Annotated in this window: 53 protein-coding genes, 1 rRNA gene and 2 pseudogenes (1 of these 56 running past the window's edge); 31 read left to right on the forward strand and 25 right to left on the reverse strand. The window is 40.7% G+C overall.

Annotated elements, in window-relative coordinates:
- Both FTU38_RS08715 and FTU38_RS08720 read right to left on the reverse strand, forming a co-directional pair.
- Positions 1 to 113: ribosomal RNA gene (locus tag FTU38_RS08715) — 16S ribosomal RNA — on the reverse strand; the annotation flags it as partial.
- 429 nt (positions 114 to 542) lie between these two features.
- Positions 543 to 1,112, reverse strand: a complete 570-nt coding sequence (locus FTU38_RS08720; protein ID WP_180005529.1) for a peptidylprolyl isomerase — start codon at positions 1,110 to 1,112, stop codon at positions 543 to 545.
- A 101-nt stretch (positions 1,113 to 1,213) separates the two neighbouring features.
- Between FTU38_RS08720 and FTU38_RS08725 the strand changes: the two genes are divergently transcribed.
- Complete coding sequence (locus tag FTU38_RS08725) at positions 1,214 to 1,885, forward strand: acetoacetate decarboxylase family protein (protein ID WP_180027167.1); 672 nt, start codon at positions 1,214 to 1,216, stop codon at positions 1,883 to 1,885.
- Positions 1,886 to 1,948: 63 nt separating this feature from the next.
- Here FTU38_RS08725 and FTU38_RS08730 read toward each other — a convergent pair whose 3' ends face one another.
- Positions 1,949 to 3,019, reverse strand: a complete 1,071-nt coding sequence (locus FTU38_RS08730; protein ID WP_180027164.1) for an alpha/beta hydrolase — start codon at positions 3,017 to 3,019, stop codon at positions 1,949 to 1,951.
- Positions 3,020 to 3,220: 201 nt separating this feature from the next.
- Between FTU38_RS08730 and FTU38_RS08735 the strand changes: the two genes are divergently transcribed.
- The gene (locus FTU38_RS08735; RefSeq protein ID WP_168379529.1) at positions 3,221 to 3,790 is read left to right on the forward strand and encodes a hypothetical protein; all 570 of its coding nucleotides are present in this window, start codon (positions 3,221 to 3,223) and stop codon (positions 3,788 to 3,790) included.
- 182 nt (positions 3,791 to 3,972) lie between these two features.
- Here FTU38_RS08735 and FTU38_RS08740 read toward each other — a convergent pair whose 3' ends face one another.
- Positions 3,973 to 4,200, reverse strand: coding sequence for a hypothetical protein (locus FTU38_RS08740; RefSeq protein ID WP_252725869.1), 228 nt, complete (start codon positions 4,198 to 4,200; stop codon positions 3,973 to 3,975).
- Between the two features lie 938 nt (positions 4,201 to 5,138).
- Here FTU38_RS08740 and grpE point away from each other — a divergent pair.
- From grpE to FTU38_RS08760, 4 genes are all read left to right on the forward strand, one after another.
- Positions 5,139 to 5,678: a nucleotide exchange factor GrpE gene (grpE, locus tag FTU38_RS08745; protein ID WP_111885723.1), complete on the forward strand. Its 540-nt coding sequence runs from the start codon at positions 5,139 to 5,141 to the stop codon at positions 5,676 to 5,678.
- A gap of 154 nt (positions 5,679 to 5,832) precedes the next feature.
- Positions 5,833 to 7,773, forward strand: coding sequence for a molecular chaperone DnaK (dnaK, locus tag FTU38_RS08750; protein WP_078194438.1), 1,941 nt, complete (start codon positions 5,833 to 5,835; stop codon positions 7,771 to 7,773).
- 214 nt (positions 7,774 to 7,987) lie between these two features.
- Positions 7,988 to 8,899 carry a matrixin family metalloprotease gene (locus tag FTU38_RS08755; protein ID WP_180042176.1) on the forward strand — a complete coding sequence of 304 codons (912 nt, stop codon included), beginning with the start codon at positions 7,988 to 7,990 and terminating at the stop codon, positions 8,897 to 8,899.
- Positions 8,900 to 9,019: 120 nt separating this feature from the next.
- A complete protein-coding gene (locus FTU38_RS08760) occupies positions 9,020 to 9,397 on the forward strand; it encodes a hypothetical protein (protein WP_168379524.1) in 378 nt (125 codons plus the stop codon).
- Positions 9,398 to 9,465: 68 nt separating this feature from the next.
- Here the strand turns inward: FTU38_RS08760 and erpA are convergent, their stop codons facing one another.
- From erpA to FTU38_RS08785, 5 genes and pseudogenes are all read right to left on the reverse strand, one after another.
- On the reverse strand, positions 9,466 to 9,801 hold the full coding sequence (gene erpA, locus FTU38_RS08765; protein WP_078189499.1) for an iron-sulfur cluster insertion protein ErpA: 336 nt from the start codon (positions 9,799 to 9,801) through the stop codon (positions 9,466 to 9,468).
- Positions 9,802 to 9,935: 134 nt separating this feature from the next.
- A complete protein-coding gene (locus FTU38_RS08770; protein WP_180005535.1) occupies positions 9,936 to 10,943 on the reverse strand; it encodes a putative solute-binding protein in 1,008 nt (335 codons plus the stop codon).
- A 201-nt stretch (positions 10,944 to 11,144) separates the two neighbouring features.
- The gene (locus FTU38_RS08775) at positions 11,145 to 12,155 is read right to left on the reverse strand and encodes a putative solute-binding protein (protein WP_180005536.1); all 1,011 of its coding nucleotides are present in this window, start codon (positions 12,153 to 12,155) and stop codon (positions 11,145 to 11,147) included.
- 257 nt (positions 12,156 to 12,412) lie between these two features.
- Positions 12,413 to 13,210 (reverse strand): annotated as a pseudogene (locus tag FTU38_RS08780) (putative solute-binding protein); the annotation flags it as partial.
- Positions 13,211 to 13,327: 117 nt separating this feature from the next.
- Positions 13,328 to 14,545 (reverse strand): RNA-guided endonuclease TnpB family protein, encoded by a 1,218-nt coding sequence (locus tag FTU38_RS08785; RefSeq protein WP_180047579.1) that lies wholly within the window; start codon positions 14,543 to 14,545, stop codon positions 13,328 to 13,330.
- 39 nt (positions 14,546 to 14,584) lie between these two features.
- On the opposite strand from FTU38_RS08785, the gene tnpA reads away from it, so the two are divergent.
- Together tnpA and FTU38_RS08795 are read left to right on the forward strand one after the other, a co-directional pair.
- Positions 14,585 to 14,983, forward strand: a complete 399-nt coding sequence (gene tnpA / locus FTU38_RS08790) for an IS200/IS605 family transposase (protein WP_152873595.1) — start codon at positions 14,585 to 14,587, stop codon at positions 14,981 to 14,983.
- A 278-nt stretch (positions 14,984 to 15,261) separates the two neighbouring features.
- Positions 15,262 to 17,199 (forward strand): ATP-binding cassette domain-containing protein, encoded by a 1,938-nt coding sequence (locus tag FTU38_RS08795; RefSeq protein WP_180005500.1) that lies wholly within the window; start codon positions 15,262 to 15,264, stop codon positions 17,197 to 17,199.
- A gap of 529 nt (positions 17,200 to 17,728) precedes the next feature.
- Here FTU38_RS08795 and FTU38_RS08800 read toward each other — a convergent pair.
- From FTU38_RS08800 to dnaA, 5 genes are all read right to left on the reverse strand, one after another.
- The gene (locus tag FTU38_RS08800) at positions 17,729 to 18,106 is read right to left on the reverse strand and encodes a hypothetical protein (RefSeq protein WP_078189504.1); all 378 of its coding nucleotides are present in this window, start codon (positions 18,104 to 18,106) and stop codon (positions 17,729 to 17,731) included.
- Between the two features lie 170 nt (positions 18,107 to 18,276).
- Entirely contained in the window at positions 18,277 to 20,745 is a 2,469-nt protein-coding gene (gene gyrB, locus FTU38_RS08805) for a DNA topoisomerase (ATP-hydrolyzing) subunit B (protein ID WP_180005501.1), read from the reverse strand.
- Between the two features lie 43 nt (positions 20,746 to 20,788).
- A complete protein-coding gene (recF, locus tag FTU38_RS08810) occupies positions 20,789 to 21,871 on the reverse strand; it encodes a DNA replication/repair protein RecF (RefSeq protein WP_180111000.1) in 1,083 nt (360 codons plus the stop codon).
- 23 nt (positions 21,872 to 21,894) lie between these two features.
- Positions 21,895 to 23,043, reverse strand: a complete 1,149-nt coding sequence (gene dnaN, locus FTU38_RS08815; RefSeq protein ID WP_180005503.1) for a DNA polymerase III subunit beta — start codon at positions 23,041 to 23,043, stop codon at positions 21,895 to 21,897.
- Positions 23,044 to 23,151: 108 nt separating this feature from the next.
- Positions 23,152 to 24,537, reverse strand: a complete 1,386-nt coding sequence (gene dnaA, locus FTU38_RS08820) for a chromosomal replication initiator protein DnaA (protein ID WP_180005504.1) — start codon at positions 24,535 to 24,537, stop codon at positions 23,152 to 23,154.
- Between the two features lie 660 nt (positions 24,538 to 25,197).
- On the opposite strand from dnaA, the gene rpmH reads away from it, so the two are divergent.
- The 13 genes and pseudogenes from rpmH to ssb form a co-directional block, all read left to right on the forward strand.
- Positions 25,198 to 25,332: a 50S ribosomal protein L34 gene (rpmH, locus tag FTU38_RS08825; protein WP_000831329.1), complete on the forward strand. Its 135-nt coding sequence runs from the start codon at positions 25,198 to 25,200 to the stop codon at positions 25,330 to 25,332.
- Between the two features lie 31 nt (positions 25,333 to 25,363).
- Positions 25,364 to 25,756 (forward strand): ribonuclease P protein component, encoded by a 393-nt coding sequence (gene rnpA, locus FTU38_RS08830; protein ID WP_078189509.1) that lies wholly within the window; start codon positions 25,364 to 25,366, stop codon positions 25,754 to 25,756.
- A 9-nt stretch (positions 25,757 to 25,765) separates the two neighbouring features.
- Entirely contained in the window at positions 25,766 to 26,086 is a 321-nt protein-coding gene (yidD, locus tag FTU38_RS08835; RefSeq protein ID WP_078189510.1) for a membrane protein insertion efficiency factor YidD, read from the forward strand.
- Between the two features lie 5 nt (positions 26,087 to 26,091).
- Positions 26,092 to 27,858, forward strand: a complete 1,767-nt coding sequence (yidC, locus tag FTU38_RS08840) for a membrane protein insertase YidC (protein ID WP_180111001.1) — start codon at positions 26,092 to 26,094, stop codon at positions 27,856 to 27,858.
- 92 nt (positions 27,859 to 27,950) lie between these two features.
- On the forward strand, positions 27,951 to 29,306 hold the full coding sequence (mnmE, locus tag FTU38_RS08845) for a tRNA uridine-5-carboxymethylaminomethyl(34) synthesis GTPase MnmE (RefSeq protein WP_180024966.1): 1,356 nt from the start codon (positions 27,951 to 27,953) through the stop codon (positions 29,304 to 29,306).
- 205 nt (positions 29,307 to 29,511) lie between these two features.
- Positions 29,512 to 30,744 (forward strand): tyrosine-type recombinase/integrase, encoded by a 1,233-nt coding sequence (locus FTU38_RS08850; protein WP_180111002.1) that lies wholly within the window; start codon positions 29,512 to 29,514, stop codon positions 30,742 to 30,744.
- Positions 30,745 to 31,519: 775 nt separating this feature from the next.
- Positions 31,520 to 31,756 carry an AlpA family transcriptional regulator gene (locus FTU38_RS08855; protein ID WP_180111003.1) on the forward strand — a complete coding sequence of 79 codons (237 nt, stop codon included), beginning with the start codon at positions 31,520 to 31,522 and terminating at the stop codon, positions 31,754 to 31,756.
- Between the two features lie 3 nt (positions 31,757 to 31,759).
- Positions 31,760 to 32,356 carry a hypothetical protein gene (locus tag FTU38_RS08860; RefSeq protein WP_180111004.1) on the forward strand — a complete coding sequence of 199 codons (597 nt, stop codon included), beginning with the start codon at positions 31,760 to 31,762 and terminating at the stop codon, positions 32,354 to 32,356.
- Between the two features lie 4 nt (positions 32,357 to 32,360).
- Positions 32,361 to 32,579, forward strand: coding sequence for a helix-turn-helix domain-containing protein (locus tag FTU38_RS08865; protein ID WP_180111005.1), 219 nt, complete (start codon positions 32,361 to 32,363; stop codon positions 32,577 to 32,579).
- Complete coding sequence (locus FTU38_RS08870; protein ID WP_180111006.1) at positions 32,576 to 32,944, forward strand: hypothetical protein; 369 nt, start codon at positions 32,576 to 32,578, stop codon at positions 32,942 to 32,944. The genes FTU38_RS08865 and FTU38_RS08870 overlap by 4 nt, the downstream gene beginning before the upstream one ends.
- Positions 32,945 to 32,954: 10 nt before the next feature.
- On the forward strand, positions 32,955 to 33,356 hold the full coding sequence (locus FTU38_RS08875) for a hypothetical protein (protein WP_180111007.1): 402 nt from the start codon (positions 32,955 to 32,957) through the stop codon (positions 33,354 to 33,356).
- The gene (locus FTU38_RS08880) at positions 33,349 to 35,775 is read left to right on the forward strand and encodes a DUF927 domain-containing protein (protein WP_180111008.1); all 2,427 of its coding nucleotides are present in this window, start codon (positions 33,349 to 33,351) and stop codon (positions 35,773 to 35,775) included. The genes FTU38_RS08875 and FTU38_RS08880 overlap by 8 nt, the downstream gene beginning before the upstream one ends.
- Positions 35,776 to 36,028: 253 nt before the next feature.
- Positions 36,029 to 36,352, forward strand: a pseudogene (ssb, locus tag FTU38_RS08885) (single-stranded DNA-binding protein); the annotation flags it as partial.
- Positions 36,353 to 37,737: 1,385 nt separating this feature from the next.
- Here the strand turns inward: ssb and FTU38_RS08890 are convergent.
- The 3 genes from FTU38_RS08890 to FTU38_RS08900 all read right to left on the reverse strand — a co-directional run bounded on the left by FTU38_RS08890 (position 37,738) and on the right by FTU38_RS08900 (position 40,602).
- Positions 37,738 to 38,916, reverse strand: coding sequence for a hypothetical protein (locus FTU38_RS08890; protein WP_180111010.1), 1,179 nt, complete (start codon positions 38,914 to 38,916; stop codon positions 37,738 to 37,740).
- A 128-nt stretch (positions 38,917 to 39,044) separates the two neighbouring features.
- Positions 39,045 to 40,187 carry an MFS transporter gene (locus FTU38_RS08895; protein WP_180111017.1) on the reverse strand — a complete coding sequence of 381 codons (1,143 nt, stop codon included), beginning with the start codon at positions 40,185 to 40,187 and terminating at the stop codon, positions 39,045 to 39,047.
- A gap of 148 nt (positions 40,188 to 40,335) precedes the next feature.
- The gene (locus tag FTU38_RS08900) at positions 40,336 to 40,602 is read right to left on the reverse strand and encodes a metal/formaldehyde-sensitive transcriptional repressor (protein ID WP_078194474.1); all 267 of its coding nucleotides are present in this window, start codon (positions 40,600 to 40,602) and stop codon (positions 40,336 to 40,338) included.
- A 56-nt stretch (positions 40,603 to 40,658) separates the two neighbouring features.
- Here FTU38_RS08900 and dmeF point away from each other — a divergent pair, with 56 nt between their 5' ends.
- Entirely contained in the window at positions 40,659 to 41,654 is a 996-nt protein-coding gene (dmeF, locus tag FTU38_RS08905; RefSeq protein ID WP_180111011.1) for a CDF family Co(II)/Ni(II) efflux transporter DmeF, read from the forward strand.
- 113 nt (positions 41,655 to 41,767) lie between these two features.
- Positions 41,768 to 42,466: a DsbC family protein gene (locus FTU38_RS08910; protein ID WP_180111012.1), complete on the forward strand. Its 699-nt coding sequence runs from the start codon at positions 41,768 to 41,770 to the stop codon at positions 42,464 to 42,466.
- 80 nt (positions 42,467 to 42,546) lie between these two features.
- Here the strand turns inward: FTU38_RS08910 and FTU38_RS08915 are convergent, their stop codons facing one another.
- The 3 genes from FTU38_RS08915 to guaD all read right to left on the reverse strand — a co-directional run bounded on the left by FTU38_RS08915 (position 42,547) and on the right by guaD (position 45,052).
- A complete protein-coding gene (locus FTU38_RS08915) occupies positions 42,547 to 42,804 on the reverse strand; it encodes a GlsB/YeaQ/YmgE family stress response membrane protein (protein WP_078189516.1) in 258 nt (85 codons plus the stop codon).
- Between the two features lie 178 nt (positions 42,805 to 42,982).
- Complete coding sequence (gene hpt / locus FTU38_RS08920) at positions 42,983 to 43,510, reverse strand: hypoxanthine phosphoribosyltransferase (protein WP_078189517.1); 528 nt, start codon at positions 43,508 to 43,510, stop codon at positions 42,983 to 42,985.
- Positions 43,511 to 43,735: 225 nt separating this feature from the next.
- Positions 43,736 to 45,052 carry a guanine deaminase gene (gene guaD, locus FTU38_RS08925; RefSeq protein WP_180074182.1) on the reverse strand — a complete coding sequence of 439 codons (1,317 nt, stop codon included), beginning with the start codon at positions 45,050 to 45,052 and terminating at the stop codon, positions 43,736 to 43,738.
- A 209-nt stretch (positions 45,053 to 45,261) separates the two neighbouring features.
- Here guaD and FTU38_RS08930 point away from each other — a divergent pair, with 209 nt between their 5' ends.
- Positions 45,262 to 45,876 (forward strand): nucleotidyltransferase family protein, encoded by a 615-nt coding sequence (locus tag FTU38_RS08930; RefSeq protein WP_257225701.1) that lies wholly within the window; start codon positions 45,262 to 45,264, stop codon positions 45,874 to 45,876.
- 64 nt (positions 45,877 to 45,940) lie between these two features.
- Here FTU38_RS08930 and FTU38_RS08935 read toward each other — a convergent pair whose 3' ends face one another.
- Together FTU38_RS08935 and FTU38_RS08940 are read right to left on the reverse strand one after the other, a co-directional pair.
- A complete protein-coding gene (locus FTU38_RS08935) occupies positions 45,941 to 46,906 on the reverse strand; it encodes a TerC family protein (protein ID WP_180111013.1) in 966 nt (321 codons plus the stop codon).
- Between the two features lie 302 nt (positions 46,907 to 47,208).
- Entirely contained in the window at positions 47,209 to 48,402 is a 1,194-nt protein-coding gene (locus tag FTU38_RS08940; RefSeq protein ID WP_180111014.1) for a sugar transporter, read from the reverse strand.
- A gap of 134 nt (positions 48,403 to 48,536) precedes the next feature.
- On the opposite strand from FTU38_RS08940, the gene FTU38_RS08945 reads away from it, so the two are divergent.
- From FTU38_RS08945 to FTU38_RS08955, 3 genes are all read left to right on the forward strand, one after another.
- Positions 48,537 to 48,842, forward strand: coding sequence for a GNAT family N-acetyltransferase (locus FTU38_RS08945; RefSeq protein ID WP_347269446.1), 306 nt, complete (start codon positions 48,537 to 48,539; stop codon positions 48,840 to 48,842).
- Positions 48,843 to 49,155: 313 nt separating this feature from the next.
- Positions 49,156 to 49,482 carry a GNAT family N-acetyltransferase gene (locus FTU38_RS08950; protein ID WP_257224328.1) on the forward strand — a complete coding sequence of 109 codons (327 nt, stop codon included), beginning with the start codon at positions 49,156 to 49,158 and terminating at the stop codon, positions 49,480 to 49,482.
- Positions 49,483 to 50,083: 601 nt separating this feature from the next.
- Positions 50,084 to 50,554 (forward strand): BLUF domain-containing protein, encoded by a 471-nt coding sequence (locus FTU38_RS08955; protein ID WP_180050952.1) that lies wholly within the window; start codon positions 50,084 to 50,086, stop codon positions 50,552 to 50,554.
- Positions 50,555 to 50,615: 61 nt separating this feature from the next.
- Here FTU38_RS08955 and mpl read toward each other — a convergent pair whose 3' ends face one another.
- Complete coding sequence (gene mpl / locus FTU38_RS08960) at positions 50,616 to 51,980, reverse strand: UDP-N-acetylmuramate:L-alanyl-gamma-D-glutamyl-meso-diaminopimelate ligase (protein ID WP_180106614.1); 1,365 nt, start codon at positions 51,978 to 51,980, stop codon at positions 50,616 to 50,618.
- A 274-nt stretch (positions 51,981 to 52,254) separates the two neighbouring features.
- On the opposite strand from mpl, the gene FTU38_RS08965 reads away from it, so the two are divergent.
- A complete protein-coding gene (locus FTU38_RS08965) occupies positions 52,255 to 52,593 on the forward strand; it encodes a DMT family protein (protein WP_180050955.1) in 339 nt (112 codons plus the stop codon).
- Between the two features lie 129 nt (positions 52,594 to 52,722).
- On the opposite strand, the gene FTU38_RS08970 is transcribed toward FTU38_RS08965, so the two are convergent.
- Positions 52,723 to 53,067 (reverse strand): hypothetical protein, encoded by a 345-nt coding sequence (locus FTU38_RS08970; RefSeq protein ID WP_228157220.1) that lies wholly within the window; start codon positions 53,065 to 53,067, stop codon positions 52,723 to 52,725.
- A gap of 215 nt (positions 53,068 to 53,282) precedes the next feature.
- Here FTU38_RS08970 and purE point away from each other — a divergent pair, with 215 nt between their 5' ends.
- From purE to FTU38_RS08985, 3 genes are all read left to right on the forward strand, one after another.
- The gene (gene purE, locus FTU38_RS08975) at positions 53,283 to 53,795 is read left to right on the forward strand and encodes a 5-(carboxyamino)imidazole ribonucleotide mutase (RefSeq protein WP_078189531.1); all 513 of its coding nucleotides are present in this window, start codon (positions 53,283 to 53,285) and stop codon (positions 53,793 to 53,795) included.
- Between the two features lie 16 nt (positions 53,796 to 53,811).
- Positions 53,812 to 54,933, forward strand: coding sequence for a 5-(carboxyamino)imidazole ribonucleotide synthase (locus tag FTU38_RS08980; RefSeq protein WP_078194467.1), 1,122 nt, complete (start codon positions 53,812 to 53,814; stop codon positions 54,931 to 54,933).
- Positions 54,934 to 55,661: 728 nt separating this feature from the next.
- Positions 55,662 to 56,948, forward strand: coding sequence for a lytic murein transglycosylase (locus FTU38_RS08985; RefSeq protein WP_180111015.1), 1,287 nt, complete (start codon positions 55,662 to 55,664; stop codon positions 56,946 to 56,948).
- Between the two features lie 99 nt (positions 56,949 to 57,047).
- Here FTU38_RS08985 and FTU38_RS08990 read toward each other — a convergent pair whose 3' ends face one another.
- Positions 57,048 to 57,671, reverse strand: partial view of an anhydro-N-acetylmuramic acid kinase gene (locus FTU38_RS08990; protein WP_078189534.1) — the 3' portion only. It continues 504 nt past the right edge of the window; the window shows 624 of its 1,128 coding nt (coding positions 505-1,128); the start codon falls outside the window, past its right edge; its stop codon occupies positions 57,048 to 57,050.

Consider the following 57,671-nt stretch of genomic DNA (forward strand, 5'->3'; position numbering starts at 1 on the left):
ACTCACCCGTCCGCCGCTAGAAATCGGTAGCAAGCTACCTATTCCCGCTCGACTTGCATGTGTTAAGCCTGCCGCCAGCGTTCAATCTGAGCCATGATCAAACTCTTCAGTTTAAAATCAATAGTACCTTAAAGGGTACCAATCTTGGCTCATCAATTACTGACAAAAATTTGCTCAAATAAACTTCGAGTAATTCCTACCATCAATCAATGAAATATTTTCGATTGATCAACCAGTAAAAATCCACACAAGTTGTTCTTCATAATCTCTTAATGATCTTTCTAACATCTCGTCAATGCTAGAAGCTGGACTTCGATAAACTCAACAACTCAACGCTTCGCGTTTCGTTCGTTTCCGTCTATCTCGTCGGTATGGTGCTCATTATAGGGCAATTTCTTACACGTGCAAGTGCTTTTCACTCACAAAGAACACGAGTGTTTTATTTTTATGCACCATTATGGTTCAAAAAACACACTTTACTCACATAAATACATGATATTTATTACAAATATCATGTAAAATATTTTTCCTATTTTGTGTGCTTAGTTTTTTACAGGTGCTGCTTTAATCACCACACTCTGTATAACTACTGGGTTTACAGGGACATTCTGATGCATTCCATAGTTCGCAGTTGGAACTTTTACGATTTTATCGACGATATCCATACCTTTAGTGACCTTACCAAAAACAGCATATCCCGCATTCATTGCACTTTTATTGAGAAAGTCATTGTCTGCAACATTAATAAAGAACTGACTACTTGCTGAATCAGGATGATTCATCCGTGCCATTGCCAATGTGCCGCGCTTATTGCTCAAGCCATTACTTGATTCATTCTTAATAGCCGCTTTTGTTGGCTTCTCCTGCATTTTGACATCCATGCCCCCACCCTGAACCATAAATCCAGGAATCACGCGATGAAAGATCGTGCCGTTATAAAATTTTTCTTTTGCATAGCTTTCAAAGTTTTTAGCTGAGATAGGTGCCTTGTCATTGAATAGCTCAATTTCAATATTGCCTTGAGAGGTTTTCATTTCGACAATAGTATTGGCAGCAAAACTGCTTAAGCTCACACAGCCAAGTGCTGCGGTAAATAAAATCTGTTTTAACATTTGTTAACTCTTCTGGTTGATCTCGTACTTGTTATTGACTGTATATTAGTCTTTGATGATTAAAAAGTAATTATTCTGCCATTATTAAAACGAGAACAATGATGACGCAAATAATACCGTCGGACACTGCATTGACACATTTACCGCCTTGGCAACTGCGTGGCGATGCTTTTATTTTGAATTATTGGATCTCTCCGAGTTTTATCCAACAAGCGCAGATGTTCCGTTTAGCGACATCGCCTTTAGGTCGTGTGGTTCAGGTGTTATTGGTCCGATACCATGATTCACCTGTGGGCCCTTATGACGAATTGCTAATTTTAGATCACCCTTTATGGAGTAAGAAAAGGTTAAGTTCGATTCCTAAGATTTATGTTTCGACAGATATCTCTGTCATTCATGGTCAAAAACTCTGGGGTATTCCTAAAGAGTTGGCAAAGTTTGAATGGCAACAACATGACAATGAAGTGGTCTGTACTATAGAAGTTGAACAACACAAAATGCAGATCCGTTTAAAAAAATCACGTTCACAGCGTTCTTTCTATATTAATAGTCATCATATCCCTGCAGCGATGTTGCAAATCAGACAAGCGTGGGAAGGTAAGCGTTATCAATTTTCACCGAAGTTTCGTGGACGGCTCTCTAAACTGAAACAGGTAGAATGGCACAACACACAGGACATTTTTCCAAATTTTTCTGAAGCACGATTATTGCAAAGCTTTTATATCCCAGAATTTAGCCTCGTTTTTCCTGCTGCAAAAATCCAAGATAAATAACCCAATAAATAAAAACCCAGTGTTTCACGTGAAACACTGGGTTTACTTTATATAAAGGAATGATTAGCTACGTTTATCCCAAAATTTACGGAACTTCGTACTGATCTCGATCACGTATTTTTTAGCTCGGTGCGAAACCGGGGTTAAGTTAATAAAGCCATGGGTTTGATCGGTATATTCTTGATAAAACACTTTCACCCCTTGCTGACGGAGTTTATGCGAATAAATTTCACCTTCGTCATGTAAAACGTCATGCCCTGCTGTCACGATATACGCGGGTGCGATACCTGCCAATTTTCCATAGGTTGGTGAAATTAATGGATCATCTAAGGCCACTGCATGTTGTTCTGCATATAAAGCCGTTACGACATCAATATCTTTTTCAGTCAGAACTAGACCATCTTTATAAGCATAGAAAGATGGGTGGCGACTCTTGAAATCCACTACTGGGTAAATTAATAGTTGAGCTTGCGGGGCAAAAACTTTTTGAGCACTGCGCTGTGCAACCGCAGTAGCAATATTGCCGCCTGCACTATCCCCTGCCACCGCAATTCGATTTTTTAGAATTTTAAACTGACGACTATTTTGATAAGTCCAAGCCAATGCATCTTCACAACTTTGCATTAATTGAGCTGGGCTGGCTTCTGGTGTTAAAGGATAATCAATACTTAAAACTTGTGTTTTGGCATGCACAGCCAATAAACGACAAACTTCATCATGCGTGTCTAAACCACCCACCACAAAACCACCACCATGATAAAACACGATCATCGGTAATTTTTTATTTGGAGCAGGATGATAATGACGCGCAAACAGCGTTGCACTTTGTAAAGGTAGACGTATATCTTGCACTTGTTTCACAAAGGTCGGCTTGGTCTTGATCGACTCCATCTGTAAATCAAATAATTTACGAGACTTCACATAGTCTTCGGTCACAAAGCCTGACTTACCTTGCTTGAGTTGAGCCGCCATCATGCATTTCACCAGCGGATCTAATTCTGGAAAAATAAACGGATAATCGAGACGTTTTGCGAGGCTTTCTTTGGCAAAGTTAGGAAGACGATCAAGTAACCGAGCAGCCGTACCTTGGCCTTTATCTTTCATATTTTTAAGTGATTCATTCAATGCAAACATGCTCTATCCTTCGAATTATGCTCTTCATACTTTCTACATGATCTAGGTCAAATGTGACCATATTCACATATAAGTCTCAACATCGACATACATAGTACAGACCTAGTTAAGCTAATCTTCTTTTATAGAGTTGTCATTGACAATTTACCCAAGTTTTATGGGTTGATTATGCTAACCCATTCTCGATAAAGGATACTCACCATGGCTAAAAAGATCATCCTTCTGTCTTTTGCGACTGCTTTTTTGGCTGTAGGCTGCGTAGCATTCCCTGAAGATGGTTACTACGATGGACGTTATGATCAACGTTATGACCGCCGTTATGATAATAATGATCGACGCTATGATAATCGTTATGATCGCCGTTACGACAGTCGTTATGAACAAGACCGCCGTACATGGGAACGTCAGCAACAACAACGTAATCGTTTAGAGCTCGAACGTAGAAAGCAGCAACTTGACCAGCGTAACTGGGAACAGAATCGTAAAAATCAACAAGAGTGGGATCGTCGTAAAAACGAACTCGAACGTCAACGTCTAGAACAACAGCGTAAATACTCTGAAGCTGAACGTCGTAAACGTGCTGAACAAGATCGTCAAAAAGTCAGCAAAGAGCGTCAGCGCTTAGAAGAACAGCGCCGTAAAGCCAGTCAAGATCGTAGAAAACAAATTGAGCAAGAGCGCAAAAAAAATATTCAAGATTTAAGAAAGGCATCAGATCAACAACGTAAAGCGGCTGAAGAACGTCGTCGCGCGTGGGAAAATCGCCGTTAATTGTTGTTTTTGCAGATCGGTTAAAAGTAAAAAGCTCATCTACATGATGGGCTTTTTTTTCGTTCACTAAAAATAGAAAAGATAAAAAAAAGCAATAGAAAAGAAAATAGACAGAAGAGGCATCCTATCTTCTGTCTATTCTTGACTGCCTGTTGTTACAGGTCAGAGAGCATTAAACAATCTTATTGCTGAATTGTAGGTTGTGGTGCAGGCGCAGATTGAACTTCAGCACCTTGAGCTGATGGATCTGCTTGAACCACAGCACCCGATTGCTCTGTCGTTACAGATGCTTCAGTTGCAGACGTTACTTGTGCGGTTTCTGGAGATTCTACAGTTTCTTGAGAAGTACAACCTACCGCAGCTAAACCAAAACCTAAAACTGCGACAGCGAATAAACCAATTTTTTTCATCTTCATTATTTCCTTCATTGAATCATTAAAAGCAAAGCTCAACTTTGCCCGAGTCATAATGGAAAATAATTCTGTGAAGTTCCCACCTTCTGAGTTGTACTTTGTACGAGGCACGGTACAGCTTATGAAATGTTTTATTAATCAGGCAGTTTTCTTTTATATTGAGGCTTTACATCATTTTTTTAACTCAAGTGCTTTGTTTTTTATTAAAAAAATAAATATAAATGATTTTTGAATAAAGCGTGATCACAGCTTTTGAATACAACAAAGTTCAACAAAACTTGCAACTCAGTTACTTAAGTGGCTGTTTTTATAAATTTCATGCAAAAAAAAGCCTGCTTATGAGAGAAGCAGGCCATGAAAAACACATTTGAAATAAATTAAGAAACTACAGCGATAGAATCTGAAACAAAGAATACTGTGCTGATCATTTTTTGTGAAATATTTAATAAAACTGATACTAAGAGTTTTTATGTATAAATATTAACCACTATTTTTTGAGGCAAAAAAAATGCTGATTCTTGGGAAATCAGCATGGAAAAGTGTTTCTAAAATCTAGAGGTAGTCACCATATCCCTCTCTCCAGTGGATATGGTCACTTCCGATAGATAAATTATGCAAATTTTCAGGCACAAAGAGAAACCGTTAAAATTTATGATGAAAATCTATAAATCCGATCAAAATATGATTATACATTCAAATCAATAATTTATATTTTCATAGAATTTAATTTTGCAGTCGATATTTTGCTGAAAAACCATTTATTTGAATAAAAAACTGCATTTAATCGCTGACTTCGCTTGAATTTTTATCCCCTGCCCCGATTTCTTTTATTAATCATGAATTCAAAACGCATGGCAGTTACGCATCGATGTCGTTTGAACGCACAGCTATAAGGACTGAACATGTTTAAGAACCCATTTAAACGGAGTAAATCAATGGCGACTGAGCAAAACCAAGACGCTCAAGATCTTCAACAAGAGCAAGCAGAACAGCAAACTCAAGCTGAAAACGAGCAAGCTGAAGTTTCAGTTGAAGATTTACAAGCACAAATCACCAATTTAGAAGAAAGCTTAAAACTTGAAAAAGCACGTACTGCAAATGCCGTATATGAAGCGCAAAAAAGTGTAGAACGCATTCAACGCGAATCTGAAAAGCATAAAGATACTGTGCTGGAAAAATTTGCAAAACAATTGCTTGAGTCAGTTGATAACCTTGAACGCGCGATTGCTGCGGCAGGTGATGAAAAATCAGGTTTATCTGAAGGTGTAGAACTTACACTGAAATCATTGCTCAGCACTTTAGAAAAATTTGGTGTGGTTGCTGTGGATACTGCAAATGGTTTCAATGCAGATCTTCACCAAGCTGTGGGCATCGATCCAAATGCCAAATCGAATGAAATTGGGACAGTATTGCAAAAAGGCTATAGCTTAAACGGTCGTCTATTACGTCCAGCTATGGTTATGGTTGGTGCATAAACCCAAATTTTCTGAGACGAATTAAAAATTTTAACCAATATTACTTGAAATTTTTTGATTGGCTCTCATATCGGATAACAAGTAAATCCCTTTTTATTTCCCTTTGAGAAAGGGAAGAGTTTGGGAATAAAAGAATTTTAGAGGAAACATCCAAATGGCGAAAATCATTGGTATTGACTTAGGTACTACAAACTCTTGCGTAGCAGTACTTGAAGGCGACAAAGTAAAAGTAATCGACAACGCTGAAGGCGCTCGTACAACCCCATCTATTATTGCGTATAAAGATGGCGAGATCCTTGTCGGTCAATCTGCTAAGCGTCAAGCAGTGACTAACCCTAAAAACACATTATTTGCAATCAAACGTTTGATCGGTCGTAAGTACCAAGACCAAGCTGTGCAAAAAGATATCGGCCTTGTACCTTACAAAATCATCAAAGCTGACAATGGCGATGCTTGGGTTGACGTAAACGACAAGAAACTTGCACCACAACAAATCTCTGCTGAAATCTTGAAAAAGATGAAAAAAACAGCTGAAGACTACCTTGGTGAAACAGTAACTGAAGCGGTAATTACTGTTCCTGCGTACTTTAACGATGCTCAACGTCAAGCGACTAAAGATGCAGGTAAAATTGCTGGTTTAGATGTTAAACGTATCATCAACGAACCAACAGCTGCTGCACTTGCGTTCGGTATGGACAAAAAAGAAGGCGACCGTAAAGTTGCGGTTTACGATTTAGGTGGTGGTACTTTCGACGTATCAATCATTGAAATCGCTGACCTTGATGGCGACCAACAAATCGAAGTGTTGTCTACAAACGGTGATACATTCCTTGGTGGTGAAGACTTCGATAATGCATTAATTGAATACTTGGTTGAAGAGTTCAAGAAAGAACAAAGCGTAAACTTGAAACAAGATCCGCTTGCACTTCAACGTTTAAAAGAAGCTGCTGAAAAAGCAAAAATCGAGCTTTCTTCTTCGAATGCAACAGAAATCAACCTTCCATACATCACAGCAGATGCGACTGGTCCTAAACACTTAGTGATCAACGTGACTCGCTCTAAACTTGAAGGTTTAGTTGCTGAATTGGTTGCTCGTACAATTGAACCATGTAAGATTGCACTTAAAGATGCAGGTCTTTCAACCTCTGACATCTCTGACGTAATCTTGGTGGGTGGTCAGTCTCGTATGCCACTTGTACAACAAAAAGTACAAGAGTTCTTCGGCCGTGAGCCACGTAAAGACGTGAACCCAGATGAAGCTGTAGCGATGGGTGCTGCGATTCAAGGTGCAGTACTTTCAGGTGATAAAACTGACGTACTTCTTCTTGACGTAACTCCATTGACTCTTGGTATCGAAACAATGGGTGGCGTGTTAACAGCAATCATCGAGAAAAACACCACGATTCCTGCGAAGAAATCTCAAGTGTTCTCAACTGCTGCTGACAACCAACCTGCTGTAGACATTTCAGTTTACCAAGGTGAACGTAAAATGGCTCAACAAAACAAATTGTTAGGTAACTTCCAATTAGGCGATATCCCACCTGCTCCACGTGGTGTGCCACAAATTGAAGTATCATTTGACATCAACGCTGATGGTATCTTGAAAGTATCTGCGAAAGACAAGAGCACAGGTAAAGAGCAATCCATTCAAATTAAAGCTAACTCTGGTTTGAGCGATGCTGAAATTGAAGCGATGATCAAAGATGCTGAAGCGAATGCTGAAGAAGATCGTAAATTTGAAGAATTAGCGAAAGCACGTAACGAAGCTGATGCACTTGTTTCTTCTGCTCAAAAAGCAGTAAAAGATCTTGGTGAACAGGTAACTGCTGATGAGAAATCTGCAATCGATGCTGCTGTAGCTGAGCTCGAAGCAGCGACTAAAGAAAACGATGTAGATGCAATCAAAGCGAAAACTGAAGCACTTCAAAACATCATTATGCCGATCACTCAACGTGCTTATGAAGCTGCACAAGGTCAAGGCGGTGCTGAAGGTTTTGATCCTAACGCTTTCCAAGGCGCTGAAGGTCAAGCTCAAAAAGCAGATGACGGCGTTGTAGATGCTGAGTTCACTGAAGTTAAAGATGACAAAAAATAATTTGTCGCTTTAACCGAGTTTTTCAAAGCTCAAAAAGACCGCGCGAAAGCGCGGTTTTTTTGTGGATGATTTTATCTGCATCAGGCAATATTCAAATAACACGCTTAAGCTCAAACAGCCACATTCTTCTCGACTGCCAATCTGTCTAAACTTAGATTTGCATAGCGCTAAATTTCGGTTAAATTAATGTAAAATAATCAAGTTTTGCGACGCTATGCGTTTGATTTTAATTATTGTTGTCATCGTTTTGAGTACTTGGTGGATCTTTCAAACCAAGCAGCATCCTCAACTGAAATTTAATTCAATTTCAGATCGACTTTTACACCCTCTCGATACCCGACTGCGTTATCGGGTTGCTGATGTCGATCCGCGTTTTGGATTAAGCCAACAACAAGTCATTCAACTTAGCGAAGAAGCCGCAGAGATATGGCATAAAGGAACACTCAAACCATTATTTATCTATGACCCAAATGCACAACTGGCAATCCATCTAATTTATGATGATCGTCAAGAACAATACAATGCCTATAAGCAAGTCCAAAATACCTTAGCCGCAGATAAAGCCCGTAATGATTTATATGCCGAGAACTTAGCAAATTCGAGAAAAGGTCTGGAGATGAATGAGCAACAGCTCCGATCAAAACAAGCCATGATTCGTGCGGAAATCGCACAGCTGTCGCAAGAACGTATGAATTGGAGCCGAATAGAGCATACACAAGGCCCCAATATGCAACGCGTTGAAAGAGAACTTGAGCAAGTTAAAGCACAAGCGATGCAATTAGACCAAGAAATAGATCGATTTAATCAGCAAAATGATCAATTTAACCAACAAGTCTCAAGCTATAACCAGCAAATCGATCAATATAATGCAGGCGTGATACAAGCCAGTCAGCGCTTTCCTGCACGAGAGTTTCATAAAGGTGTCTTTATGGAGGATCAGATTCAGATTTATCAATTTGATGCCGAAGATGATTTACGCCTCACCCTTGCCCATGAACTCGGACATGCTCTCGGCTTATCTCACCATAATGACCCTACTGCATTAATGTACCCAATCTTGGGCGCGCAACAATTAGAAAACTTTAAACTAATGCCAGCAGACCAAAGCTTACTGTATTATCGCTAGTGTGCCCTGAGCATAAAAAACCATACAATTTATAAGGATATTGCAGGATTCACCAACAAAAATCAGCATTTCATGTTATTGTTGATCTGCAATAATTCCCTTATATCAATGACATCTTCCGTGGAGAGCAATGTGAGTTACTACCATATCTTAATTGAAGTGAATGACCACATCAGCACGATTGAACAAACCCGTGATATTGAGCTTTTTGATATTACCGAAATTCAACCTTATCTCCATGCGGTACTTTTACCATTTTTTAATGAGCAACTCATTGAACTCGAAGACGAAAATCTTGAGTTTAAAGATGTCTTGCATTTACAAGTCAAACAAACCCTTTTGCCGATCCGTGACCTCATCGAAGAAGAGCAACGCCTGCTTCCGAGTGATACCGATGTCACCATTACAGCTTATGAAATTTTTAATAATTATCAATTGAGTCAAGACGTAACTACAGTGATTTTAGATCTGTTAGAAGCGCTTAAATTTGAAGCCTAATATCGATTTTAAACATTAAAAAAGCCCTCAAAATGAGGGCTTTTTTATGGCTCAATTCATCATCGTGATTAGATCGAGAATGAAGATCCACATCCACACGTGGTTGTCGCATTCGGGTTTTGTACCACAAAACGAGAACCCTCTAAACCTTCAATATAGTCGACTGTTGAACCAACTAAATATTGATAACTAAGTGAATCCACCAACATTTTCACGTCTTCATTGATAAATTCAGCATCATCTTCGTTTTGGCTTTCTGCAAAATTAAATCCATATGAGAAACCTGAACAACCACCACCAGTCACATATACACGTAACATGAGGTCTTGATTACCTTCACTGTCACGCAATTGGCGTACTTTATTGGCAGCATTGTCAGTCAGCACAAGTGCTTGAGCATTCATGATGGATTCCTCTGAGTCATTGGGGTGTCTTTAAAAAGAAAAGACCATGTTTCAAGTATAACATACTCAATATATGGTCAGTCTTCACAGTTTAAAGTTAAATCAGAGTATTTTTCTCAAGATTCATTTAAAACTTATTTATAGTTTTCGTCCTGTAATGCACATTCGAAGTTTTTCGGGTCTTGTTTACAGCGGAATTGCCATAATAATTTCATCATTCGCTTGTCGTAGATATCACGTTTAGTCAAATCAATACGCGCTTCACGCATCATTTTTTGATAGCCAGCTTTGTCTGCCGTTGGAACATCCATCCAATATTTAGCTGGGATTTCTGACTTCATTTTGCCTAATATCGTGAATGCACGAGGTAATTGTGTTTTGACCCAATCACGTGATTTTTGCCCATATCCCGCTGGGAATTTATCTGGGCGAATAATGATATTACCCGTCACTTGTAAAATTGGATAATTAACAATTGCACCTTTACTACCTAAACCTTTATGTAACTCCAAGGGTTTAAACACCGCTGCAGGTGCACCAATAATATCCACCTGACCATTGTTAAATTTAGAGCCAAAATTGGTCACGTCAGCACTGACCGCTTGAGCCCCCACCTGTTGCACCATAATTTTCTGCGCTTCATCATAATCAAGCACCGCAATTTTTTTACCTGCTGCTTTAGCGACAGTATTGATACTACGGTCATTCACCAACAGGTAGGCATCACCTACAGGAATCACACCTACCACTTCATATTTACTATTGACCATGCTCTTTGCAAACGTTGGACTCGCAAGGCCTTGCATCACTTTAACCGCAAGTTTCAAATCTGGAATTGCACCAATCGCATCTAAAGAACCGGTAAAATTATTAAATTGACGACCACGCATACCTGTGACACTGATCCCATCACATTTACCGGCTTTAAAATCTTCCGCAATCACCGCTTCATTTTGACTGACGCGGAGCTCAATGTCTGCGCCCCAGTTTTTTGCCGCCAATTGGTAATCTCTCATCAGGGTAAAAACATCACCATTTTTACCAACCAAATCAAATACACACACCACTTGCTTTGCTTGAGCTACGCCATTCACCGCCATTAACGCAGCAGCAATACTCAATGCCTTTGTCCATTGTTTCATACTGACTTTCCTTGTTTTTTACTGTTTTTGTTTTAACCATTTTTTGATTTTTGGGTCATGCGGAGTATGATTAAATATACTCACAGCCCTCGATTTCAATTTAGATTACCTGAATATTTTGCTGACTCAATGGCGAAAATGACCTGTGCATTTGCGAAAAAAAGCCCGGATAAATCCAGGCTTTTTTCTTTAAATATCAGTTTATTCGCCGCTAAGTGAACATTCAAAATTGGCTTTATCGACAGAACAACGTGCCTTTTTCAATACTGACATCATGCCCGCATCATAAATGCCACGTTTCGTCATATCCATACGACCTTCACGCAATAATTTTTGATATTTGGTTTTATCTTCTGCACTTAAGTTAAGTTTATATTTCGCAGGAATACCCGCCTCTAAACGGTTAATCATCGCAATACTCTTCGGTAAATGTTTCACAAACCAATCACGAGATTTTTGACCAAAGCCTGCTGGGAACTGATCAGGACGAATAATAAAGTCCGCGGTCACTTGTAAAACTGGGAAGTTAAACATCGCACCATTGGTACCTAAACCCTTATAAATCTCTAATGGTTTGTAGGCATACGCAGGCGCACCCACCATATCGACCTGACCATTATTAAACTTCGCCACAAAGTTAGATACATCTGAAACCACAGCTTGAGCGCCGACACGTTGCACCATAATTTTTTGTGCTTCGTCATAGCCTAATACTGCAAACTTTTTACCTGCTGCTTTTTCAATTGAGTCAATTTTTTTGTCTTTGACAAAGATGAATGCTGAACCCAGTGGAGCAATACCCGCCACTTCGTATTTCTTACCACCTAGGTTGCTGACCATTTTTGCAGCATTACGTTGGTCTAATGCAAAGGTAATCGCACGTTGCGCAATTGCATTGCTCGGTGCGCCACCAAGCGCATCAATCGAACCTGCAAATTTATTGTATTGACGAGCACGCATTGCCGTCATAAATACGCCATCACATTTACCCGCTTTAAAATCATTGTCGGCTACTGCTTCATCTTGACGCGGAATTAAGTTAATTTCAGCACCCCAGCCTTTTGCTGCAAGCGCCCATTCCTGAGCCATTTGGTATGACTCACCTGACTTACCCAGTAAGTCAAATACACAGATATCTACTTTTGCTGCCTGAGCTGAACCAGCAAAGCCAATTGCAGCAAATGTAGCCAATGATAGGAGCGTTTTTTTCATTCTATTTTCCTTTCAAATCTTTTTATGGTTCAGAGGTGTCCTTACACAACGCCGATATTAAGCAAGTTAATTTAAAAAAAATAGAGCATTTACTCCATTTATTTATGTCATTTTGGCATATTCTGTTTTTCTGTGATGCATATCACTTTTTATTCAAAGTGAAATTATAAATATAATCATCATCTTAGATTTGCAAAAATGGCTTTTTACATTTACAGCGTTTGCATCAAAATTTACAAAGAAATACAGAAAAAAGCTTATTCACCCGCCACTGAACACTCGAAATTGGTTCGCTCAATCGTACAACAGGCTTTTTTCAGTACCGTCATCATAGTGGAGTCATAGATCCCCTGTTTGGTTAAATCCATCCGTCCTTCACGCAATATTTTCTGATATTTCAACTGATCATCTTTGCTGAGATTCATCTTATATTTGGCAGGAATTTCAGCTTCCATGCGTTTTACCATGGCAAAACTTTTTGATAATTGCTTAACGAACCATTGCCGAGAAGGCTCTGCAAAACCTTCTGGGAATTTATTATTACGAATAATCAGGTCTGCCGTGACAATCACCACAGGAAAATTAACCATCGCCCCAGTAGTGCCTAAGCCTTTTGAAATTTCGAGTGGCTTAAAGGCATAAGCCGGCGCAGCCACAATTTCAACTTCAGCCTGATTAAACTTGCGAATAAAATTGGAAATTTCCGACATGACTGGTACAGCGCCGACACGGTCAACCATCACTTTTTGCGCATAGTCATAATGCAAAATGGCAAATTTTTTACCTTCAGCTTTTTCTAAATTATTGATATTGCGATCACGGACAAAAATATAGGCTGAACCAATTTGCCCGATCCCCGCCACTTCATAGCTGTCTTTGCCTAGATTGGTAATCAGTCGTTTACTGTTCCGCTTATCTAAGACATAGGTGATGGCTTTTTGCGCGATGGTATTGTTCGGTACACCGCCAATGGCATCAATCGAACCAGCAAATTTGTTATATGCACGTGCCCGCATCGAGGTCATATAAAATGCGTCACATTTCCCTTCTTTGACATACTCCCACCACCAAGCTAAGAGCTATGGTGGGGGAATCTTTGCGACCCATGCAATCTTAGAGATTGCACCTTTCGATACCGCACTGCGCTGACAGTATGGCGGTACAGGAACTCTTTATACAGCACTATGTCCTAGTGCATCAGCTAAAGCGAAATTGCGTATATTCAAGCTTGCATTCAAATCACGATCATGCACTGTTTCACAGTCAGGACATTGCCATTCTCTTATGCTTAGTGGCAATTTTGTCATAGTATAACCACAACATGAACATGCTTTAGAACTTGGAACGAATCTTCCAATTTGTAGCACATTCTTACCGAACCATTTTGCCTTGTATTGCAATATCGTAAGAAATTGACCCCAAGCCACATCCGAAATGGACTTGGCTAGTTTTCGATTTCTTACCATATTTTTTATCCCTAAATCTTCTACAGCATACGTGGTCGCTTGGTTTTCACAGATCAAGTAATGCGTGAGTTTGTGATGTAGGTCTAAGCGTTGCAGGCGCACTTTTTCATGGATGAATGCAACACTTAATTTTTGACGTTGATAATTCTTTGATTCTTTCTTCTTTCGAGCAAATATCTTCTGCTGTATGGATAGTCGGTTTTGAGCCTGTCGCAAGTATTTTGGATTTTCAACCTTATTACCATCGGATTGAATGAGCATGTGATTCAAACCCATATCAATTCCGATGGTTTGATCAGCTTGAATTGTTGTTGATGCAACAAGTTCTAACTCTGACTCGACCAAAATCGAAGCATAATACTTACCTGTCGCTGTTTTGCTAATGGTGACAGTTTTGATTTTCCCATTAAATACCCGACTAAATACAGTTTTTATCCCTTTAATTTTAGGTAGATGAAGTAATCCGTTCTCAAAGCTCACTGTTGCGTGCTGAGGGCATTGATAAGACCGTTGCGGTATTTTCTTGGATTTGAACCGTGGGTAGCCGACAAGATGACTTAATGGGCGTTTTTCATCAGGATTTGGTTTATATCCTTTGATCTTTCTGAATTCAACCTTGCCTTTCTTTAATCGCTGAAAAAAGTTGTTGTAAGCAGTGTGTAGGTGAAGTAACCCACTAAGAAGTGATTGACTATTCACCTCGTTCAACCATTCGAATTCAGGTTGTTTTTTCATGGCAACTAATTGGTCTTGAATATCCTTTTTTGATAATAATTTTTGAGTTTCAGAATGAGCTTTAGTTTGAAGTGCTAAAGCCCAATTGAAAATAAAGCGAGTGCATCCGAAGTGCTTTTCAAATTGCACTTTCTGCTCAGAAGTAGGATAGATGCGATATTTATACGCTTTCAAAAAAGGTTGTTTCATGGTTATAATTTAGCAAATTAATTGCTTAGTGTAAATGTAATGAAGTCACATTATCACTGTGTTTATAAACTTACATATCATTTAGTGTTGGTAACAAAATATCGCAAGAAATGCCTTTCAAATGAGATGATCAATCGGCTTGAAGAAATTGTAAAAAAGAACTGTGCTGATTGGGAGATTGACTTGATTGAGTTCAATGGTGAAGCTGATCATATTCACTTATTGTTAGATATGCACCCGAATATCATGCCAAGTAAATTCATCAATAATCTAAAAACTGTATCAAGCAGACTGATACGCAAGGAGTTCGGTGAAGAACTAAAACCTTATTATTGGAAACCTGTGCTTTGGACGAGGGCATACTGTCTACTTACAACAGGTGGAGCGACAATTGATGTAATTCGAGAATACATCCAAAACCAAGAAAGACCCGACTGAAAAGGCGTGCTATCCATCTCCATCTAAATCACAGATTATAGATGGAGAATTCCGCACATTTAGTTAAAATTCCTTTTCTCATTTCTTATATTTCCAATATGTTTTATTAATCCATTTAAAACAACAACTTGAAATATTTTTTTAATACTAAAGCCCGTTCAATATACCTAAATACGTGGAATCTGTCACATTTTTTCAGATGGTTGCGATGCTTTGTTTTTTCTTTTGCAAAGCCATCCATTAGAATAGCCCCACATTCTTCTTGTTTAGTTAGTTCCATGATTCAGTTAGACCAACTTTCCATTCGTCGCGGTGGGCGTGTTTTATTTCAAAAAGCATCTATGCAATTGCATCCAGGCTGGAAAATCGGCTTAACTGGTGTAAATGGTGCGGGTAAATCGACTCTTTTTTCTGCGCTTTTAGGTGGAATGGAATCTGATGGTGGTTCATTAACACGTCCTGCAGTATGGACCGTCGCGCATATGGCGCAAGAAATCAAAGCGTTGGATATGAAAGCGATTGATTTCGTTCTATCAGGCGATGAAGAATATTGGGATATACAACATAAACTTGAACATCCAGAACAATTAGACAATGAAGCGCTGGCACACTTATATGGCCGATTTGATGAAATCCATGGCTATACAGCTCCATCCAAAGCCTCACAACTGATGGCTGGCCTAGGTTTCTTTGAACATCAGTCCCAACTCAATGTTTCAAGCTTTTCTGGTGGTTGGCGTATGCGTTTAAACCTTGCGCGTACCCTAATGAGCCGTTCAGACCTATTATTACTCGATGAACCAACAAACCACTTAGACTTAGATGCGATTTTGTGGTTAGAAGATTGGTTAAAAGCTTACGAAGGCACACTGATCTTAATTTCACATGACCGTGATTTCTTAGATGCGGTGACTGATCATATTTTACATATTGAAAATCAAGAGCTGACGCTTTACACCGGCAACTATTCGACCTTTGAACGCACCCGTTCTGAGCGCTTGGCACAACAGCAACAAGCCTATGAAAAACAACTCGAAACCCGTGCGCATCTCCAAAAATTTATTGACCGTTTTAAAGCCAAAGCCACTAAAGCTAAGCAGGCGCAAAGCCGTATTAAGCAATTAGAACGCATGCAAGAACTTTCTGCCGCACATGTCGATACGCCATTTACCTTTAGTTTCCGTGAGCCAACCAAAATGAGCTCACCACTGTTACAAATGGAACATGTCGATATTGGCTATGGTGACAAACTGATTGCCACCAATGTAAATTTACAGATTACCCCAAACAGTCGCATTGGTTTACTGGGAATGAATGGTGCGGGTAAATCAACCTTAATTAAATCCTTGGTTGGTGACCTTCCCTTATTACAAGGGATGCGCAAAGCCTCTGAACTATTGAATATTGGCTATTTTGCACAGCATCAAATGGATGCTCTAGATGGCAATGCCAGCCCAATGTTGCAATTATCTCGAATCGCTGACAAAAAAATCAGTGAAGCGGCATTACGTTCATTCTTAGGCAGCTTTGGTTTTAGTGGCGAACGCATGGATACGCCAAGTGAAGGCTTTTCAGGCGGTGAACGAGCACGATTAGCTTTGGCTTTGATTGTTTGGCAGCGCCCCAATGTTTTAATTCTAGATGAACCGACCAACCATTTAGACCTCGATATGCGTCATGCCCTAACTATGGCATTACAAGATTTTGAAGGCGCTGTGGTTTTGGTTTCGCATGAACGTCAATTGATTGCCAGCGTTTGTGACGAATTATTGTTGGTACATCATGGGAAATGTCGCGAATTTGATGGCGACCTCGTGGCTTATGCCGATTGGCTGCGTCAAGCGCGGATCGACATGATGAAAAATAGTCAACAAGCCCCGACTCCCATCAAATCTCAAGTTGAAACTAAACCAACGATTTCCAAAGTCGATAAAGAAGCGCAACGTAAAGAAGCTGCACGTCAACGTGAATTGACCCGCCCGATTCGTAAAAACATTGAAAAAAATGAAGCGCAGATCAGCAAAATTCAGCCACGCTTAAACGAAATCGAGGAATTATTAGCAGACAGTGCTTTATATGAAGCCAGTCGTAAAGATGACTTACTCAAACTGATGAATGAGCAAACAGAGTTAAAAGCCAAACTCGAATCAGTCGAAGAGCAAATGCTTGAATTAATGATGGAATTAGAAGAAATGGAAAGCAGTTTTGAGGCTTAATTTAAAAAGCAAAACCCTAGATTTGCATTATTAAGAAAAGCTAACTTAAGTTCAAAAATCAATCGCCGTGAAATTTAAATGTTCCACGGCGATTTTTTATTTATACTTCACAATAATAATCACACTATAAATCTAAAAAATATTCAAAAAATCGAATGTTCATATCCAACTGGTTATTGCATCGTTAAGGCATTTCTATTCAGAAAGAATCTAAAAATTCAGCGATAGCTTTTATCCTACTTTTATAAATGAATTCAAAAAATACACTTCACATCAAACTCATTGCCACAGTTATCCACAAAAGCCATTTTTAAATTCAAATCTTGGTTTTAAATTCATTTTTATTTTTTAAATTCAAAATATCGAACCACCTTTTTGTGGATAAATATTTTTAAATGATATTATCCACAATTATAAATGACTTTGATGCTGAACACTATTAAATGTGAAAATTCACAAAACTTATCCACATTTGCAAGATGGATGCATTTTATCTCCACTCACGACATCAATTTAAACTTTTTATTGTTTAAGATAAGGCAGAAGGATGGGCTTTTTTTGCCTTTAAAAAACGTAATTCTTGTATTTTCCAGGTCTGATCAAAATGCCAGATTTCCTGTATTTGCTGCTGTGTTTCAGCTAAACCAATTAAAATTTTGCACTCCGTTTGGTCACGATTAAACTCATATTCTTCAAATTCTACGTCTGGTTTTTGTGGTTTCCAAACCCCATTTTTCACTGCATGTGCAATACGTTCATAGCGGACATAATTACTTTCGACACGCCCGTCTTGCTCATAAACCACCTTAAAGTGCTCATCTTCGTATTCGGCTAAAACAGTATAATTTCCGGTAAAAAATGCATTTACCCAGATGTCACGAATGTGTTCAAGTTGATTGTCCATCATATATAGACCTCTTATTTTTAGCTGCTAAGTTCAAATAGATTTGAGCTTAGCATCAGAATAAGTCAATTTTATAAAACACAAATTGGCGATTTAATATTCAATTTTATTTAAGATAGCACAAAAAAAAGCACTCCGAAGAGTGCTTTTTTGAATGATTCTGTAATCAGAATTTAGGCATCAATATCCGCATTTAACGCATTTTCTTCAATGAAAGCACGACGTGGTTCCACATCATCACCCATCAAGCAAGAGAACATACGATCAGCTTCAATCGCATCCTGTACCGTTACTTGCAGCATGTTACGGTTCTCAGGATCCATCGTAGTTTCCCAAAGCTGTTCAGCATTCATCTCACCCAAACCTTTATAGCGCTGAATCATCATGCCACGGCGTGAGTCTTGTAGGATGTTTTGCCAAACCTGATGGAAGCTACTCACTGGAATTTTGCGCTCGCCTTTTTGCAGGTAAGCACCTTCTTCCAATAATGTGAACCAACTCTTCGAATTTTTGAGCAAACGCGCATATTCACCTGAACCCAATAGACCTGAATCTAACAAGTATTGGTGCGGTAAGTTATGAACATAGATGGTAATACGCGGGAAATAGGTCGCTGACTTATTGCCTTCGGTATCTTCATGCTCAAACGTTTCTAAGCTTAATTCAGGACGTAAGCTAGGCTGAGTTTTCTCAATATTGGCACGTAGCTGCTCCCCCCAAGTCTGTACATAGTCTTGGTTATTTGCTTGATCTAACTTAAAGCCTTCTACTGCCAATAAACCATCCAACACACTTGCAGGATAACGTACAGTCAGACGATGCAAACTCTTTTGAGAGGTTTGATAATCCGCAATCACACCCGCTAAAGCCTCACCACGAATGGCTGGTGCTTCTGCACTGATGTGTAATTCAAGCTCATCAATTGCATTTGAAATCAGGTAAGTCTCAAGCGCATCATTATCTTTGATGTACTGTTCTTGCTTGCCTTTTTTCAGCTTATACAACGGTGGCTGTGCAATATAAATATATCCACGTTCCACAAGTTCTGGCATTTGACGGAAGAAGAAGGTCAACAGTAGCGTACGAATGTGCGAACCATCGACGTCAGCATCGGTCATGATGATGATTTTGTGATAACGCAGTTTATCTGGGTTATATTCCTCACGGCCAATACCACAACCTAAAGCAGTAATCAGTGTTCCCACTTCTTGTGAAGAAATCATCTTGTCAAAACGTGCACGTTCCACGTTGAGGATTTTACCTTTCAGCGGCAAAATCGCTTGCATCTTACGGTTACGGCCTTGTTTTGCAGAACCGCCCGCAGAGTCACCTTCGACTAAGTAAAGTTCAGACAATGCAGGATCTTTTTCCTGACAATCGGCCAATTTACCTGGCAAACCAGCAATATCCAGCGCACTCTTACGACGTGTCATTTCACGTGCTTTACGTGCTGCATCACGCGCACGTGCTGCATCAATAATCTTGCCTGCAATCGATTTAGCGGCTTGTGGGTTCTCTAAAAGATATTCAGAGAACGATTTATTCATGGCTTGCTCAACCGCAGTTTTCACTTCGCTCGACACCAATTTTTCTTTGGTTTGCGAAGAGAATTTTGGATCAGGCACTTTCACCGAAACAATCGCAGTTAAACCTTCACGTGCATCATCACCAGAAACCGCCACTTTCTCTTTTTTGAGTAAGTTTTCGCTTTCCATGTAGCTGTTTAAGCCACGGGTTAATGCAGCACGGAAACCCGCTAAATGCGTACCGCCATCTTTTTGTGGAATGTTGTTGGTAAAGCAACGAACATTTTCCTGATAAGAATCGTTCCACTGCAATGCAACTTCTACACCAATGCCATTATCCGCTTGAGTGGTAAAATGGAAGATATCATTCAGATGAGTTTTGCCTTGGTTGATATATTTCACAAACTCAGACAAACCACCTTCATAGTCATAAACGTGCTCTAAATTGATACGTTCGTCACGTAGCACAATTCGCACACCTGCATTCAGGAACGATAATTCACGTAAACGACGCGCCAAAATATCGACATTAAAAATCGTTTGACTGAAGGTTTCAGCACTTGGCCAGAAACGTACACGTGTACCTGTACGATCTGTCTCACCCACCACTTTTAATGGATACACGGAATCACCGTGTTTATATTCTTGCTGGTGGATTTGACCTGCACGATGAATGGTTAATTCGAGCTTGCTTGAAAGCGCATTCACCACGGATACACCTACACCGTGTAGACCGCCTGAAACTTTATAGCTGTTATCGTCAAATTTACCGCCCGCATGCAGAATCGTCAAAATCACTTCTGCTGCAGAAACACCTTCTTCTGGGTGAATGTCGGTAGGAATACCACGACCGTTATCCGATACGCTTACAGATTCATCTTCATGAATGGTGACATTGATCTCGTCACAATGACCTGCCAACGCTTCATCAATTGAGTTATCGACAACTTCAAACACCATGTGGTGTAGGCCAGTACCATCGTCAGTATCACCAATATACATGCCCGGACGCTTACGTACAGCGTCTAGACCACGTAATACTTTGATGCTAGAGGAATCATAAGCTTTTTCTATGGTTTGTTCTGTTTGAGAAGCAGCTTGATCTTCTGAACTCATGGTTTCTCCCTAGTGAAAAATAGGTCTATCCAAAGGTGGTATTTCATTGCACAACAGCCTGCACCGTACCATTTTCAACTTTGAATAATTGATAAGAAATAGATAAATCATGTAAGTGTTTTTGCACTGAATCATGGTCTAAAGTGGTAATAAAAACTTGACTACCAAGATGGCTTAAACGCTCAATTAAACGCTGTTGTGCGGTTAAATCTAATTCTGCTGTCGGATCATCTAATAATACCACAGTTTCCTTATTACAAGCATGTAGCATTGCTATCTGTGACAGTTTTAACGCCATGATCAATAACTTTTTTTGCCCACGAGAGAGCACAACATCTGCATCCCCCATAGCGGTTTTTAACCTTAAATCTGCACGGTGCGGACCATACTCAGTATAGCCACGTTCGCAGTCTTTAAAGTGCTGATTGGTCAGATCATTCAACAGCCCTGTTTCGGCATGAAAGCCTGCACTATATTCCAACGTCACTGTTAAATGCGGCAATAAGGCTTGGAGATCTTGTTGGAAATATCGAGTCCACTGTTCCACCACATTACTGCGCAGACTATGTAATATCTCACCATAATCACTGAGCATTTTGTTCCACGGTTCTAAGTCAGACAGACTCAAATGACGTCGTGATTTCAGCAAACTATTCCGCTGTTTTAATGCCCGTGCATAATATTGCCATGCATGGTAAAACTCCGGTTCCACGTGGAACATCAACCAATCTAAAAGTTGACGTCGTGGCTTCGCACCATGATCAATAATATCGGTACTTTGTGGATCGATGAGTTGTAGCGGTAAAATCTTGGCCAACTGCCCTTGTGTCCCCACAAGGTCGCCATTGATTTTTATCACTTGCTCGCCCGACTGCATTTTTTGCATACCAATGCGGTCTGTTGCAGACTGCGCAAAGACGACAGCGTCAGGGCTGTTATTTTGAATATAATTTTTCGGAATATGGGTTCGAAAAGAACGTCCAGTTGCCAGCAAATGTACTGCTTCTAATACAGAAGTTTTGCCTGAACCATTTTGCCCATAAAAGACATTAAACGGTTGCAACCCAGAGAGTGCAACCGTCTTTAAATTTCGAACACGTTCTACATGTAAACGCGTGATATGCATAATAATTGAGACGTCAGTCCGAATTAAACACGCATTGGCATCACAACATAGGTTTGATCTTGTTGTTGTGGATCTTGTACCAATACAGATTGGTTGGCTTCTGTCATGGTCATTGCAACATCATCACCATCCAATACATTCAGAACTTCCAATAAGTACTGTGCATTGAATGACATTTCCATCGGTGCATCAGCATATTGAATTGCGAGATCTTCGATAGCTTCATCTTGCTCAGGGTTATTGGCACGAAGTTGTAAAGTGTCCGCATCAAACTTCAAGAATACGCCGCGCAATTTTTCATTACTTAAAATCGCCACACGTTGTAGTGATTGTTTAAATACATCATGTGCAATGCGCACATTTTTATCACCACCACGTGGAATCACACGGCGGTAGTCAGGGAATTTACCATCGATCAATTTTGTGGTGAAACGTACGGTAATATCACCCTGCTCTTTATCACGGCTGGCAATGGTAATCGTTACATTTAATAATTCACGACCAATTAACAACGATAATTGCTCGTCTTCAACACTCAATAGACGCTGCAATTCACCTACAGCTTTACGTGGAACAATCGCTTGCATTGCTTGTGTCGCATTCGAGCTTGCCACTGTTTCACACATCGCTAAACGGTGACCATCGGTCGTTACTGCACGCAATTGATTTTCATCAATTTCAAGCAAAGTACCCGTCAAATAAAAACGCACATCTTGAACCGCCATGGCAAAAGACGTTTTTTCAAATAAACGCTTTAACTCACGTTGAGTCACACCGACTTGAGTGCCTTGAGTATTTTCAGTGGTTAATAATGGATAGTCTTCTGCAGGCAAAGTACCCAATACAAAACGACTGTTGCCAGATTTTAAAATACAACGTTGATCTTCAGTAATTTGCAAATCAATCAATGCCGCTGACGGTAATGATTTACAGATATCCATCAATTTACGTGCAGGAACAGTCGTCACTCCTGCTTGTAAACATGCACCTTCAGTAAGTGGTGTGCTTGCAACCAGTTCAACTTCAAGATCTGAACCGGTAATGGTCAAAGCTTGCTCAGTTACCTGTACTTTTACATTGGATAAAATATTTAAGGTATGGCGACGTTCAACCGCTCCTACGACATGTGATAGAACATTCAGTAAGCTTTCTTTCGCGATTTTTAAACGCACGATACATTCCTCTAAAAACTGAAGATAGACAAAATAAATTAATTTTTTAGCAGTGTACTATGCGGCAGAATATACCGCATTGCAAGAACAGAATTTGAACGAAAAGACTTAACTTTGCAGCAGACGTTGCAAGTTTTTATAGTCCTCATTGAAGATTGGATCTTCTTCACGCAGGCTTTGTACTTTTTCACAGGCATGCATCACAGTACTGTGGTCACGATTACCAAAAGCCATACCAATTTCAGGGAAACTATCCCCTGTCAGTTCACGTGCTAGCCCCATAGCCAACTGACGTGGACGTGCATAAATACGTGTACGTTTTGGACCAACCAATTCTTTCAATGGAATACGGAAATATTCACTCACCACACGCTGAATGTTTTCAGTACTGATGGTGCGCGCACGAATTGCCAACACATCTTTTAACGATTCACGCACCACATCTAGATCGATTGGGGTGCCTTTAAAACGAGAAATGGCTACGACTTTATTCAGCGCACCTTCTAGTTCACGGACATTAGCAACCACTTGTTGAGCAATAAACAGCGCACAATTCCGTGGAAGTTCCACCCCATTGCTTTCCGCTTTTTTCAGTAAAATTTCAATACGGGTTTCAATATCAGGCGGTTCAACACCCACCGATAAGCCCCATGAAAAACGTGAAACCAAACGTGGATCTAGCTCAGTCAGTTCTTTTGGATAACGATCTGAGGTTAAAATGATTTGTTTAGATTCATCCAATAACGCGTTGAAGGTATAGAAAAACTCAACTAAGCTGGCCTCTTTACCCGCCAACAAATGAATATCATCCACCAATAACAAATCTAGCGAACGACAGTTTTTCTTGAATTCTTCGACCTTACCTTGCTGTAGCGAGCTCACAAAGTCTTGTACAAAACTTTCAGCCGTCATGTACATCACACGTGCATTCGGCTTCGCTTGCAATAATGCATTACCTACGGCTTGCATTAAATGGGTTTTACCTAAACCAGTCGGTCCATATAAAAATAACGGGTTATGCTGCGAAGCACCGGGCTGCGTCAAGACTTTACGACAGGTTTCTGCCGCCATCTGATTGGAACGACCTTCAACAAACAAGGAAAAGGTAAATAATGGGTTAAGCTGACGCTTACGGTTATTTTTTGAAGACGTCTCTTCTTTTTCTTTTTTAGGACGAGTCGGTGCCGATACTTGTGGTGTTGACTCTAATGCTGCGGTGGTTGTTGCTGGTTGTTCAGCTGCAGATAAAATTGCACCAGGCCGTGAATCAACCAAAATCTCAACTTTACGTACCCGACCTTCAGACAACTGTTCCGCTAAAATTGAAATCAGTTCTAAATGGTGCTCTTGAATATAGCGCGTCCAATACGGATTCGGTGCATAGAGTTTTAGACTATCACCTGCATCTTCTGCCACCAGTGGGCGTATCCACATTGTATAGACATTTCCTGAAAGCTCTTGTCGCAAGCGAGTTAAGCAGTCTGTCCAAAGCATGTGAAACCCCTATTTCAGTCCATTGTACGTAAAAAAATAATTCAACCCCGCCTAAGCGGGCAGCCATTCTAACCATCTTATCCACATCTGTCATGAACAAATCAGTCGAAATCGATCAAAAAAACGCAAATTGAGTTTAAATTTAAATTTAAATCACGTGTGGATAAGTTTATCCGCAAGCTGTGGATAAATTGTAGCACAAAGTTATCCACAAACTATCAAAATTATAAAAACATCGTTATCCACAATATAATTATTTGTTTTTTAAATCTAAAAATGCGTTTTCCACAGAAAATATCAACACTAATAGTAATAAATTTAAATTTTAAAATTTGAATTTATTTATAAGATCGACCCATTTTGGGGATAACTCGAGGGTTGGTTTAAATTCAAATTTAAATTCATAAAAACCAATTCACAAATTCGAGACTGTGGATAAATCTGTGAGTAAACTTGAAGATAACTTAAATAATTAACATATACAATGATTTAGTTTGTGAGTATTTTAATTTAAACCTTTATAACTGATTTCTAATCCTTATATTATCTTGATATATCACAGCCTAGATTTTGAAAGAAAGCGTGTTTTTCATTGACAGCTCAAGCAATGAGCACTAAAATCGCGAACCTTTACTGAAAGATCATTTTTGGAGTTTCGATATGAAACGTACTTTCCAACCTTCTGAGTTGAAACGTAAACGCGTTCATGGTTTCCGTGCTCGCATGGCTACTAAAGCTGGCCGTCAAGTATTAGCGCGTCGTCGTGCGAAAGGTCGTCACAGCTTAACTGTTTAATTTCAGTTAAGACTGTCAAGACTTGGGTGTTATGACAACACTTTACGGCTTTAGCACAGATGTGCGAATACACTGTGCTGCCGATTATAAAAGTGTGTTCGATGGTGCGCTTTTTAAAGTGCATCAACCCCATTTCTTATTTCTAGCAAAAATCTCCGAACAGCCGAATAGCCGTTTGGGTATTGTTGTTGCTAAGAAAAAAGTGCGCCGCGCACATGAAAGAAATCGAGTAAAGCGACTTGCACGCGAAAGTTTTCGCCTGCATCAACAGCAGTCTAATGTATTAGATATTGTCGTTATGCCAAAAATGGGCATAGAGGCGGTACCGAATGCAGAGTTGCATCAGCAATTACAATTTGCTTGGCAAAAATTGCAGCGCCTTGCAAATAAGCATAAAAAAATAGCTACCTCCCCACAAGCGTAGAGATGACCAATGGTTCGTTTACTGCATTGGCTCATTCGTTTCTATCAGATTGCGATTAGTCCTTTATTGGGACCACGCTGTCGTTATATTCCAACATGTTCTCAATATTCTTTGGAAGCAGTCCATCAACATGGTGCTGTACGTGGAGTGTGTCTAGCTGTTCAGCGTATTTGCCGTTGTCATCCTTGGGGCGGTTCAGGCTATGATCCTGTTCCATCAAAAGCAATTCGTTTTATTTCATTTCAGCAAATAGATTCTCAAACGCTTCACGTTGCTGTACCCTTTCGTGAACGTTTATTGAACCAAAATCACTCTAACCATTTGGGGTAATACCTATGCAACAATGGGCCAGGATTGCAATTCTAGGGGCCATGTTTGTTGTCGCATATTTGCTCATTTTGGCTTGGCAGAAAGATTATGGACATGCGGAACAAAAACCTCAGCAAAATGCTGCGGTGGTAACGCATGAAGTATCTGCCGATTTACCAAATGGCCAGACAGCTACGGCTGCTACTGATGTGCCGCAAGCAAATAATGCTGCTACACAACAAACAACAGATGCCACTGCACCTGTTAGTCAACAGTTAATTTCAGTACAAACTGACCTTTACCATCTTTGGATTAATCCAAAGGGTGGCGATATTGTTCGTATTGAATTACTCAATCATGACAAAAATAAAGACAGCGACGAACCGTTTGTAATGCTTGAAAGCGATGCAAAACGTACTTATGTTGCTCAGTCTGGCTTAATTGGTCTTAATGGCCCGGACAGCAATCCGAAAGGACGTCCAACCTATGAGATTGAAAAATCTTCATATACGTTGAATGACGCAAAAACTGTGAAGGGTAAAGATGGCCAAACAGCAAAAGTTTTGTCAGTACCAATGGTTTATAAAACAGCAGATGGTGTAGAGGTTATTAAAACCTTTAACTTCACTGAAGGTGAATACCCTGTTGTCGTGAATCATAAAATCGTGAACCGCAGTGCTCAGAACTGGCAAGGTCAGATGTTTGGTCAGCTTAAACGCGACAACTCTGAAGATCCAGGTAAATCTGATCAAGGTATTTTCACTTTAGGTACATTCCTTGGTGGTGCATGGGGTTCGCCTGAAGAACATTACAACAAACTTAAATTTGCTAACTTTAATGAAGAAAAATTGAATGTTGAAGCAACTGGCGGTTGGGTTGCAATGGTTCAGCATTACTTCGTGAGTGCGTGGATTCCTGGACAGATCAAATTAACGCAAGCCAATGGTCAACCTTATGCTGCGAAACTTGAGTCACGTAAATCTACCGATGATATGAACATTATTCAGTTCACTTCACCTGCAATCAATGTTCCTGCAGGAACTGTGGCAGAAGTAGATGCAACGTTCTATTCAGGTCCAAAAATCCAATCTGAATTGAAAGATTTGGCTGTTGGTTTGAACCAAACTGTAGACTATGGTTGGTTATGGCCAATCGCGAAATTGTTGTTCTTAGGCCTACAATTCTTCCATGGTTTAGTGGGTAACTGGGGTTGGTCAATTATTTTATTGACGATTCTAGTGAAACTGATCTTGTGGCCATTGTCGTCGAAGAGCTACCGTTCTATGGCGAAAATGCGTGTGATTGCACCTGAAATGCAACGTATGAAAGAAGAGTTCGGTGAAGACCGTATGCGCTTCTCGCAAGAAATGATGGCATTGTACAAACGTGAACAAGTGAATCCACTGTCGGGTTGCTTGCCGTTATTGCTCCAAATGCCGATCTTCCTTGCTTTGTACTGGGTATTGATGGAGTCCGTTGAACTACGTCATGCGCCATGGTTAGGTTGGATTCAAGATTTATCTGCGATGGATCCATGGTTTATTTTGCCGCTATTAATGGGCTTAACCATGTTCATTCAGCAAAGTTTGAACCCACAACCGGCTGATCCAATGCAGGCGAAAGTCTTCAAAATCATGCCAGTGATCTTTACGGTATTTATGTTGTTCTTCCCTGCGGGCCTTGTGCTTTACTGGATCTGTAACAACAGTATTACTATTCTTCAACAAGGTTTGATTAACAAATCAGTTGAAAAAGACCGTTTAAAACGTGAAGCGGCTGACTCAGCAAACTAAGCATTGCTGATGGGCTGAATAAATCCGCTTAAGATGGTAATCTTAGGCGGATTTTTCTTTATCTGTCGTTTGAAAATTTTTAGGTGAATTTTATGTTAAACCGAACCACCATCGCAGCAATTGCCACACCGCCGGGTCGTGGTGGTGTCGGCGTGATTCGCCTGTCTGGTCCAAAATCTTATGCCATTGCAGAAGCATTAACGCAGCAATCCTTACCACAAGCACGTTTTGCTGGTTTCCGTAAGTTTTATGATGCATCGAATGAAATCATGGATGAAGGTTTGGTGATTTGCTTTCCAAATCCACACTCCTTTACGGGTGAGGATGTGGTGGAGCTTCAAGGTCATGGCGGCCCCGTTATTCAAAATGCATTATTGGCACGGTTACTTGAATTGGGTGCTATTGCTGCAAAAGCGGGCGAATTTTCAATGCGCGCCTTTGAAAATGGCAAAATGGACTTGGTGCAAGCCGAGGCGATTGCCGACCTGATTGATGCCACCTCACAAGCAGCGGCACGTTCAGCGGTACGTTCATTACAAGGTGCCTTTTCGAGCAAGGTCAATACGGTGCTAGAAAAACTTATCCATTTGCGTTTGCATGTGGAAGCAGCGATTGATTTTCCTGAAGAAGAAATCGACTTTTTGGCGGATGGTAAGATTTTGGGCTTATTGGATGAAGTGGCAAGCTCGGTCCATGCTGTACAGCAGTCTGCTCGTCAAGGTCAGTTACTACGTGAAGGTTTACAAGTGGTGATTGCAGGTAAACCCAATGCAGGTAAGTCATCTCTACTCAATGCTTTGGCGGGTGTGGAACGTGCGATTGTGACGGATATTGCAGGTACGACACGTGATGTTTTACATGAAAAAATCAGCCTCAATGGTTTGCCGATTACCTTGACCGATACCGCTGGTTTACGTGAAACCGGTGATATCGTCGAAAAAGAAGGGATTCGTCGCGCAATTAAAGAAATTGAGCAAGCTGACTTGTTACTTTTGGTCTATGACTTAAGTCAAGGCGAAGATCCACTGCTATTGGCTCAAGCGTACTTTGCCGATCATATCGAACCGAAGCGTTTGATGTTGATTGGTAATAAATGCGATTTGACGGGATCTACCGCGGAAATTACCGATTTAAACGGTTTTCGACATATTCGCGTTTCGGCTAAACAAGAAACTGGCGTTCAAGCGCTTATTGATGCGATTACAGCGCATGCAGGCTTTCAACCAGAGGAAGATACCTTTATTGCTCGAACACGCCATTTAGACGCAATGAAGCGCACTCAGCGCTATCTTGCAGAAGCACGTGAGCAGTTGGTGGTTTATCATGCGGGTGAGTTGGTAGCCGAGTCTCTACGTTTGGCGCAAAATGCCTTAGGTGAAATTACGGGCGATTTCAGTGCAGATGATCTACTCGGTAAGATTTTTGGATCGTTCTGTATCGGAAAGTAATTTCAATTTAAGTCAATATTCCAATAAGTTCCAATAAATTACTATATGAATTAAATAGCATTAAGTTTTAATAACTTAGTGCTTTTTTTATGCCTTTTTATTGTTCCAATATGTTCTATACGTTCATCTAGTGCTATGATTTTTTTAGTCACCTACTAGCTACGTGACAATAAAACCTTATTTTCATGCCTGAGTGACTAGAGTAATGCCAAAAATGAACGGCCTGTTTTTCTCTACTGATAGAGAGATTCAAAACCTGAAACCACAGGACAAGCGATATTCAGTTAAAGACAAGCTGAATAATGGCCTGTTTATTGATGTGAAGGAATCAGGCGTTAAGTCGTGGCACTATCGTTATTCACTGGCAGGCAAGCAAGAAAGGCTTGTTATAGGCCGTTATCCTGACTTGTCATTGAAGGATGCTAGACAGATCAGAGACGAATCAGCCTCATTGGTGGCTAAAGGTATTTCACCTAAACAAGATAAGGCAAAGCCTAAAGGCATTTTGTTTAAGGACTACGGCGAACGCTATTTAAAAGAAGTCATTAAAAAAGACCGCAAAGACCCTTACAACATGGTTTTATGCCTGAGCAATGATATTTATCCGATGATGGGCCATATTCCATTAGATCAGATCAGTATTGAAGATATACGCCGTACTATATGGCGCAAAAAAGAACAGGGATATGATGCAGCAGCTAACCAAGTCAGAGGCTTGTTAAAGCGCATGTTTGATTATGCAATGACTTTGGGCCTTGTACCTTATAACCCTGTTTTGGCTATCCCATCACGGCACGTACACAAGGCAAAGCCTAGAGATAGATATTTAAGCACAAATGAAATCCGCACCTATTACACCACCCTCCTAAACTCAAGAATCTATAGACCTAGAAAGCTGGGCCTTTTGCTGTCATTGCTTACATTGGTTAGAAAGTCAGAGCTATTGAGGGCCAAGTGGGAGCATATCGACTTTGATAGCCGTATATGGCTTATCCCTGAAACAAAGGCCGACAGTGCGACAGGCCATAGCCGTGAAATGGTCGTTTATATGTCGGATCAGGTGATGGAGATATTTAAGGAACTCAAAGCGATTGCAGGCAATGAGCCTTTTGTATTTGTAGGCAGAAAGTCAGGTACTCATATCAGCCATAACGCATTTAATACGGCGCAAAAGGCAGCACTGGCATTAACAGACTTGCCACCGTTTACCGTGCATGACTTGAGAAGAACGGCCAGCACTCATTTAAACGAGCAAGGCTTTAATAGTGATGCAATCGAGGCTTGTTTAAACCATACGGCCAAAGGTGTTAGAGGCGTATATAACAAAGCTAAGTATGAAAAAGAACGCATAGAGATGATGCAGAAATGGAGTAATCATATTTTTAGTGTGATTTATGAACCGAATCTGATCTTTTTTAATCAGGCTAAAGGAGCTTAATTGTATCTAATTGTAACCTGATGAACTGTTAATTATTCATATATGACTAATAACAATGTTATTCAATTTATAACTTTGCTTATATTAGATTTATAGCAAAAGCGCAGTTTATACAGATTAAGACGGATTAAGACGGATTAAGACGGATTAACGAGTATTAAGCCTATAACTGAGGTTATATTTTTTAATAGCACTGTTATTCAAAAGTGAATTATTTAGTTGGCAAGGTGTACCGAGGTGTACCAAAAACTGGTGCAGTTGCTTGGAAATGAGGTAGCCATTTAAGCAAAAGATAGTTAAAGTAAAACAATGAATTCAGTAGGAACTATTTATAGAATTCATGTCTGATGCGTTTATTCTGCTAACCACAGAACAAATCTACAGACAAAGAAAAAGAGCCAAACAACACCACATTGCTTGACCCTTTTTTTTGGAACAGGTGGCTTTAGCAACACCACATTGCTAATGCCGATTTTTTTAACCGTATGTCCGCCAAGACACAAACCAAAGGAACTTTAGAATGTAACGATTAAAAAAAGTGCATATGTCATACAGTCAAATATAGAATTTTCTATATTAACTTTAGTTAATATAGTTCGGAAATGTGAACAAGTAAACAATAGGTTTACTTTTGGAAACATTCCTTGTAAGTCACTGAACATATTGTTTAGTGATTAATAATCTATATGTGATTTATAACAATAAACTTTTTTCTAATTTTACATTCCTGTTTTGTGTCTAGGCATCCCTTTTTTAATTACTAAGGAATGTTTAGATGACTTTATCTAAAGAACAAAAAAACGAAAATGTACGCCTGATCCGCCGTAAAGAAGTACAGGCAAAAACTGGCTTAGGTGCATCGTCAATTTACGCAATGATGCAACAGGGCACGTTCCCAAAAGCAGTCAATATTTCCGAACGCCGTGTCGCTTGGATTGAATCTGATGTAGACCAGTGGATTAATGAACGCATAGCAAGCCACAAAGCAGCCATTGCAACGATGGAGGCTTGAGCTATGGAGTTCACGCTACAAGATGCAATTAGCATCACCCAGCAGGCACAAAGAAAACTTGAGCAGATCAGCCATGAAGTAAACGGCGAGCAGATAAAAAACCTTTTTATTGATGTGTCCGACTTCACTTGCTTGGCCCTTGATTACTTCACAGATGAAGATAAAACCGAAGCCAATACAAGACAGATCGAACAGGCTATCGACCTACTCGACCATGTTTCTATCCGAGCATCCGAATTAGGTGCAGAGGTATTTTCTAAGCCTTATTCAATTGATGACTACCTAAAAGCCGAGGCCAGCAAGCTAAATACCTTTTTACGCTTGGCACTGGAAACCTTGAGCATTACAGACCCAGCCGATCTATACGCCTATGCCCTTGCCTCATATTGTCCGACTGGCGAAGCGGATCAGGAGGCAGATTTGATCGTAAATGATGAAGCTATGAAGTTTTTAGAGGTTAAAGGCTTTAACGGAACGATTAAAGAGCTACTCAGTGAACATGCTGACATGGTGAAGAAATCAGGCGTTAAGGACGTTTTGATAATCCACATCGGAACGATTCACAAGCTGACTGATGCACTGTCAGGAATGGGAGCATAAGAACATGAACAACACCCAATTAAAACAAGTCCTAGCATACCTCAAGCAAGGCAAAACCATTTCACAGGCCGAGGCTATCGACCTTTTTAACTGCTACCGCCTGAGCGCAATTATTCAGCGTTTAAGAAATGCAGGTTATGACATTGTGACCCATAACGAGCGCAATAAGTCAGGCATTGGCAGACATGCACGTTATGAGCTTGTTAAGGAGGTGGCAGCATGAATAAGCATATAGACCCTGAATTTTTTAAAGCCTTTGACCACTACAAAGCAATGGTGAAGCAATACGGAGATGACCACCCTATCACCGAGCAGGCACTCATTTTAACAATGCACTACACGCCTGAGTATATCAAAGAAGAAATGCACCAAAAGGCTAAAGAATTAAACCTATTGCCACCGCCAAGCGGTTACACGGATGACGGCGAGCCTATGTACCGCCTAGAGGACATTGCAAAGCATTTCGGCATTTCGTTTGAAGAAGCAGAACAGCGTTTATTGCAGATGATGGATAACCGCCAGCAAGTCGGACTGCCTAATGATGGCGTTTTGATTAATTCAAATATCAATATTAACCGTGTGCAGTGAGGGGGAAGCTATGTCCAATCAAATCAATAAAACCGCTCAAAACTTTTTAGAAAATTCTCAAGTGATTATTGAATCACTGGAAGGTACATTACTTCGCCTATATGTGAGCTATGACCAGCACGATATATCCGATGCCAAAGCAAAGGCGATGCTTAAAGTATGCGAAACGCTGGCAAGTGCTGCTTTAGAAGATATTGAAAGTGCGAGCGCAAAAACAATACTAGACATCTCAATGATTGTTAGCCTTGCTACTGGCATTTTATACACGCTTGAAGAACTGGCGCATTTAAACCTAGCAAAAGGCCATACAGCAGCAGCTATAAATGGATTAACCCTAGCTTGTAGCACATTAAATGAATTGCTAGAAACTGCGGTGGATTATGTGATGAAAGGGGGTAGCCACAATGCTTGATTATGACCACCCCAAAGAACTAATAACACCCGATGCCATTTTAAGCGAATGCACACAGCTTGTATCGTTTAATGATGCTTATTCATCACATCCATTAATACAGCGTTTTGGCAGTCCTGAGCAGCCGATTTATGTTGATGATGGCAATGTGGATATAAACGGCGTTACCTATGCACAGCCTTTGATTATGCCTATTTATGATGGGCATCTTGAGCTTGTTCAATGTGCTGTCATGCAAGATAGGCAGCGTGTAGCTGTCATTCCTGATGGACTGGCTAAAGGTTTTGCAAGGTATGGTGATTTTGACCATAACAGGCCAGTCATTATTACTTATGGACTGGAGGCATTCTTTAAAGTGGCTCAGGCAGGTTACGCCGTGGCTTTGGTGCTACTGCCTACCCTATGCAGCAGCCATAAAACAGAACTCAAGCCGTATGATTTTGAACAAATACAGTTCGTTATTAACCAGCTATCACAGGCAGGCTATAAGCAGCTTTACCTACCTGTCAGAATTGAGCAAATGCACCTTGATCCATTTAAAAAGCTGGAGCAAAACACGGCGGTTAGGCTGCTATGCCAGTATTTAAAAATTGGTGTAAGTGAATTTCAAATCGAATTGGCCCAGCATGAAAGCGTAAGTGAGGTACTGGCGTTTATTGAGGAAGCTATAGAGGCTTTACCGGTAAAAAATATTTTGCCTAAAGGCCACTTGGCTAAACCTATGAAATGGGAAAACGGACATTTCCATATCACACAGGATGGGCTTTATTTTGTCGATGAAGATAAGAACGGTATAAGCCATAAGCGTTTTATCTCAAGTCCTGTATTGGTCACAGCAAAGACAAGAGATAGTTCTAGTAATAATTGGGGTGTATTGCTCAAGTGGAAGGATGATAACGAGGTAGAACACACACAGGCCCTATCTATGGAGTTATTCCAAACGGACGGCGCAGAACTACGCAAAGCATTGTCTTATCAAGGCGTAATGATTGCACCTGACCAACGAGCAAGAAACCTTTTTCAATGCTATTTAATGAGTTATCAAACAGGTCAATATGCCTTATGTGTGGATCGGGTCGGCTGGCATGATGACGTATTTGTACTACCTCATAAGCAGATCGGACAAAGCAGCAGTGATTTAATTGTTTATCAGGCTAACAATGCCTTAGCTAACCACTATCAAAGCAGAGGCACATTAGAGCAATGGCGAAGCAATGTAGCGCAATTGGCAGAGAATCATAGCTTGTTGGCTTTTTCATTGTGTACGGCCTTTGCTGGACAACTGCTAGACCCTCTTAATCAGCAAGGCGGTGGCTTTCATATCAAGGGCGGTTCATCCAAAGGGAAAAGCACAGCCTTAAACCTTGCGAGTTCCGTGTGGGGAAATCCTAAAGACTTTTATCGTACATGGAGAGCAACAGGCAATAACCTAGAGCACACCGCCTATATGCACAATGATGGCTTTTTAGTGCTAGATGAGATTGGAGAAATTAATAACCCGAAAGAGTTAGGAAACATTGTCTATATGCTTGCAAATGGCATGGGAAAAGGTCGCATGACAAAGCAAATTACAGCAAAGCCTATGCACCAGTGGAAAGTTATATTTTTATCCAGTGGAGAGAAAAGCCTTAAAGACATTATGAGCGAGCAAGGTCAAAAGACTAAGCTGGGACAAGAAATACGCTTGGCTGATATTGATATAGATCAGTCTGAGTACGGTATTTTTGACAGTATAGACTTTGCAGAGGATGCACCAAAACAAGCAATTGAACTAAGTAAGCGCATGGCAGGCTGCTACGGCTTGGCTGGCATTGCATGGCTTGAGTATCTGACCAGCAACAAAGGCGAGCGTATGGACGAAGCTAGAGAGCTTTTAGACCAGTACCGCCAAGCCTTAACCGTGAACCAGTCGCAAGGGCATATTGTCCGAGTGGCTAACTACTTTGCATTGGTGGCAACGGCTGGCGAACTGGCAACAAAGGCCAATATTACAGGCTGGAAAACAGGCACAGCGTTTAACGCCGTACAAAAGGTATTTAATCAATGGCTGGGAAGTTTTGAACAGGTCGGAGATTATGAGAATCGGGAAATTGTGACCCATGTTAAAGCCTTTTTCGAGGCGAATGAATCGAGCCGTTTTGAAGCCATTACACCCGATCCTGATCATATCGAGCGTATCAATAACCGTGTCGGCTACTGGAAGATAGAGAACGGCGAAAAGATATTTTATGTATTGCCTGAGCAGTTTAAAAATGAAGTATGCAAAGGCTATGACAGTCGCAAAGCAGCAAGGGCCTTACTAGCTTACAACCTACTTGAGCATGACACAGGCAAGACCAGCAAGACCGCAAGAATCCCATCACGGAAAAACGCAGTGAAGGTTTACGCCGTCAAAGAGGCTATTTTTAGCTGGGAATAGTAAAAAACGAAGGTAACAGAGGTAACACAGGTAACAACCGCATGAATAAAGGCTTTCAGGCGTTACCTGTTAAAAAATGGAACAGGTAACACAGGTAACAGAACCTAGTTTTTTCTAATTTGTTACCCATGTTACCTAAGTGAAAAAAAAGAGGTAACAAGCTGAAACGCTGTCATAGCAAGGCTGTTACCCATGTTACCTACGTTACCCTTGAAAAATAGACATTCTGAGAAAATTTAAGAGATTTAAGCAAATGCCAAACGTAAACAAAGTAACTGTGATGGGTGTATTAGGCCGTGACCCTGAAACTAAACAATTTCCCAACGGTGGCAGCATTACTACATTCAGCGTTGCAACTTCCGAATTTTGGAAAGACAAGACCACAGGCGAACGCAAAGAGGCTACAGAATGGCACAGAATCACCACTAACAACCGATTAGCCGAGATTGCTAGCAAGTACCTCAAGAAAGGCAGCAAGGTTTATATCGAGGGCAGCTTGCGTACAAGGAAGTATAAGGACAAAAGCGGATCAGAAAAGGAAATAACCGAGATTCGAGCCGATGAGCTGCAACTGCTTTAATCAATAGCTCCCTAAATATGGGGAGCTTTTTTTATGCCTTAGATTCGATTAGATCGGCATAGTCTAATTAGATAAAAATGCTTCTTTCATAGGGTGAGTTTCGCAAATTGAAGAAATGGAGTGATTACACCCCCCTATTTTGTATAGCTACGTAAAGAATTTCTTGTTTTACAGCACCGCATCAAAAAGACCATTAAAGCCATGCTCAAAACTAAGCACAGCAAGGTTTACAGCAAAAATGGGGTAAACATACCTTGTACAGCTACGTACAGCAAAACAGCCTTTTTATAGGAGTGCAAGTTGAGCCAAACAGTGCCGTGATGTTGCCGTCCTAATTTCAGGTTTTATCAGGTTTAATCGTTGGGTTTTGCTGGGTTCTAATTTCAAGTTTTTCAAGTTCAAAGGTTAGGTTTTGTTAGGTTCAATCTATCAGTGACGGCTAACCAGTGGGGGGAGTTCATAACTTATGGACTGGCCCAAAGCGGATACCGCAGCCAATCGCACGTATAAAAAAATTTCTGTTTTTGTTAAAAAGTTAACTTTTTGTTAACTGCTACGGCGTTCTAAATGTCAGGTTTTGTCAGGTTGTAAACTTAGGATTACTTAGGATTTATGCAGTCTGCAACCATAGGTTTTGATAGGTTCTGACTAACATTTACTAACAGGTGGAGCGTTTTAAATAACAGGTTTTGACAGGTTATCAATGTTAAGTTTTGATAAGTCCGAGCAGTAAGTGAAAAGCAGTATTTTGTAGTAGTCCAGACCATAACAATTGATAACAGGTGCAGTATTTTGAATATAAGGTTTTATAAGGTTTTGTATTTTTGAAACTATAGTTTTCCGTAGTAGTGATGAACTACGAAACTTTCGTACAGTCACACATGGTTATCCTCAAAATTGAGGTTATCCCCTAACCATCTTTAAAGTGTAGTAGCGGATCGGGAACATTTACCCCATTGGGGGATATGCTCAAATTTGAGCGCTTCTAAACAGCCGAGCTACTTAATCAACCACTTGGACGGCTAAGTTAATTTAGGATTACGTTATCGTTTCGGTAATCACCGAAACCCATGCAAGTGACCAGCTCAAAGATGGTTAGTGAGTACCTTAAAGTCACTCACAAAGGATAGGATTCTAAATCTGACCCTACCTGAGCCACTAAATAGAGGAGCAGCTTTAAAAGTGCCTAGTGATGACATAATCAGTCACCTATTAGTCACTATGTTTTAATTAAATTTATAAGTTATTAATTTATATTAAAAATATAATTGGAATTACATTCTGTATCGGCAAGTAATAAAACGATTGAGCTCCTCATTTCACCTATGGATAGATCCATCCAAAGCACGATATTCGAAAACATCGTGCTTTTTTTACATCGTTTAGCGTGGGTTTGAGCCAAAAATGATTTTAAAGATTGTTCTCAGCACATCTTTTATTTTCATCCCATAAAAAGGATTGATTGCTGCTCTTTTTGAAGCTGCTTCAACTTTGACTTTGAGTGTTGCATAGTCTGGAAATTGTTGCTGTTGCGAGGATTTTTCCACCGCTGACAAAATATCAATTAAAAAAGCACGATTGATTTTTGAACTTAATGGAATGGATTGATACCACTGTTTTTCAAAGCGACGATCTAAAAAGATATCGGGAATTTCGGGGCTAGTGGCATAAAACATGGCTTTGGTGCGCATACATTTACTGCATTGACCACAATTTTTTGGTCGAGCCCTATAGTCCACACAAATCGACAGGGTTTGTAAATCTAAGTCAGATTGGCTTAAAAATGCGGTTTTTTGTGATCGCGTGACATCATCGTCGAGGGTGATTAAGACCCCAGATCGGTTCTTCATCAATCGGTTGGATGCCGTATTTGAGCCATAGGGATGAACGAATAATTGTTGATCTAAACGGTAATCGGCTGAAATTCGATATTGCTGGTAATGTTCAAAAATCGAAGCGCAGGAAAACAGCGAAAAGATATGTGTGACATGCGAACCTTTAGGGTTACAGCCATATTTACTGTACAGCGTGTAAGCATCGGTTTTTACCACGCGACTTTGCTTAAAAACTTGGCTTCTAAAGTCATGGGTCTGATCCATTAAGGCCTGAAATTTTTCATGGTCATCAAATTTATAATCCATTCCATGCACAGTGAGACAATCAGAGTCTTGCCCATTTTCAAGAAAAGCTTTGTATGTACTATAAGTGGAGTCAATCCCACCGCTAAAAAAGCTTAAATTTTGAGTGGGCCGGTTTGCCTGTGGTGTTTGGATAATCGATGCAGCACTGAGCATGACCGGTTGATATAAATCAGGTAACCAAGCGGCCCAGACCGTTGAAACTTCACGTGCGGAGTGGAGGGTTTGTATTGAAATAGGTCCTTCTACATGCAGCGGGATGCCAAGGCGCATGGCAATGGGTAAAAAGCCCCAAACGATAAAATCATAAGTTTCTAATTGCGGTAAGGATTCAAAGGGTAAAATATAGTGAATATTCCCGTATTCGCTGCTGGCGATGATTTGATTTTCCGCAGTGTTAATTTGACATTGAATTTTTAGCATTTTTTTAAATTTTTGAATCACATCACACAAGATCTTAATTTAATTGGATTGATTTTTATAGGGTTTCTTAATTGTTTTTGGGTTTAAGAAGCACCTAATACAAGATGCTTCTTGAATACGATCCGTGGTTAATTGGTGTTCAGACTACGGTGCCAAAGCAATAAGCCGATACACAATAAACCTACGCCAATACAAAAACCTAAAACACCGACCATCAAGCCAAAATGATCAGATAAATAACCAGCCGCAATAATTGGAATAATGGTGCCTAAATATCCGATAAACAAATAGGTCGAGATCACCGCAGCACGGTTTTGATTGTTGGTCATTTGATGAACTAAGCCAAATGCGCCTAAAAGCCCCAGACCATGACCGACACCCACTAAAATATCGCTAATAAAAAACAATGCACTCCAGTGTTGGGTCATACATAGCGCAAGGAGCGCATAGCTCAGTATTAATACCATTAAGCCGGCATTGACACATTTTGCAGAAGGAATCGATTTCGCCATAAATTGCACGACAGCGGAAACCAGCAAGATACTTGCAATGGCACTACCACTGACCAAAGGGCCATGCCATGGGATTGCATCTTTGACGAAAGAGGGTGCGAGTGATGCAAATAAGCTGAAGGAGCCAAAGGCACAAAAGGCAGTCAGTCCAGCGATATAAAATCGTGAATGATCACGCTTTTCAGGCAATTCCAAATGTGGTGCCACTGAAAAAGGCTGTGGCTCAAAATTCGGTGTGCGAATAAAAAATAACCCTATTAAACACGCCAAACCCCCAAAGATCACAGGGATATAAGGGGTAATTAAAGGCTGTTCAGAGAACTGAGCGATCACCCCACCAATAAATGGGCCAAGACCAAAACCAATCACAGTTATGATTGAACTCAGCTGCGGAGCATTATTTTTATGCTGTTCAGGAATGGTATAGACCATGCCAAGCATAGCTGAGGTACTAATTAAACCCGAGGCAATGCCGATAATAAAGCGCCCGATAGATAACCACAGCGCATTACTGGCAAACACCGACAAGCTTAAACCCAAGATGATGCACGCCATACCGATTTGCAGGGTTCTTAAAAAACCAAAACTATTACTGGTACGACCTAAAAACAGCAAGGTCGCTAGGCAACCAAACATGTAGGCAACAAAGATATAGGTGATATGACTCGGCAGCAGTCCCCAAAGTTGTTGATAAATGGGATACAGAGGACTAGCTAGCGCTGTACCAATAGTGCCCATACAGAGTGCAAGGCTCACCATGATAAATGGTCGCCAAGAGGGAGATGTGGTCATTTTAAAGTCGCAGAGGTACAGTCAATAGGGTCAATATTGTGCTGCATGAGAAAGAAGGAAATATGGGCTCAGTTTAATGCCGATTGTTTTCTATGGTCAAATCACAGTTGTAACTTTATCCATAGCGTTTAAGCAGTTTTACAAATTCTTCCAGTTCTGCTTCATTAATTTCAGCATCTTGAGGCAATACATGATGGCGTAAATGTGCTTCGATTAATTCATTCATTAATCCATTCACTGCACCCTTGATGGCCGCAACCTGTTGTAAAACCTCGATACACCCTGCTTCGGGTTGCTGTAAAGCCAGTTCGACCGCATTGACCTGACCTTGTAGACGTTTAACCCGATTTAAAATCTTTTTGTCCTGATGTAAATGACTCAACACTTTCTCCCGAAAATAAATATACTATGGGGGAGTATATTTAAGCATAGAACCTAATGAAAACTTCCCCATCCATCCGAATTCATCATCATCAATTTGATGAAGGTAATCCACTCGCACAAAAACGGATCTTAATTGCCACTATTTTAACGGCAGTCATGATGTTGTTAGAAGTTATTGGCGGATGGATTTTTAATTCGATGGCATTATTGGCTGATGGTTGGCATATGAGTTCACATATGTTGGCATTAGGCTTGGCCTATTTTGCCTATCGTGCGGCACGCCACTATGCCCAAGACGCTCGTTTTAGCTTTGGAACTTGGAAAATTGAAATTTTAGCGGGCTATAGCAGCGCGATATTATTGATGGTCGTTGCTGCATTTATGGCCTTTCATTCGGTGGAACGCTTATTCAACCCGGTTCAAATTCATTATAACGAAGCAATCCCTATTGCGATTTTAGGTCTGGTGGTGAACTTGATCTGTGCTTGGTTATTGCATGATGACCATCACCATCACCATCACCATCACCATCACCATCACCATCATCATCACCATCATCATCATCATCATCATCATCACCATCATGAGCATAGCCATGAGGAGCAGCATGATCATCATCACGACCTCAATCAGAAAGCAGCCTTCATGCATGTGGTTGCTGATGCGGTGACTTCTGTGTTGGCGATTGTGGCTTTATTTGCCGGAAAATGGATGGGCTGGGGTTTTTTAGATGCGCTATTGGGGATTGTCGGTGCAGTTCTAGTTGGCAAATGGGCCATTGGCTTGATGAAAGAAACTGGACAAACATTACTGGATGCGGAAATGGATCACCCTGTCGTTGATGAGATTCGAGAAGTTTTAATGCAATTGCCTGTCGACGTCGATGTGACCGATTTACATGTGTGGAAAGTGGGTAAAGGTCAGTTTTCGTGTATTGTGGCCTTAGAAACCAGTCAGGCATTGAGCGCAGATGAAGTGCGTCAAGCGCTGTCGATTCATGAAGAAATTGTACATGTGTCTGTTGAAATTAATTCACCTGATGCAGCTTAATATGTTCCACGTGAAACGGCATGTAGCTATTGCGTAATGAACTGAAAAAAGCCCAAGACTTTCACGTGTTAAGGCTTAGAATGCTGAATCAATTAAATGTTGAAGTTCGGTCTATGTTGAAAAAAATATGTGCGTTGGCGTTGAGTACCACCCTTTCGACTTTTGCTTTGGCAGATGCAGCACACGTTCAAAAGCTCTTGGCAGAAAAGCACCCCGGTTTAAAAATTGAAAATATTCAAAGTACAGAAATGCCGGGCATATATAGTGGCTTTGTTGAAGATCAAGTTTTGTATTTGAGTGAAAATGCGGATTATGTGATCGCAGGTTCTATGATCCGTTTAAAAGATCAAAAGAATCTGACCAAACAATTGATCCTCGGTCAGCAAAAAACTGAGTGGAATAAACTTCCATTACAAGATGCGATTAAAACAGTCAGGGGGAATGGGAAGCGCCAAATCGCGATCTTTTCTGACCCAAATTGCCCATATTGTAAGAAGCTTGAAGTAGAGCTGGCAAAACTTAATGATGTGACCATTTATACTTTTGTCACAGCGATAAAACCGCAGTCGTTGGCGCCATCGAAGCAGATTTTTTGTGATTCAAACCCTGCTATGGCCTGGGATAATTTAATCAATAAGGGAATTCAACCGAAGTCAGCGAAAAGCTGTGCAAACCCGATTGATCGAAATTTAAAATTAGCAAAAAGCTTAAAACTAAGTGGTACACCGGGAATCGTCTTTGCCAACGGTTCGATCTTAACCGGTGCTTACCCTGCTGCTGAATTAGAATCGATGTTAAAAGAGATCAAATAATTTCAGTTGTACGGTATGAATAAAATATAAATAAAAAAAATACCCGTCTACAGGCGGGTATTTTAATGGCGCTATAAAAATTAGACGCGGGTTTTTTTCGTTACAAGGTTATAGATAAACAACACGATGATCGCACCAATGACGGAAGCGATAAATCCAGCGGCAGAATTTTCTCCATACAAACCTAATAAACGTCCGCCATAGGTCGCAAGTAAAGAACCTGCTATCCCGAGAATGGTGGTCATGATGAAACCGGCTTTGTCATCTCCAGGATGGATCGCACGTGCAATTAAACCAGCAATAAAACCAACAACAATCGCAACAATGAGTGACCACATAGTAACTCTCCTTTTGTTATCATGTATTTGTTTTTTACGACATGTTCAATCTTTATCTTTAATCAAAACTGCGCAGAGCTATAGCCTAAACATGCAAAAAACTGTTGTTTTTTTGTTCAAAACAAACCAAAAAATAAAAAAAAGTGGCCTTCGGCCACTCTTAAGTATCTGATCTTGCTTAGAGACCAATTTCGCCAATAAAAGGAATATGACGATATTTTTGATCATAGTCCAAACCATAACCCACGATAAATTTATCTTCGACTTCAAAACCTAAAAATTTTACATCGAGGTCAATTTCACGACGTGAAGGCTTGCTGACCAAAGTACAAAGCTCGATTGAGTTTGGATTACGCGTCTGTAAAATTTCTAAAACTTTGCTTAAGGTATTTCCTGAATCGATAATATCTTCAACCACTAAGACATCTTTATCCTTAATGTCTCCGTCTAAATCTTTTAAGATTTTTACATCACGAGTAGATACGGTCCCACCGCCATAACTTGAAACGGTCATGAAGTCGAGTTCATGCGGTTTTGAAATTGCGCGGCAAAGGTCAGCCATAAAAATAACAGAACCGCGTAAAAGACCGATTAACACCAACTCTTTGTCGCTGTTAGCATAGTGTGCATCAATTTTTGCGCCAAGCTCTTTCACTTTAGCTTGAATTTCTTCAGTGGAAATCAGTACGCTCATTTGAACAGACATGGGTAGATACCTAAAAAAGCAAATCAAAAAAATAAAAAAGGTGTTGACTTGCAACACCTCTAAAGATGAACCAATTTTAATACATCTGGCTCGCAGATGCATCTTTTTTGCCGTTGAAAATGTAATCAGTTTTTCTTGGAAGTGCTGTCACGCTTGAGTAAGCACAAACAAGCGACGGCAATCAGTCCAATTTTCAACGCTGTTTTTCGTCTTGGTCGAGCCGTTTTATGCTTTGACATAGGCACATTGTCCAAACACATAGGTGGCATGGATATTACGATCATCACCCATCAGCATCAGGGCAAATAAAGCATCTTCCAGATTTTTGGCACGTTGTTGACGTAGGGCTTGTAGAGCCGTGGCTTTTAAATCGAGCACCACAAAATCTGCTTCTTTGCCCAAATCAAAGTTTCCAAGTTTGTCCTCTAGGTCTAAGGCTTTTGCCCCCCCTAACGTGGCATGGTACAGCGCTTCAAATGCGGACAGTTTATCGCCTTGAAGTTGTTGAACTTTGTAGGCTTCATTGATGGTTTGTAGTTGGTTAAATGAGGTGCCTGCACCAATGTCTGTGCCTAAGCCGACTTTCACCTGTTTTTCCCATGTTTTCTTTAATGGAAATAAACCACTGCCTAAGAACAAATTCGAGGTTGGACAAAACGCAATGGCAGAGTTGGTCTGATGCATACAGTCCCATTCAGCATCTTCCAAATGCACACAGTGTGCAAACACGGAACGTGATCCGGTCAGACCATAATGATGATAAACGTCTAAATAGCCGTTTTGCTCAGGGAATAATGATTTGACCCACGCAATTTCATTTTTATTTTCACTCAAATGCGTATGTACATAAACATCAGGATACTCGGCTTTTAGCTCCCCTGCCCGTGCCAATTGTTCAGGCGTTGAGGTTGGGGCAAAGCGAGGCGTGATGGCATAAAGGTTACGGCCCTTGCCATGCCACTTTTCGATGAGTGCTTTGGAGTCGTTATAGCCACTCTCTGCAGTGTCACATAATGCTTCAGGTGCATGTCGATCCATCATCACTTTACCGGCAATTAAGCGCATCTGATGCTGTTCTGCAGCCTTAAATAAAGCATCGACCGATTGTGGATGAACGGTACAAAAAACCAAGGCTGTTGTGGTTCCGTTTTTGAGTAACTCGTTTACGAAGAACTGTGCAATTTGCTCTGCATAAGCCGGATCTTCAAATTGGATTTCGGTTGGGAAGGTATAAGTATCAAGCCATTCCAGCAGTTGTTCACCATAAGCCCCCATCATTTCCGTTTGTGGATAATGGATGTGGGTGTCGATGAAACCCGGAACAATCAATTGATCTGGATAATGCTGTACGTCAACCTGATCTGGGAGATGGTGTTGTCCCTCAGACCATGGACCGAACCATTGAATTTTTCCGGCTTGCGTAATCAGCAAACCATCTTCGAAATAGCGCACTTGGTCGTGAATTTCACGTGCTTGGGCAACTGTATTCTGAATATCTAGAAAGCGACCACGGATCGCTGTAGATGCGATAACAGAAGACATGACATACCTGCAGTTTAGAATTTTTTCGGTTGATTGTAGCTTAATTTGGCTAGAAAAGGCGTTGCTGTAATTAGAGGATTATGTTCTAAAACATCGAACAGCCATTAATGTATGTCGAGAGCATGTCATTTTTTTCAAAGCGATTGATTAAATCAATGCGCTTGTGTCAGGCTAAATCGAATCAAAGAATAGAATTCAACCGTGTATCTATGTCCCATCCAATGCATCCTGTGAATCAATCACAGCTTGAAGCCACGTATGTTGAGCGCTTGCAGCAACTGATTCAGCAACATGACGGCATCATGTCTATTTTAAAGCAGCTTTATTTGGTGGATGCCAGTGCGTATATTGCCGCAGGTGTCATTCGAAATATGCTGTGGTCAGTGCTACACCAACACAGCTATACACTGTCCCATACTGAGGTGGATATCATATTTTATGACGCTGAGGATAACGGTGCTCATAGTGATCAGATCCAAAAAGAAATGCAGTCTTTCTTTCCATTGATACAGTGGGATGTGACCAACCAAGCTTTGGTGCATCATTGGTATCGTTTAGACAATGGTGATTCTATTTTGCCCCTAACATCGATTTCCCATGCCCTTTCTTTGTGGGTTGAAACTGCAACGGCTGTTGCAGTCCGTTTAAATGAGCTTGATCAAGTAGAAATCGTGGCACCATTTGGACTAGCTGATTTATTTGAATTAAAACTGCGTTGGAATTCAACCTTAGTTAGTCGAGCGACTTTTTTGCAACGTATAGAAGAGAAACAATTTTTACAACGCTGGCCGAAACTCAAACTCTTGATGACGCCTGAAGCTTAGTTCATGGCTTCGTGTCAGAATAAAAAGCCTTCTCGAAAAGAAGGCTTTTATTTATCTAAGCGTTTTATAGTGTGGTTTCATGGTACTTCTTGCTGTGTCGGATCGATAACCACGCAGTGATGGCTAAGGTCACTACAATAAAGCCGAGTGAAATCCAAATTGGCATGTGGAACACATCGAGCAACAGCATTTTAGCGCCAATAAACACGAGGATAATGCCCAGACCATACGGTAAGTAATGCATTTTCGATGCAGCACCGGATAAGAGGAAGAACATAGCACGTAGACCTAAAATCGCCATTAAGTTTGCAGTCAGTACAATGAATGGGTCAGAGGTAACCGCAAAGATCGCTGGGATTGAGTCAACCGCAAAAATGACGTCCGATGCTTCAACCAAGATCAACACTAAAAAGAGCGGCGTTGCCCACAAGACACCATTTTGACGAACGAAGAATTTATCTTTATGCATTTGAGGAGTAATACGCATGTGTTTACGTAGCCACTTCAAAATCGCCATATCTTCGATATCTTTGTCGTCTTCGTCTGAACCCTTAAGGAATTTAAAGCCGGTATACACCAAGAACGCACCGAAGAAGTACAGTACCCAAGAGAATTCTTGAACGAACCATGCCCCAATAAAAATAAAGATAGTACGTAGTACAATTGCACCGAGGACACCGTAGAGTAACAGTTTGCGCTGCAAAGCAGGTGGAATGGCAAAGGCTGCAAAAATCATGAGCCAGACAAAAACGTTATCAATTGCAAGTGATTTTTCGAGCAGATAACCAGCGAAATATTCCATGACTTTGGTGTTTGCAACAGCGACACCAGCGGTTTGCTGTAAGTAGAGCCACAATGCACCACCGAATAAGGTAGCCACAGAGACCCATGCAATACTCCAATAGGCAGCGGTTTTGACTTTGATTTCTTGGCCTTTGTTATTTTTAAAGCCTAAAAAGTCGATGAGTAGCATGATGGTGACTAAACCGAAAAATGCCAGATATAGCCATAAAGAGCCAATCGTTTCCATGTGTATTCTCCACATCTAACAACCAGCCATAAAAAAACCTCGACCAGTTGCCAGACGAAATAAAACGCCTGAGACAACATGATCAAGGTCTTGCCTACATCGTACTGTAATGATTTTCAGCAGCGATGCTCAGATACCGACTTTTTGCAAAGTGTAATGACGATATTCTGACACGTAAAACAAGGTTTACGTTTGGAGGAGGCTACTCCCCTTGTTCAAATTTTGTTTTGGACACTGTCCAAATATGCGGCAAAGCATGACAGTTTTTAGTTCAAAGTGCAATCAGCAATTTACGAATTCATTTAATGTGTCACGGGAGGATTAAAATCACCACGGTGTACCAACGCTAAGGCTAAAAGTGTGCCGATCACCGCGATGATTCCTCCGATCACGCCAATATAACTCAAACCGAAATGTACACTGACCATGCCGCCCAAGAGTGCACCACCGCCAATCCCTACATTATAAAGTCCTGAATAGATAGCCATGGCGACATCGGTGGCGTCGGATGCGAGATGTAGTGTCTTTGACTGTAATGCGAGACTAAATCCAATGATACTCATGCCCCATAGTAGGCACACCGCACTCACACCTGCAAAACTCAAAGAAAATGGAAGCAACAGCAGCATCGATAAAGCCAGTATGGCTGTACTCAAAGGAATCGCAACTTTAGGATATTTCCCACCAAATTTCCCAAAGAGATAAGAACCTAGAAAGCCTGCTGCACCAAAGATTAATAACAACGTGGTGGTTTGCATGGAGTTAAATGCAGCAATGTTGAGCGAGAACGGTTCGATATAGCTATATGCGGTAAATTGCGCGCTAATGACGATAATGATTAATGCAAAGACCATCATTAAGCTTGGACGGTGAATAAACTGTTTTAGGCTGCTCAGTGAACCTGAGTTCAAACTCGGCAGTATTGGCAGCGTTTTGGCTAAAATCAGGCATACGATACTGGCGCCAATGCCAATCAGAGCAAAGGTATTTCGCCAACCATAGGCTTCTCCAACCATCCGCCCAAACGGAATACCGAGAACCATTGCCAAAGCTGTGCCTGTGGCCAAAAGACCCAAGGCCTGAAATTCTTTGCCTTTCGGCGCAACACGAACTGCCAGCGACGCAGTAATGGACCAAAAAAGTGCATGCGAGAAAGCAATGCCGATTCGACTGAGCAATAAAGTATTAAAGCTCCATGCGAAATACGACAGAATATGGCTGACAATAAACACCATAAATAAGCAAATCAGGAGCGAGCGACGTTCAATATTTTTGGTCAATAACATGATCGGCAAAGAAATCGGCGCAACCACCCATGCATACAGCGTAATCATGATGCCGACATCGGTCGCGGCTAAATTAAAGGTTTTGCCAATATCGCTGAGCAACGCGACAGGTACAAATTCAGTGGTATTAAAAATAAATGCTGCGAAAGCCAAAGCAATCACAGCTGTCCAAGAGCCAGAAGAAGCCGTTTCGGAGGGAGAGGCAGACATGAGTGTCTTCAAATAAAAAAAAAGTGGCATATTTTACTATGCTCTATACACAAGCAGGAACCGATTTAAGCCCTGTACATGCGGTTTAAATTAATACAAAAACAACAGAGTTGACCTGCATTACATGCCAATTTATAAAAAAATGGAGGAAATTTAAGATGTTTGTACAACAAGATGATGATCAAAAAAAAGGAGCTTTCTTTGTTGAGCAAGATGGGGAGCGTTTGGCAGAGATGACTTACTCATGGGCAGGCGATGATAAATTTATTATTGATCATACCGATGTCAGTGACAGCTTGCGAGGCCAAGGTGTTGGACGACATCTCCTCGATGCAGCAGTGAATTTTGCTCGGGAAAAGAACGTGAAAATTATTCCGCTCTGCCCTTTTGCAAAATCTGTATTTGATAAAGATGAATCGATTCGTGATGTTCTACGCTAATACGCTAAATTGTATAGCGTGATGTGAATTAATCATTTGGATAAATAAAAACAGCCTGATGGTATTGCAATCAGGCTGTTTTATTTGAAATCTAGTTGTGAAGTTGAATTAAGATCGTGATTTATACAGCGATACAACCAAGCATGCTGCAGCAATGAGCAATACAAAGATAGCGACAAGATAAAGGTCCATAATAAAAATATCCGGCAAGTGTGATTTAATTGTTTTTTAATTAATGTGAAAGGTGTACGGATTTATTATCACCTACAGTTGAATATAGGTCGTTTAAGTTCTGTACCAATCACTTTCTCGTTTGTTACACGGTGTATTTTTTCATAAAAAGGAAGAAAAAACAGTGACTATGCAACATCAAGATAATGGTCAAAAAGGTGAATTTTTTCAGTTAAATGCTGAGGGTGTACGCCTCGCAGAAATGAGTTATCTATGGCGTGATGAACACAGCATTGTGGCAAATCACACGTGGGTAGATGATTCCTTACGTGGGCAAGGGGTTGCTCGTGTACTATTGGATCATTTGGTGGAATTCGCTCGTGAGAAACACTTAATAATTATTCCAACCTGTTCTTATGTAGAGGTGATGTTTCGCCGAGACAAGACATTAGCCGATGTTCAAGCCTAAAAAAGCCCGCGATGCGGGCGTTTTATCAGTATGAAAATTTAAAAACTGCTTTGTGCTCAATTGAGCTTGAGTTTCAACACCGTTGATGGTGTTTTGACGATATGTGGCCACAATTGTAACAAAATCGAGCAGATCAATATTCCTAAAACCAAGCTTAAACACATGATATTTAATAAAGCAAAATCATTCAGCACGAAATAAATACTGCCAATGGTCATCATCATTAGTAAATAAATAAGATAGTGAGGAATCACTGTGCGCAGTGTTATTCCTAAAATAAATGAGCAAATAACGACATTAAAAAAATCTGAAACGCCAAAATTATTCAGTATGATCAAGGCAGCAAAATATACACAAGTGATCGATAAAAAAATGAGTAAATTTTTAAGCATGGTCGGCCTCTTTATTCATCTTCAAATGGAAATAATTTCATTGTTTTAATATGTATAAGTTTAAAAAAATGAAGGTGATATCGGTATACGTGATCTTGGTTTTGTGTTGTAAGTTAAAAAGCACATTTGATTAAAAAATATACAAATATTTACTCATCCTGTAGCGCTTTCTACGTTAAAATCGTGCAAATACTTTAAGAATAAACACAATGATACAACTCTGTTATGCCAGTACACGTGTAGAACAACAATTTGATTTAATACAAGATTTAAGTGATATTTTGGTAAGAGCCCGCAGCTTCAATAACGAACAGCGTATTTTTGGCGTGCTGTACTATGCCGAAGGCCGGTTCTTCCAATGCCTGCAAGGTGAGCAAGCGGCTCTCGAACAGCTTTTTCAGCATATTGCGAAAGATACTCGCCATAGGGATATTGTGCGTTATCCTGATCAAAATATTGATCAAATCGATTTTTCAAAATGGTCGATGAAATATGTCAACCGACATAGTGAAATTGCTAGTTTGTTTCAGCGCTTTGGATATTCAAGCTTTCAACCCGACGTGCTCAATCTAGAACAAATTCAGGCGTTTTTAACGACATTGTTAAGATTAGAGAATGTTGAACAGCCGGTTAAGCTGGATTTAGGCTATAAAAACCGAGGCTATCAGCATTATTTTTAAGCTGAGTGTGAATAAAAAAAAAGCCCGCGCAGCGGGCTTTTTTTTATTTTATCTAGTGGGTTTAGGCTTTTAATGCACTGATCAACTTCTGATGTAAACCACCAAAACCGCCATTCGACATAATCACCACAGCATCGCCCTCGCCTGCCTCGCTTACGATGGTTTGAATGATCTCATCCAGTGAACGAGCCACCACAGCTTTATTCGCAGCAGCTTCAATCACAGGTTGTAAATCCCAATCCAAACCTTCAGGTTGATACCAAATCACTTCATCTGCTAAGCGTGCAGAATGTGCAAGCCCATCTTTATGGCTACCCATGCGCATGGTATTAGAACGTGGCTCGATTACCGCCCAAAGCTTACGTTCACCCAAGCGCTTACGTGCACCTTCCAGTGTGGTATCAATTGCAGTTGGGTGATGTGCAAAGTCGTCATAAACTTCAACGCCACGTACGGTACCCAAAAGTTCCATACGACGTTTTACACCACCAAAGTTCGAAAGCGCCTCACACGCCGTTTCAATCGAAACACCGACATGTTCAGCCGCAGCAATGGTTGCCAAAGCATTGGCTACACTGTGTTGCCCAGTCATATTCCATTTGACTTCGCCTTTCACGACACCATGCTGAAGCACTTTGAAATGTGAACCGTCAGCAGACAATTGCTCTGCATACAGCTCAGATTTGTCATTGGCATCTAAAGATGTACGCACTACAGGTGTCCAGCAGCCCATTTCCAAGACTTCATCAATATTTGTCTCTGTGATGGGCGCAATGATACGGCCTTCACTTGGAATAGTACGAACCAGATGATGGAATTGCTTTTGAATCGCCGCCAAGTCATCGAAGATATCGGCATGGTCAAATTCAAGGTTATTTAAAATCGCCGTTTTTGGATGATAATGCACGAACTTCGAACGTTTGTCGAAGAATGCAGAATCGTATTCATCGGCTTCTACACAGAAGTATTTTCCACCGCCTAAACGTGCACTCTCAGTGAAACCCAATGGCACACCGCCAATCAAAAAGCCTGGTTCTAAACCTGCTTGATCGAGGACCCAAGCGAGCATGGTCGTTGTTGTCGTTTTACCATGGGTGCCTGCAACACCTAAGACATGTTTACCTTGTAGCACGTGGTCTGCAAGGAACTGTGGGCCAGAAATATAAGGCAGGCCTTCGTTCAGCATGTATTCCACTGCATCAATGCCACGTTTCATTGCATTGCCGACAATCACGAGATCTGGGTGTGGTTGAAGGTGGCTACGGTCATAGCCTTGCATTAAGGTAATGCCTGCATTTTCCAATTGGGTAGACATTGGTGGGTAAACGTTTTGGTCTGAACCCGTCACCTTATGTCCTAAATCACGCGCCAAGAGCGCCAATGAACCCATAAAGGTGCCACAAATACCCAAGATATGCAGATGCATTCGTTCTAACTCCACTGCTTTTATCGACACATCACTTTGTTATTGTGGTGTTGTCATTATAGATTTGGTTGAAAAGGTTAATTTCATTTGAGAGCAACCATAGCAAGGGTCTTAGCGAAAAGATAGATTTTTTTGTATGAGATCGTGCAAAAAGATTGAGCACGTAACTGATCAAATGTACGCAATTTTCTTGAGGATAAAAACACGGAAAATAGGCGCGAAATCATGATGAAAAACGTACAATAAGCGCAATTTTTTGCGATCTTGATTGCTTATGTCACTTGCCCTATTTTTATTGATTATCTCCAACTGTTTTATGACTTTGGCCTGGTATGGACATCTGAAATTTCTACATGATGCGCCGCTCTGGCAAGCGATTTTATTTGGATGGGCTATAGCATTACTCGAATATAGTTTTATGATCCCAGCAACGCGACTGTTGGCCAAACATGGGTGGTCTTTGGGTCAAATGAAAATCACACAAGAAGTCGTGACGCTATTGGTCTTCGTTCCATTTATGATTTTCCTTTTTAAACAAACCTTTAAGTTGGACTATTTGTGGGCAGGTTTATGCCTTTTTGGATGTGTCTATTTCGTGTTTCGCAGTGCTTAACTGATCCAATGCTGCATGGCTCTGATCATTTAAGTGAGGCGTGTTTGCAGGCATTTTTGAGGACTTTACTAAACTCACGGTCTCGTGGAGTTGGATCTTCATAGTCAAAGGCATAATCACTCTCATTGGTTAGTACAGTCTTTGACCGTCTGCTTCAAAGTCCATGAGTGCAAAACCAAAGCTTTGGTCATCACAATACACACGATATTCTGAAATTGAATACATGTTATCACGGCCATCATCTGCTTTGTAATAGCCTGTCATCTTGAACGACTCACGTTCATCAATGATCGATTTGCCAGTGACTAAAAATTTTTCGTGGATGTAGCCATTACTCTTAATCTGGCTGTTATAGCCTTTTTGTTTCTGTAAGAGGTTAAATTCTATTTCAAATTGGCTGGTATTGAGTTGAACCAGTTGGGCAAAACTCTGAGAGCTTAAGGCTAAAGTGAGCAGGATGAAGATCTGTTTCATCTTTAAAGTGTCTTATAAATATTGATTTAATAAAAGTTTTTATAAAATTGAAAAAAATAAAAATAATTTTATAAAAATATTATGGAGTTTTCTCTTTAAAGACAACCGTTAAATTTTATTGAGATGAATTTTCAGTCTATAATATGGGGCTCTTATTAAAGCTTGGCTCTAGTCGAGATTTACTCTCTCTTACTTTAATCTCTGGAAACATTGCAATGAATGCGGCCGCTTCACAAGACACTCCTCTCGTTGGAATTATCATGGGTTCTCAATCGGATTGGGCAACGCTAGAAAACACTGCCAATATGCTGAAACAGCTTGGCGTCCCATTTGAAGCGGAAGTTGTATCTGCACACCGAACTCCAGATCGATTATTCGAATATGCTGAAACCGCACGTGATCGTGGTATTCAAGTGATTATTGCCGGTGCTGGCGGTGCAGCACATTTGCCAGGCATGTGCGCAGCAAAGACTGACCTGCCTGTACTTGGCGTACCGGTAAAATCATCAATTTTAAACGGCGTGGATTCATTACTGTCTATCGTGCAAATGCCAGCAGGTATTGCAGTTGGTACTTTGGCGATTGGCCCAGCGGGTGCGACCAATGCAGCGATCATGGCGGCACAAATTTTAGGTTTAACGCGTCCTGAAATCGCAAAAAATGTTGCAGATTTCCGCGCTGCGCAAACCGATAAAGTGGCGAGTAAAAATATTCCGGGTCAAGCTTAATTAAGGGGCATTTCTCATGGATAAAACCATTGGTATTTTTGGTGGTGGCCAGTTGGGTCGCATGATGGCGCAAGCGGCATTGCCTTTAAACATTCAATGCACCTTCTTTGAAGCGAGTACTGAGTGCCCTTCTGCAGCGCTGGGTCCAGTGATTTCGACTCAAGCTGAAAATGGTTTGCAAGATTTCATTCAGAGCGCAGATGTTTTCAGCTTAGAGTTTGAAAATACTCCGTTAGCAGATGTTGATGTGTTGACTAAGAACAAAGCATTGCACCCACCGCGCCAAGCTTTAGCGATTGCACAGCATCGTTTGTCTGAAAAAGCTTTGTTTGATGAATTGGCTATCCCAGTTGCACCTTATAAGGCCGTGACATCTTTCGAGGGTTTACAAGCTGCTGTTGCTGAGTTGGGTTTACCCATCGTACTGAAAACATCGCGTGGCGGTTATGACGGTAAAGGTCAATTTGTGCTACGTAGCGCTGAGCAAATGGATCAAGCATGGGCTGAACTAGGCCCTGCAGGTGAATTGATCGCGGAAAGCTTTGTAACCTTCTCACGTGAAGTCTCAATCATTGCGGTGCGTGGTCAAGATGGTGATGTGAAAACATGGCCATTGGCGGAAAACCACCACCACAACGGCATTTTGTCGCATTCGATTGTGCCTGCACCAAACAGTGCAGACTTACAACCAGTTGCGCAAGATTACATTACTCGCCTGCTCAATCATTTGAATTATGTCGGTGTTTTGACGCTAGAGCTTTTTGTGACGGATAAAGGCTTATATGCCAATGAGATGGCGCCACGTGTGCATAACTCGGGGCATTGGTCGATTGAAGGCGCAGTGTGTTCACAATTTGAAAACCACATTCGTGCTGTAGCAGGTCTACCTTTGGGTTCAACTGAAGTTGTTCGTCCAACGGTCATGGTAAACATCATTGGCCAACATCCGAAGTCTGAAGATGTATTGGCACTGAATGGCGCACATTTGCATCTGTATAACAAAACAGAGCGTGAAGGTCGCAAAATCGGTCACATCACATTAATGCCGAACGATACTGCAGAATTAACAGCTTTATGCCGTGCTTTGGCGAAAATTTTGCCGAATCCACTGGCACTTAGCGAAGATATGACCATTTAAACCTGTGTTTGAATGATAAAAAAGCGGTCATGCACATGGCCGCTTTTTTTATCGCTATAGTTCGGGCATCATTGCGCCTCTTTGCAAAATCACACCGCTTATCGGTGAAACGATAAGAAACCTTTGATTACAAAGTGGTCATTCGTTTATAAATATTCTGCGTTAATCTTCGTATGATTTTTTGTGTATCAATAGCCTGCGATGTGTGTGAATCAAAATCAAAAATAACCAAAGCGTTTTGAATTCAAATTGTGTTTTTAAATTCAAACTATGAATTTGAATTCAAAAAATCTTATACGAAAAAAATGAATTCAAAGTTTATGAATTCAAATTTGAAAAAATGAATTCATTTCGCCGTGTTTAAATTTAAAATTTGAATTTAAAAGTTGCTCAGACTTATTGGATCTATAGGGAGTATATTTTAAAACCTATAATATTTTGATTATTAATAATAAAAATGAATTTTTACCCTATTTTGCATTTGTGGATAATTTTTTATGCACCTAATTTATCTTTAAATTTAAAAGTTTTGAATTTAAATTTAAACCGGTGTTTGGTTTGTAATGAATTTAAAGTTGGGTTGTGGATAACTACTTTTGAATTCAAATTTTAAAAATGAATTTAAATAAGTAGAAAATATGAATTTAAATTTACGTTTTGAACCTTTAACTTTTGCTTTGAGCTGCTATTGTTAAAGCAACAATTTAAATTCAAAAAAGATCTAGGGTATGAAGCATCACTTAGGATTTGTTTTCGGGACTGCTTTTTTGGCAATAACTCAGGCAAATGCCGAGTTGATTATTAATGGTCAGTCTGTCAATGCGTCGAGCATTCCTACAACAAGCAGCATTTCACCACAAAATAACTTTCAAGGTTGTTTAGCCAATTTGCGCTCGCAAGCAATGAATGCTGGTGTGAGTGCATCCACTTATGATCGCTATACACAAAATTTAACACCTGATTATTCTGTGATTGAAAAGCTCAACTATCAGCCTGAGTTTTCAACTCCGATTTGGGACTATCTGTCCGGTCTGGTAGATGAAGAGCGTGTACAACTGGGTCAGCAGAAATTGGCGCAGCATCGTGATGTATTAAACCGTGTCGCAGCGGCTTATGGTGTGCCTGCTGAAACCGTGGTCGCGGTTTGGGGTGTGGAGAGTAATTTTGGTGATATTGCGGGTAGCTATCCTTTATTACAGTCATTGGGCACTTTAAGTTGTGAAGGACGCCGTCAAAGCTATTTCCGTGGCGAGTTTTTTGCAGCCATGCGGATTTTGCAGCGTGGTGATTTAAATGAATCTCAATTGAAAGGTTCGTGGGCAGGTGCATTTGGTCATACCCAATTTATGCCGAGCACTTATGAAGAACTGGCCGTCGATTTTGATGGTGATGGCCGCCGTGATTTGGTGTCGAGTACCACGGATGCGTTGGCATCTACAGCCAACTTCCTGAAAAAGCGTGGTTGGCAAACTGGTCAGCCGTGGGGCTTTGAAGTAAAAATTCCAGAAGGAATGTCGATCAGTGGTGAAAGTCGGCGTAATAAAAAGTCATTAGATAGCTGGATGAATCGTGGTTTGCAGCGTGCCGATGGCACGCCGTTAATTCAAGGTAACCTTTCTGGATCGAGCCAAGCTGGATTAATGGCACCGGCTGGGGCAAGTGGGCCTGTATTCTTGGTGTTTAAAAATTTCGATGCAATCTACAGCTACAATGCCGCAGAAAGTTATGCATTAGCGATTGCGCATTTATCCGATCGCTTACAAGGCAAGGGTGGCTTTAGTACGACATGGCCAACCGATGATCCTGGGACTTCACGTGCGGAACGACGTGAGATTCAACAATTTTTACTTAACCGTGGCTATGACATTGGTAAAGTGGATGGATTAATTGGAGATAAAACCCGTCAAGCCATTCGACAAGAGCAAAATCGACTGGGTTTAAGCCCAACAGGTCGGGCGGGACAGCAGATTTTACGGGCTTTTCGTAATGAACATGCCAAGGCAATGATGAATTAAGTTTGAGCTATGCTTTGTATATAGTAGTTAATCTATATAAAAGCTTGTCTATATAAAAAAGGTCTGCAATTGCAGACCTTTTTTATATGTTTTTGACTCTTAAACCGCAGTGATTGTACCTAAGATACGATAGCCAGCAGCACCAGTCACACTTGGTAAATTTGCACTAAGCTGATTGACAAAGCGCATCGCCAACCAAGCAAAGGCTGTGGCTTCCACCCATGTTGGGCTTAAGCCTAAATCGGCGGTACTTTGTACCGTCCATTCATGTTTACGTAAACGCCAGCGCAGTTGCTCTAATAGGTGCGAATTGTATGCACCACCACCGCATACATAGACTTCACCAGTATCCATATCAGAACGGTAAATGGCTTTTTTAATGGCACGTGTGGTGAGTTTCATTAAGGTTGCTTGAATGTTTTCTGGCGTATCTTCGAGTTCGTCATATTCGAGATCTCCACGCCAATCGAGAATCTGTTCATCTAACCATTCTAGATTGAAGTCTTCACGACCTGTGCTTTTTGGCGGTTCTTTAGAGAAAAACTCATGTGCTTGTAAGCGGTCGAGCAGACTGCGAATAGGTTGACCATAAGCTGCCCAGTTCCCATTTTCATCATAGGGCTGACCAGTATAACGTTCGCACCATGCATCCATTAAAATGTTGGCAGGGCCTGTATCAAAGCCATAGACATCTTCAGGTTTACCCGCAGGTAACATGCTGAC

Source organism: Acinetobacter sp. YH12098 (genome assembly GCF_013419235.1).
Classification (GTDB): Bacteria; Pseudomonadota; Gammaproteobacteria; order Pseudomonadales; family Moraxellaceae; genus Acinetobacter; species Acinetobacter amyesii.

What these genes read in the sequence shown, in the direction of transcription:
- FTU38_RS08720 (WP_180005529.1), bottom strand. Translation starts at nt 1,112, where the DNA reads ATGTTAAAACAGATTTTATTTACCGCAGCACTTGGCTGTGTGAGCTTA.
- FTU38_RS08725 (WP_180027167.1), top strand. Translation starts at nt 1,214, where the DNA reads ATGACGCAAATAATACCGTCGGACACTGCATTGACACATTTACCGCCT.
- FTU38_RS08730 (WP_180027164.1), bottom strand. Translation starts at nt 3,019, where the DNA reads ATGTTTGCATTGAATGAATCACTTAAAAATATGAAAGATAAAGGCCAA.
- FTU38_RS08735 (WP_168379529.1), top strand. Translation starts at nt 3,221, where the DNA reads ATGGCTAAAAAGATCATCCTTCTGTCTTTTGCGACTGCTTTTTTGGCT.
- FTU38_RS08740 (WP_252725869.1), bottom strand. Translation starts at nt 4,200, where the DNA reads ATGAAAAAAATTGGTTTATTCGCTGTCGCAGTTTTAGGTTTTGGTTTA.
- grpE (WP_111885723.1), top strand. Translation starts at nt 5,139, where the DNA reads ATGGCGACTGAGCAAAACCAAGACGCTCAAGATCTTCAACAAGAGCAA.
- dnaK (WP_078194438.1), top strand. Translation starts at nt 5,833, where the DNA reads ATGGCGAAAATCATTGGTATTGACTTAGGTACTACAAACTCTTGCGTA.
- FTU38_RS08755 (WP_180042176.1), top strand. Translation starts at nt 7,988, where the DNA reads ATGCGTTTGATTTTAATTATTGTTGTCATCGTTTTGAGTACTTGGTGG.
- erpA (WP_078189499.1), bottom strand. Translation starts at nt 9,801, where the DNA reads ATGAATGCTCAAGCACTTGTGCTGACTGACAATGCTGCCAATAAAGTA.
- FTU38_RS08770 (WP_180005535.1), bottom strand. Translation starts at nt 10,943, where the DNA reads ATGAAACAATGGACAAAGGCATTGAGTATTGCTGCTGCGTTAATGGCG.
- FTU38_RS08775 (WP_180005536.1), bottom strand. Translation starts at nt 12,155, where the DNA reads ATGAAAAAAACGCTCCTATCATTGGCTACATTTGCTGCAATTGGCTTT.
- FTU38_RS08785 (WP_180047579.1), bottom strand. Translation starts at nt 14,545, where the DNA reads ATGAAACAACCTTTTTTGAAAGCGTATAAATATCGCATCTATCCTACT.
- tnpA (WP_152873595.1), top strand. Translation starts at nt 14,585, where the DNA reads ATGAAGTCACATTATCACTGTGTTTATAAACTTACATATCATTTAGTG.
- FTU38_RS08795 (WP_180005500.1), top strand. Translation starts at nt 15,262, where the DNA reads ATGATTCAGTTAGACCAACTTTCCATTCGTCGCGGTGGGCGTGTTTTA.
- FTU38_RS08800 (WP_078189504.1), bottom strand. Translation starts at nt 18,106, where the DNA reads ATGATGGACAATCAACTTGAACACATTCGTGACATCTGGGTAAATGCA.
- gyrB (WP_180005501.1), bottom strand. Translation starts at nt 20,745, where the DNA reads ATGAGTTCAGAAGATCAAGCTGCTTCTCAAACAGAACAAACCATAGAA.
- recF (WP_180111000.1), bottom strand. Translation starts at nt 21,871, where the DNA reads ATGCATATCACGCGTTTACATGTAGAACGTGTTCGAAATTTAAAGACG.
- dnaA (WP_180005504.1), bottom strand. Translation starts at nt 24,537, where the DNA reads ATGCTTTGGACAGACTGCTTAACTCGCTTGCGACAAGAGCTTTCAGGA.
- rpmH (WP_000831329.1), top strand. Translation starts at nt 25,198, where the DNA reads ATGAAACGTACTTTCCAACCTTCTGAGTTGAAACGTAAACGCGTTCAT.
- rnpA (WP_078189509.1), top strand. Translation starts at nt 25,364, where the DNA reads ATGACAACACTTTACGGCTTTAGCACAGATGTGCGAATACACTGTGCT.
- yidD (WP_078189510.1), top strand. Translation starts at nt 25,766, where the DNA reads ATGGTTCGTTTACTGCATTGGCTCATTCGTTTCTATCAGATTGCGATT.
- yidC (WP_180111001.1), top strand. Translation starts at nt 26,092, where the DNA reads ATGCAACAATGGGCCAGGATTGCAATTCTAGGGGCCATGTTTGTTGTC.
- mnmE (WP_180024966.1), top strand. Translation starts at nt 27,951, where the DNA reads ATGTTAAACCGAACCACCATCGCAGCAATTGCCACACCGCCGGGTCGT.
- FTU38_RS08850 (WP_180111002.1), top strand. Translation starts at nt 29,512, where the DNA reads ATGCCAAAAATGAACGGCCTGTTTTTCTCTACTGATAGAGAGATTCAA.
- FTU38_RS08855 (WP_180111003.1), top strand. Translation starts at nt 31,520, where the DNA reads ATGACTTTATCTAAAGAACAAAAAAACGAAAATGTACGCCTGATCCGC.
- FTU38_RS08860 (WP_180111004.1), top strand. Translation starts at nt 31,760, where the DNA reads ATGGAGTTCACGCTACAAGATGCAATTAGCATCACCCAGCAGGCACAA.
- FTU38_RS08865 (WP_180111005.1), top strand. Translation starts at nt 32,361, where the DNA reads ATGAACAACACCCAATTAAAACAAGTCCTAGCATACCTCAAGCAAGGC.
- FTU38_RS08870 (WP_180111006.1), top strand. Translation starts at nt 32,576, where the DNA reads ATGAATAAGCATATAGACCCTGAATTTTTTAAAGCCTTTGACCACTAC.
- FTU38_RS08875 (WP_180111007.1), top strand. Translation starts at nt 32,955, where the DNA reads ATGTCCAATCAAATCAATAAAACCGCTCAAAACTTTTTAGAAAATTCT.
- FTU38_RS08880 (WP_180111008.1), top strand. Translation starts at nt 33,349, where the DNA reads ATGCTTGATTATGACCACCCCAAAGAACTAATAACACCCGATGCCATT.
- FTU38_RS08890 (WP_180111010.1), bottom strand. Translation starts at nt 38,916, where the DNA reads ATGCTAAAAATTCAATGTCAAATTAACACTGCGGAAAATCAAATCATC.
- FTU38_RS08895 (WP_180111017.1), bottom strand. Translation starts at nt 40,187, where the DNA reads ATGGTGAGCCTTGCACTCTGTATGGGCACTATTGGTACAGCGCTAGCT.
- dmeF (WP_180111011.1), top strand. Translation starts at nt 40,659, where the DNA reads ATGAAAACTTCCCCATCCATCCGAATTCATCATCATCAATTTGATGAA.
- FTU38_RS08910 (WP_180111012.1), top strand. Translation starts at nt 41,768, where the DNA reads ATGTTGAAAAAAATATGTGCGTTGGCGTTGAGTACCACCCTTTCGACT.
- FTU38_RS08915 (WP_078189516.1), bottom strand. Translation starts at nt 42,804, where the DNA reads ATGTGGTCACTCATTGTTGCGATTGTTGTTGGTTTTATTGCTGGTTTA.
- hpt (WP_078189517.1), bottom strand. Translation starts at nt 43,510, where the DNA reads ATGTCTGTTCAAATGAGCGTACTGATTTCCACTGAAGAAATTCAAGCT.
- guaD (WP_180074182.1), bottom strand. Translation starts at nt 45,052, where the DNA reads ATGTCTTCTGTTATCGCATCTACAGCGATCCGTGGTCGCTTTCTAGAT.
- FTU38_RS08930 (WP_257225701.1), top strand. Translation starts at nt 45,262, where the DNA reads ATGTCCCATCCAATGCATCCTGTGAATCAATCACAGCTTGAAGCCACG.
- FTU38_RS08935 (WP_180111013.1), bottom strand. Translation starts at nt 46,906, where the DNA reads ATGGAAACGATTGGCTCTTTATGGCTATATCTGGCATTTTTCGGTTTA.
- FTU38_RS08940 (WP_180111014.1), bottom strand. Translation starts at nt 48,402, where the DNA reads ATGTCTGCCTCTCCCTCCGAAACGGCTTCTTCTGGCTCTTGGACAGCT.
- FTU38_RS08955 (WP_180050952.1), top strand. Translation starts at nt 50,084, where the DNA reads ATGATACAACTCTGTTATGCCAGTACACGTGTAGAACAACAATTTGAT.
- mpl (WP_180106614.1), bottom strand. Translation starts at nt 51,980, where the DNA reads ATGCATCTGCATATCTTGGGTATTTGTGGCACCTTTATGGGTTCATTG.
- FTU38_RS08965 (WP_180050955.1), top strand. Translation starts at nt 52,255, where the DNA reads ATGTCACTTGCCCTATTTTTATTGATTATCTCCAACTGTTTTATGACT.
- FTU38_RS08970 (WP_228157220.1), bottom strand. Translation starts at nt 53,067, where the DNA reads ATGAAACAGATCTTCATCCTGCTCACTTTAGCCTTAAGCTCTCAGAGT.
- purE (WP_078189531.1), top strand. Translation starts at nt 53,283, where the DNA reads ATGAATGCGGCCGCTTCACAAGACACTCCTCTCGTTGGAATTATCATG.
- FTU38_RS08980 (WP_078194467.1), top strand. Translation starts at nt 53,812, where the DNA reads ATGGATAAAACCATTGGTATTTTTGGTGGTGGCCAGTTGGGTCGCATG.
- FTU38_RS08985 (WP_180111015.1), top strand. Translation starts at nt 55,662, where the DNA reads ATGAAGCATCACTTAGGATTTGTTTTCGGGACTGCTTTTTTGGCAATA.